Origin of the sequence: Tautonia sociabilis (genome assembly GCF_003977685.1) — a bacterium.
Classification (GTDB): domain Bacteria; phylum Planctomycetota; class Planctomycetia; order Isosphaerales; family Isosphaeraceae; genus Tautonia; species Tautonia sociabilis.
In genome coordinates, this window is record NZ_RYZH01000031.1 from 1 (window position 1) to 57,671 (window position 57,671).

The 57,671-nt window shown below is 70.8% G+C and carries 38 protein-coding genes and 1 pseudogene; 13 read left to right on the forward strand and 26 right to left on the reverse strand.

Going from position 1 to position 57,671, the window contains the following annotated elements:
- Positions 1-225: 225 nt before the first annotated feature.
- Positions 226-1,353 carry a Gfo/Idh/MocA family protein gene (locus TsocGM_RS15810; protein ID WP_126726436.1) on the reverse strand — a complete coding sequence of 376 codons (1,128 nt, stop codon included), beginning with the start codon at positions 1,351-1,353 and terminating at the stop codon, positions 226-228.
- Between the two features lie 239 nt (positions 1,354-1,592).
- Here TsocGM_RS15810 and TsocGM_RS15815 point away from each other — a divergent pair, with 239 nt between their 5' ends.
- From TsocGM_RS15815 to TsocGM_RS15825, 3 genes are all read left to right on the forward strand, one after another.
- Positions 1,593-3,611 carry a carbon starvation CstA family protein gene (locus TsocGM_RS15815; RefSeq protein WP_126726437.1) on the forward strand — a complete coding sequence of 673 codons (2,019 nt, stop codon included), beginning with the start codon at positions 1,593-1,595 and terminating at the stop codon, positions 3,609-3,611.
- 118 nt (positions 3,612-3,729) lie between these two features.
- Entirely contained in the window at positions 3,730-5,430 is a 1,701-nt protein-coding gene (locus TsocGM_RS15820) for a sodium-dependent transporter (RefSeq protein WP_126726438.1), read from the forward strand.
- On the forward strand, positions 5,427-5,606 hold the full coding sequence (locus TsocGM_RS15825) for a hypothetical protein (protein WP_126726439.1): 180 nt from the start codon (positions 5,427-5,429) through the stop codon (positions 5,604-5,606). Before TsocGM_RS15820 ends, TsocGM_RS15825 begins: the two co-directional genes overlap by 4 nt.
- Positions 5,607-5,824: 218 nt before the next feature.
- Here TsocGM_RS15825 and TsocGM_RS15830 read toward each other — a convergent pair whose 3' ends face one another.
- Both TsocGM_RS15830 and TsocGM_RS15835 read right to left on the reverse strand, forming a co-directional pair.
- Positions 5,825-7,579 (reverse strand): alanine/glycine:cation symporter family protein, encoded by a 1,755-nt coding sequence (locus TsocGM_RS15830; protein WP_126726440.1) that lies wholly within the window; start codon positions 7,577-7,579, stop codon positions 5,825-5,827.
- A gap of 209 nt (positions 7,580-7,788) precedes the next feature.
- Positions 7,789-8,433 carry a 3-keto-disaccharide hydrolase gene (locus TsocGM_RS15835; protein ID WP_126726441.1) on the reverse strand — a complete coding sequence of 215 codons (645 nt, stop codon included), beginning with the start codon at positions 8,431-8,433 and terminating at the stop codon, positions 7,789-7,791.
- Between the two features lie 141 nt (positions 8,434-8,574).
- On the opposite strand from TsocGM_RS15835, the gene TsocGM_RS15840 reads away from it, so the two are divergent.
- Both TsocGM_RS15840 and TsocGM_RS27150 read left to right on the forward strand, forming a co-directional pair.
- Complete coding sequence (locus TsocGM_RS15840; protein ID WP_126726442.1) at positions 8,575-9,252, forward strand: nitroreductase family protein; 678 nt, start codon at positions 8,575-8,577, stop codon at positions 9,250-9,252.
- A gap of 359 nt (positions 9,253-9,611) precedes the next feature.
- Positions 9,612-10,193: pseudogene (locus TsocGM_RS27150) on the forward strand (GDSL-type esterase/lipase family protein); the annotation flags it as partial.
- Positions 10,194-10,478: 285 nt separating this feature from the next.
- On the opposite strand, the gene ispD reads toward TsocGM_RS27150, so the two are convergent.
- On the reverse strand, positions 10,479-11,243 hold the full coding sequence (ispD, locus tag TsocGM_RS15850) for a 2-C-methyl-D-erythritol 4-phosphate cytidylyltransferase (protein WP_126726444.1): 765 nt from the start codon (positions 11,241-11,243) through the stop codon (positions 10,479-10,481).
- A gap of 271 nt (positions 11,244-11,514) precedes the next feature.
- Between ispD and TsocGM_RS15855 the strand changes: the two genes are divergently transcribed.
- From TsocGM_RS15855 to TsocGM_RS15865, 3 genes are all read left to right on the forward strand, one after another.
- Positions 11,515-14,034, forward strand: coding sequence for a LemA family protein (locus TsocGM_RS15855; RefSeq protein ID WP_126726445.1), 2,520 nt, complete (start codon positions 11,515-11,517; stop codon positions 14,032-14,034).
- A gap of 312 nt (positions 14,035-14,346) precedes the next feature.
- Positions 14,347-15,333 (forward strand): signal peptide peptidase SppA, encoded by a 987-nt coding sequence (gene sppA / locus TsocGM_RS15860; RefSeq protein WP_158633583.1) that lies wholly within the window; start codon positions 14,347-14,349, stop codon positions 15,331-15,333.
- A gap of 56 nt (positions 15,334-15,389) precedes the next feature.
- Positions 15,390-16,688: a hypothetical protein gene (locus tag TsocGM_RS15865; RefSeq protein WP_126726447.1), complete on the forward strand. Its 1,299-nt coding sequence runs from the start codon at positions 15,390-15,392 to the stop codon at positions 16,686-16,688.
- On the opposite strand, the gene TsocGM_RS15870 is transcribed toward TsocGM_RS15865, so the two are convergent.
- The 14 genes from TsocGM_RS15870 to TsocGM_RS15935 form a co-directional block, all read right to left on the reverse strand.
- On the reverse strand, positions 16,683-17,783 hold the full coding sequence (locus TsocGM_RS15870; RefSeq protein WP_199756805.1) for an aromatic ring-hydroxylating oxygenase subunit alpha: 1,101 nt from the start codon (positions 17,781-17,783) through the stop codon (positions 16,683-16,685). The two genes, TsocGM_RS15865 and TsocGM_RS15870, sit on opposite strands and share 6 nt — an antisense overlap.
- 6 nt (positions 17,784-17,789) lie before the next feature.
- Entirely contained in the window at positions 17,790-20,297 is a 2,508-nt protein-coding gene (locus tag TsocGM_RS15875) for a zinc-dependent metalloprotease (protein ID WP_199756806.1), read from the reverse strand.
- Between the two features lie 37 nt (positions 20,298-20,334).
- Complete coding sequence (locus TsocGM_RS15880) at positions 20,335-22,167, reverse strand: exo-alpha-sialidase (protein WP_126726448.1); 1,833 nt, start codon at positions 22,165-22,167, stop codon at positions 20,335-20,337.
- Positions 22,168-22,319: 152 nt separating this feature from the next.
- Positions 22,320-23,999: an amidohydrolase family protein gene (locus TsocGM_RS15885; RefSeq protein ID WP_126726449.1), complete on the reverse strand. Its 1,680-nt coding sequence runs from the start codon at positions 23,997-23,999 to the stop codon at positions 22,320-22,322.
- Positions 23,986-25,269, reverse strand: coding sequence for an amidohydrolase family protein (locus TsocGM_RS15890; protein WP_126726450.1), 1,284 nt, complete (start codon positions 25,267-25,269; stop codon positions 23,986-23,988). Before TsocGM_RS15890 ends, TsocGM_RS15885 begins: the two co-directional genes overlap by 14 nt.
- Positions 25,270-25,326: 57 nt before the next feature.
- Positions 25,327-26,592 carry an amidohydrolase family protein gene (locus TsocGM_RS15895; protein WP_126726451.1) on the reverse strand — a complete coding sequence of 422 codons (1,266 nt, stop codon included), beginning with the start codon at positions 26,590-26,592 and terminating at the stop codon, positions 25,327-25,329.
- Positions 26,592-29,387, reverse strand: a complete 2,796-nt coding sequence (locus TsocGM_RS15900; RefSeq protein WP_126726452.1) for an amidohydrolase family protein — start codon at positions 29,385-29,387, stop codon at positions 26,592-26,594. The genes TsocGM_RS15895 and TsocGM_RS15900 overlap by 1 nt, the downstream gene beginning before the upstream one ends.
- A 505-nt stretch (positions 29,388-29,892) precedes the next feature.
- Positions 29,893-31,272, reverse strand: a complete 1,380-nt coding sequence (locus tag TsocGM_RS15905; RefSeq protein WP_126726453.1) for an amidohydrolase family protein — start codon at positions 31,270-31,272, stop codon at positions 29,893-29,895.
- Between the two features lie 7 nt (positions 31,273-31,279).
- A complete protein-coding gene (locus TsocGM_RS15910; protein ID WP_126726454.1) occupies positions 31,280-32,515 on the reverse strand; it encodes an amidohydrolase family protein in 1,236 nt (411 codons plus the stop codon).
- 80 nt (positions 32,516-32,595) lie between these two features.
- Entirely contained in the window at positions 32,596-35,313 is a 2,718-nt protein-coding gene (locus TsocGM_RS15915; protein WP_126726455.1) for an amidohydrolase family protein, read from the reverse strand.
- Between the two features lie 183 nt (positions 35,314-35,496).
- Entirely contained in the window at positions 35,497-40,533 is a 5,037-nt protein-coding gene (locus TsocGM_RS15920) for a DUF3320 domain-containing protein (protein WP_126726456.1), read from the reverse strand.
- Between the two features lie 60 nt (positions 40,534-40,593).
- On the reverse strand, positions 40,594-41,007 hold the full coding sequence (locus TsocGM_RS15925) for a hypothetical protein (protein WP_126726457.1): 414 nt from the start codon (positions 41,005-41,007) through the stop codon (positions 40,594-40,596).
- Positions 41,008-41,025: 18 nt separating this feature from the next.
- Positions 41,026-41,442 (reverse strand): cytidine deaminase, encoded by a 417-nt coding sequence (locus TsocGM_RS15930; protein WP_126726458.1) that lies wholly within the window; start codon positions 41,440-41,442, stop codon positions 41,026-41,028.
- A 199-nt stretch (positions 41,443-41,641) separates the two neighbouring features.
- Positions 41,642-43,456, reverse strand: coding sequence for an NADPH-dependent assimilatory sulfite reductase hemoprotein subunit (locus tag TsocGM_RS15935; RefSeq protein ID WP_126726459.1), 1,815 nt, complete (start codon positions 43,454-43,456; stop codon positions 41,642-41,644).
- A 597-nt stretch (positions 43,457-44,053) separates the two neighbouring features.
- Between TsocGM_RS15935 and TsocGM_RS15940 the strand changes: the two genes are divergently transcribed.
- The 4 genes from TsocGM_RS15940 to TsocGM_RS15955 all read left to right on the forward strand — a co-directional run bounded on the left by TsocGM_RS15940 (position 44,054) and on the right by TsocGM_RS15955 (position 45,895).
- Positions 44,054-44,584 carry a hypothetical protein gene (locus TsocGM_RS15940; RefSeq protein ID WP_126726460.1) on the forward strand — a complete coding sequence of 177 codons (531 nt, stop codon included), beginning with the start codon at positions 44,054-44,056 and terminating at the stop codon, positions 44,582-44,584.
- Positions 44,581-45,081: a DinB family protein gene (locus TsocGM_RS15945; RefSeq protein ID WP_126726461.1), complete on the forward strand. Its 501-nt coding sequence runs from the start codon at positions 44,581-44,583 to the stop codon at positions 45,079-45,081. Before TsocGM_RS15940 ends, TsocGM_RS15945 begins: the two co-directional genes overlap by 4 nt.
- Positions 45,082-45,152: 71 nt before the next feature.
- Entirely contained in the window at positions 45,153-45,512 is a 360-nt protein-coding gene (locus TsocGM_RS15950) for a translation initiation factor (protein ID WP_126726462.1), read from the forward strand.
- Between the two features lie 41 nt (positions 45,513-45,553).
- A complete protein-coding gene (locus TsocGM_RS15955; protein WP_126726463.1) occupies positions 45,554-45,895 on the forward strand; it encodes a hypothetical protein in 342 nt (113 codons plus the stop codon).
- Between the two features lie 271 nt (positions 45,896-46,166).
- On the opposite strand, the gene TsocGM_RS15960 is transcribed toward TsocGM_RS15955, so the two are convergent.
- From TsocGM_RS15960 to TsocGM_RS15995, 8 genes are all read right to left on the reverse strand, one after another.
- Complete coding sequence (locus TsocGM_RS15960) at positions 46,167-47,252, reverse strand: alpha/beta hydrolase (RefSeq protein WP_126726464.1); 1,086 nt, start codon at positions 47,250-47,252, stop codon at positions 46,167-46,169.
- 112 nt (positions 47,253-47,364) lie between these two features.
- The gene (locus TsocGM_RS15965) at positions 47,365-48,033 is read right to left on the reverse strand and encodes a flavoprotein (RefSeq protein ID WP_126726465.1); all 669 of its coding nucleotides are present in this window, start codon (positions 48,031-48,033) and stop codon (positions 47,365-47,367) included.
- Positions 48,034-48,163: 130 nt separating this feature from the next.
- Complete coding sequence (locus tag TsocGM_RS15970; RefSeq protein ID WP_126726466.1) at positions 48,164-48,409, reverse strand: hypothetical protein; 246 nt, start codon at positions 48,407-48,409, stop codon at positions 48,164-48,166.
- Positions 48,410-48,783: 374 nt separating this feature from the next.
- Entirely contained in the window at positions 48,784-49,623 is an 840-nt protein-coding gene (locus tag TsocGM_RS15975) for a restriction endonuclease (RefSeq protein WP_126726467.1), read from the reverse strand.
- A gap of 195 nt (positions 49,624-49,818) precedes the next feature.
- Positions 49,819-52,170 carry a DUF4340 domain-containing protein gene (locus TsocGM_RS15980; protein ID WP_126726468.1) on the reverse strand — a complete coding sequence of 784 codons (2,352 nt, stop codon included), beginning with the start codon at positions 52,168-52,170 and terminating at the stop codon, positions 49,819-49,821.
- Between the two features lie 67 nt (positions 52,171-52,237).
- The gene (locus tag TsocGM_RS15985; RefSeq protein WP_126726469.1) at positions 52,238-54,049 is read right to left on the reverse strand and encodes a GldG family protein; all 1,812 of its coding nucleotides are present in this window, start codon (positions 54,047-54,049) and stop codon (positions 52,238-52,240) included.
- A 4-nt stretch (positions 54,050-54,053) separates the two neighbouring features.
- Positions 54,054-54,818 carry an ABC transporter permease gene (locus tag TsocGM_RS15990; protein ID WP_126726470.1) on the reverse strand — a complete coding sequence of 255 codons (765 nt, stop codon included), beginning with the start codon at positions 54,816-54,818 and terminating at the stop codon, positions 54,054-54,056.
- Between the two features lie 180 nt (positions 54,819-54,998).
- The gene (locus TsocGM_RS15995) at positions 54,999-55,976 is read right to left on the reverse strand and encodes an ABC transporter ATP-binding protein (RefSeq protein WP_126726471.1); all 978 of its coding nucleotides are present in this window, start codon (positions 55,974-55,976) and stop codon (positions 54,999-55,001) included.
- Between the two features lie 943 nt (positions 55,977-56,919).
- Between TsocGM_RS15995 and def the strand changes: the two genes are divergently transcribed.
- The gene (gene def, locus TsocGM_RS16000) at positions 56,920-57,603 is read left to right on the forward strand and encodes a peptide deformylase (RefSeq protein ID WP_126726498.1); all 684 of its coding nucleotides are present in this window, start codon (positions 56,920-56,922) and stop codon (positions 57,601-57,603) included.
- The last annotated feature ends 68 nt before the right edge of the window (positions 57,604-57,671 follow it).

Genomic DNA, 57,671 nt, shown 5'->3' on the forward strand with positions numbered 1-57,671 from the left:
AGGAGAGCAGGAGAGCAGGAGAGCAGGAGAGCAGGAGAGCAGGAGAGCAGGAGAGCAGGAGAGCAGGAGAGCAGGAGAGCAGGAGAGCAGGAGAGCAGGAGAGCAGGAGAGCAGGAGAGGAGAAGAGCAGGAGAGGAGGAGAGGAGAAGACCCGCCGGGAAGCGATCGGCGATGCCCACGAGGTTCTGCTCCGAGGCCTCGAGCCCCCGACAGGCCCCGGTCCCCTCATCCCCGGCTCGCCCCCTTGAGCCGCTCCAGCGGGTGCGATCGGTCGGCCAGTGGCAGGGCGACCGGGCCCCCGGCGACCTGGGAGGCGTAGGTGGCCAGGATCATCTCGATCGAGGCCCGGCCGTCGGCGCCGGAGACGACCGGCGGGCGGTCCTCCTCGACGGCGGCGATCAGGTCGGCCACGATCCGGCGGTTGCCGTCGAGCAGGCCACCCGACGGCAAGGGCTCGGCCAGGCCGACGCCGGCGCTGGTGATCGGCTCCCAGCCGGCTCCGCCGGGGGAGTCGAACCATCGGGGGTCCCGGAGCAGGTACGCCTCGGGCAGCCAGCCGGTCCCCGTGAGGATGACGCCCCGCTCGCCGAAGATGCGGAGGCCGAACCGGCTCCCCGGCTCGGTGGGGCGGGCGGTGGCGAAGTGGGCGACCGCGGGGGAGTCGGCGAAGCCGTACATCGCGTCGACCCGGTCGCCGGCCAGGGGGCCGATCCCCTCGGCGCCGTCCCGGACGTGCTCGGAGGTGATCGGGACGCCGCCGTCGGTGACTCGGGCGAAGCACCACGACGGGTCGCCGAGCACGGCCCGGAACAGGTCCATGATGTGAGTGCCGAGCACCATCAGGTCCTCGCCTCCCCCTCGGCGGTCCTCCTTGCCTCGGCCCCGGAGCTCGAGGACGGGGCCGATCACGCCGTCGGCGACCAGCGTCTTGACCTGCTCGAAAATCGGGCTGACCCGGGTCTGGAAGGCGATGGCGAGCTTGACGTGGCTGGCGTCGCAGGCCGAGAGCATGGCGTCGCAATCGGCGGGGGAGGGGGCCATCGGCTTCTCCAGCAAGATCCCCCGGACGCCGAACTCGGCGCAGGAGACGACCATCTCCCGGTGGCAATCCAGCCAGCGGGGGCCGACGGCGACAAACTCGGGGCGCTCGCGTTCGAGCATCTCGCGGTAGTCGGCATAGGAGCGGTCGACGCCGAGCCGGGAGGAGGCGGCGGCTCGGCCGGCCTCGTCCTCGTCGGCCACGGCGACCAGAGTGAACTTCGGCTCCTCGGCGAAGGCGCGGTCGAGGTCGTGGCCGTAGTTTCCCCGGCCGGTGCGGCCGATGACGGCAGCGCGGTAGGGCGGCTGGAACATGGCGAGCACTCCCGGATGGTTGCGGCGGCCCGGCGACGGCGACGGCGACGGCGACGGCGACGGCGACGGCGACGCCCAGCATGCCTGGCCGGACGATCCGACGCAAGCCGCTCTCGCCCCGTCGCTTCGGTCGAGGCGTCCCGCTTGAAGGGCGGCGCCCGGAGCCTTAGACTGGGGCGATCGCCGATCGATCTGCCTGCCGGCGAGGGTCGACCGTCCTCCGAGTTCGGGGCCGTTCCATGCAGACGTTGCTGATCGCGCTGGGCGCGGGTGTGGCGTTCCTCGTCGCCTATCACACCTACGGCCGTTGGCTGGGCCGGACGATCTTCCGGTTGTCGGCGGATTACGTCTGCCCCTCGCACCGCCTGCGGGACGACGCCGACTACGTGCCGACCGCTCGAGCGGTCGTCTTCGGCCACCACTTCACCTCGATCGCCGGCACCGGGCCGATCGTCGGCCCGGCCATTGCCGTGATGTGGGGCTGGGTGCCGGCCCTGCTCTGGGTGGTCTTCGGCTCGATCTTCATCGGCGCCGTGCACGACTTTGGCGCCCTGGTCGTCTCGATCCGCAACAACGGCCAGACGGTGGGGGACATCGCCGGCCGGCTGATCAACCGCCGGGCGCGGATCCTGTTCCTGCTGATCCTGTTCCTGGCCCTGACGATCGTGCTGGCGATCTTCGGCCTGGTGATCGCCGCCGTCTTCCGTCAGTACCCGGCGTCGATCTTCCCGTGCCTGGTGCAGATCCCGATCGCCGTGGCCATCGGGATCTGGCTGCACCGCAAGGGGGCGGCCCTGGCGGTGCCGTCCGTGATCGCGCTGGCCCTGATGTACCTGACGGTCATCTTCGGCGATGAGAACACGCCGGTCGCCTCGCTGTCGTTCCTGCCGGGGTGGCTCGCCTCGGGGATCGAGGCGGTCGAGGCGACCTTGCACGGCTGGAACGCGACGATGGCCGGGTGGAGCACGATCACCTGGGTGGGACTTCTGCTGATCTACTCGTATATCGCCTCGGTGATCCCGGTCTGGATCCTGTTGCAGCCGAGGGACTACATCAACTCGCTCCAGCTCATCAGCGCGCTGGGCCTGATCGTCGTCGGCCTGGCCGTCGCCGCCTTCGCCGGGGGCGCCCCGGTCGGGGAGGAGGGGGCGAGGCCTCCCCTGGCGATCGCCGCGCCGGCCGTGGACTTCAGCCCGACCGACGCGCCGCTGATCTTCCCGTTCCTGTTCGTGACGATCGCCTGCGGGGCCATCAGCGGCTTCCACTGCCTGGTCAGCAGCGGCACCTCGAGCAAGCAGATCGACCGCGAGCCCGACGCCCGGTTCGTCGGCTACGGCGGGATGCTCACCGAAGGGTTCCTGGCGACGCTGGTGATCCTGGCCTGCGTGGCGGGGCTGGGGCTGGGGATCCCGGGAGAAAACGGGGCGCCGCTGCTCGGCGGCGCGGCGTTCGCCGAGCGGTACGGATCGTGGAACACCTCGGGAGGACTGGCGGCGACGGTGGGCGCCTTCGTCGACGGCTCGGCGAACTTCCTGAAGGCGATGGGGCTTCCGGAGGGGGTGTCGGTCGCCTTGATGGGCGTGCTGGTGGCCTCGTTCGCGGGGACGACGCTGGACACGGCGTGCCGGCTCCAGCGGTACGTGGTGCAGGAGCTGGCGAGGGCGCTGATCGGCGGCGGTCGCGCCGAGGCCGAATCGCCCGACGCCCCGCTGTTCCGGCGCGAGCCGGTGCCGTTGTCGGCCCACCCGCTCTCGTGGCTGGCGAACAAGCACGGGGCGACGATCTTCGCCGTGGTGCTCGCCGGCGCCCTGGCCGCCTTCCCGAAGGCCGGGCAGCAGTGGTCCTGGGCCAACGCGGGGCAGGGGGGGCTGATCCTCTGGCCACTCTTCGGCGCGACGAACCAGCTGCTCGGCGGGCTCTCCTTCCTGGTGATCGCCTTCTACCTCCGCCGCCGGGGCCTGCCGAACTGGTTCCTGATCGCCCCGCTGATCTTCATGCTGCTCTTGCCCGCCTGGGCGATGCTCTGGCAGATCTTCATCGACGCCCCCGGCCCTGGCGGCTCCTGGCTGGCCGACCGGCAGTGGGTCCTGCTCGGGATCGGCTTGGCGACGACGGTGCTGGAGGCGTGGCTGGTGGTCGAGGCGCTGCTGCTCTGGCCCCGGATCGCAGGGGTACTGGAACCGTTGGTCGCTCCGGAGCCGGTGACCTTCGCCCCGCAGGGGGCGGCCTCGGCGGTCGGCAGCGGGGCGGGGGCCTGATCGCCCTCCCGGGAGGCTTCCTCCCCCCTGGCAAGGCCGGGCCGGATCTGCTACAGGGGCTGAGCTGGCCAGGGATTCCATCCGATGAGTCGAGGGACCGGACCCGACGGGGGGTTGAATGGCGAAGAACGAGCGGTGGGCCTCGCGCGTCGGGCTGGTGCTGGCGATGGCCGGCAACGCGGTGGGGCTGGGGAATTTCCTGAGGTTCCCAGCCCAGGCGGCACAGAACGGCGGCGGGGCGTTCATGATCCCGTACCTCGTCTCGCTCGTCGTGATGGGGATCCCGTTGATGTGGATCGAGTGGACCATGGGTCGCTTTGGCGGCGGCCAGGGGCACCACTCGACGCCGGGCATCTTTCAGTCGATGGGCAAGAGCCGGCTCTGGAAGTACGCCGGCGTGCTCGGGCTGCTGACGTGCCTGGGGATCGCGTCGTACTACCTGTACATCGAGTCGTGGTGCCTGTCGTATTCCATCTACTCGCTGCTCGGCGGGTTCCAGCCGCCGGAGGGCGTCTCGCCTGAGGATGCCGCCGCCTTCGCCAGCGGGGCGCCGTCGGCCTTCTTCAACCGGATCACGGGACAGCAGGAAAATCAGATCTTCGCCATCAGCATGCCAGGGCTGGTGATGTTCGCCATCTGCATTGGCATCAACATCTTCATTCTCTCCCGGGGAGTGGCCGGGGGGATCGAGGTGGTGGCCAAGGTGGCCATGCCGCTGCTGCTGCTCTTCGGCGTGGTGCTGGCGGTCAAGGGGCTGATGAACGACCCAGTGGCTGAGGAGGCGGTGAAGTACAGCCCGTGGATCGGGCTGAACTATGTCTGGGAGCCAGACCTCACTCAACTGGGTAATCCAGCGGTCTGGCTGGCGGCGGCCGGGCAGATCTTCTTCACGCTGTCGATCGGCATGGGGTCGATCCACTGCTATGCGTCGTACCTCCGCAGGAAGGACGACGTGGCCCTGACCGGCGCCACCACGGCCTGGACCAACGAGCTGTGCGAGGTGGTGCTCGGCAGCGCCCTGCTGCTGCCGATCGCCGTCAGCTACCTGGGGCTGGAGGCGGTCCAGGAGCAGTCGGGCTTCGGCCTGGCGTTCATGACCCTGCCAACGCTGTTCAACAACTGGGGACAATTCGCCCCGCTGGCCGGCTTCCTCTGGTTCGGCCTGCTGTTCCTGGCGGCGATCACCAGCTCGCTGGCGATGGGGCAGCCGGTGATGGCGTTCCTGGAGGACGAGTTCAAGCTCAGCCGCGTCAAGGCGTCGTGGGCCCTGATGGGGATGATCTTGCTGCTGGCCGTGCCGGTGGCAACGATCACACAGGCTGGCGTCTTCGACGACTTCGACTTCTGGGTCGGCACCTTCGCCCTGGTCGTCTTCGCGCTGCTGGAGGTGATCCTCTTCGCCTGGGTCTTCGGCATGGACCGGGGCTGGGAGGAGCTGATGCGAGGGGCCGAATTGAAGGTGCCCCGGGCGTTCTACTACATCACGAAGTACGTCACCCCGGTCTTCATCATCGTGATCCTGCTGGCGGCGGTCTTCAAGCCAAGCGTCGGCTGGGACGGCTTCTTCAGGTCGATCGGCGCGGGGGAGGGCATCCCCTCCTGGGAATGGGCCGGCGACAGCGTGATCGGCAAGCTCCTGCACAAGGACCTGCAGGCCCCCCACGGAGCCTCTCCCGAGGTCGCCACCTACTACCAATGGCTCCGGATGATCCGCACGTTCGACCGGCTGGCGCTGGCCGGGCTCTTCCTGTTCTTCTCGGTGCTGGTGGCCATCGCCTGGTCGCGCAAGAACACCCAACCGAAGGGGACCGGCGCATGAACACCGACGGCATGACCACCTCGGCCTGGCTCTTCATGGGGATCGTCTGGTCGGTCGTCCTGCTGATGACCGCCTACTGCTTCGCCAAGCTGCTGACCTCGAAGCAATTCACCGAGCCCGACACCGACCAGGACCACACCCCGCCGTTCAAGGTCGAGGAGGACGACCTGGGCTGAGCGGGCTCCTCGGGCCACCTGGGGAGAGCGGGGCCCGGCCCGAAGGGACAAGACCCGCCGGCCCCTGATCGCTCCCGATTGCTTCCCCGGCCCCGCTCCCCGCCTGCGGGGAGCGGCCGGGAAGCCGGGGCCGTGTCGACCCCGGACCGTCCACGGTGGGGTCGCCACGACCCCACCTCCCCTCGATGCGAGTGCTCCGCGATTCGAGAACTCCGGGATCACTCGACGTCTCGGCCCTCGACGACGTCGATAATCGGAGGAGCCTCATGGGGGCCTTCCATCTCGCCGAGCCGCATGCGGCGGAAGTAGTCGTTGAAGGCGTTCATCGCCTGGTAGCTCATCGCGAGGATGATCGGCACGTTGGCCACGAGCATCACGCCGGTGCCCAGGTCGGCGAGGTTGCCAAGCTGAGTGTCGGTGCGGATGAAGTTGGGCAGCGTGACGACGACCGTGGCCAGGCAGAAGACAACCTTGTAGGCCGGAACGGCCTTCTCGCTGAACAGATAGACGATCCCCTGCTCGCCGTAGTAGGCCCAGGAGATCAGGGTCGAGATGGCGAACAGCCAGCAGGCGGCCGTCACCAGCCACTTGCCCAGGCCGGGGACGGCCCGGTCGAAGGCCAGGCCGGTCAGGGCGGCCCCCACAAGGTCGCGGTAGACGCCAGTGTCGACGAGGGTGGCGCCGTCGCTCGCCTCGGCGGGCAAGTCGCCCCAGGAAATCCGGAGGCCTCCGTTCCCATCGGAAACCACGGTGCCGGGGACCCGGACAAGATTGCTGCCGGTGTCTCCCGAGGTCTCGGCGACCTCGGCGACGAGGAAGAAGCTGTTCCCTTCGGTCCAGCGGTCGGGAGCGGGCAAGTCGGGAAGGCTCTCGATGGAGGTGTCGGCGAGGACCTCGAGCGAGCCATCGGCGCCTTCAACCAGGGCGATCTGCCCCTCGAACGGACCGGCGGCCTCGCGGTTCCAGGTGCCGGTGACGAGGATGACCAGGGCGGTCAGTGTGCAGACGAGGCAGGTGTCGATGAACGGCTCGAGCCCGGCGACCACACCCTCTCGAACCGGCTCGTTGGTCTTGGCGGCGGAGTGGGCGATGGGGGAGGTGCCCTGGCCGGCCTCGTTGGAGAACAGAGCGCGGCGGAGGCCGGTGGTCAGACCGAACCAGGCGGTGGCGCCGAGAAAGGCGCCGCCGGCCTCGGTGGGGTTGAAGGCCTCTCGGACGACCATCGCCAGCAGGGCGGGCACGTCGGCCGCCTTGAGGATCAGCACCGCCACGCCCGCCAGCAGGTACAGCCCGCACATGAACGGCACGAGCCGGCCGGCCACGTCGCCGATCCGCTTGATGCCGCCGATGATCACCGTGCCGGTGATCATCGCCAGCACGATGCCGGTGACAATCGTCGGCACGCCGAAGTAGGTGTTGGTGATCGAGGCGACGTTCCAGGCCTGGAACATGTTGCCGCCGGTCATGGTCGAGATCAGCAGCGTGACGCAGAAGATGGCGCCGATGGCCCAGGCGACCGGCCTGGCCCAGCCGCCGACGCGGTCGCCGAAGCCGCGCTTGATCACGTACATGGCGCCGCCGTGGGGGTTCTCCGGGTCGCTGGTGTCGCGATAGATCATCGCCAGCGTGACCTCGACGGCCTTGATCGCCATGCCGAGGAAGCCCGTCACCCACATCCAGAACAGTGCCCCCGGCCCTCCGATGCCGATGGCCAGCGCCACGCCGCCGATGTTCCCCAGGCCGACCGTGCCCGACAGCGCCGCCGAGAGCGCCTGGAAGTGGTTGATGGCCCCGGGATCGCTCTTGTCGTCGTAGGTGCCGCGAAGCACCTTCACGCCGTGGGTCAGGGCGCGAAACTGGATGAACTTGCTCCAGATCGTGAACAGGATGCCCGTGCCCAGCAGCGCGAAGAAAGTGGGCGTGCTCCAGAGGGCCCCGATCACGTCGTTCATGACCTGATTATACGTATCCATCGATGGCTCCGGGCCAGAGGACGGGACGCGGGCGCGAGGAGAAGAGAGGAGAGGAGAGGGGAGGTGAGGGCGAGGCGGGGGTCGGCGTCGGCCTCGGCGGCTCCGGCCGGCTCGATCGCTGGGAGAGGAGGGGGGCCGGCCGGCTCCCAGGAGGGGGACGCCGGCCGGGGGATCGATCGGGGAGGCCCGCCGATCGGCGGGGGCCGGGGTCAGTTGGAGGGCAGCTCCATCACCTCGACCTTCCGGATCTTCACCGTACTGCCCGGGTCGTGGCCCTGGAAGGCGAAGTGCCCGCTCTCGTACTGGCGGTCGTAGTCGAGCAGCTCATAGAGGACCTTGCCGTTGACCTTCACGATGATCGACGTGACGGGAGAGCCGCGATACACCACGTCCTTGACCTCGACCTCCTGGGTGAACCAGGTGTCGGGCGGAACGAGCTGCTCGTAGACGTGCACCCGGGTGTAGATGGAGCCGGTCTTGATCGGGTCGCGGTGGGTGCTGTTGATCTGGCACTCGTAGCCGCCGGTGAAGGTGGGGCCCTTCTCGGAGCGAAAGTACATGCCGGAGTTGCCGCCGTCGTTGATGCTGATCTCGGCCCGGAAGCGGAAGTTCTTGTAATCTCCCTTCGGGCTGAAGAGCATCGACGCTTCGCCAGTGCCGACGAGCATGCCATCCTCGACGGTCCACTTGCAGTTCGAACCCTCGCGCAGGGGAATCATCTCCCAGCCGCTGAGGGTTTCGCCGTCGAACAGGGAGACCCACTCCTCGGCCGTCGGCTCGGCCGCGGGGGCCGCCTGTGGGACGAACAGCGCCAGTAGGGCCGGCGCCCAAATGTTCCGGAGCATGGTGTTCATACCTCGCGATTCGGCGACAACGATCCTCGGGCCGCCCGGCCAACCCGGGCCAAACGGCCGAGATGCCGCATCTTACGACAGCCCGCTCCCCGACGCCAGCACCCGCCTCGCCCGCCCTTGCCCCTGGAGGAACCCCCGATCATGACCGCCGCCGAGGCCATCCTCCGACGCCGATCCTCCCCCCGATTCGACCCCGATCTCCCCGTCACCGGCGAGGAACTCGTCCGCCTGCTGGGCCTCGCCCGCCACTCGCCGTCGCAACACAACTTGCAGCCCTGGCGCTTCCTCGTCGTGCGAGACCGGGCCAACCGCGACCGACTCCGCCGCTGGGCCTTCGGCCACCCCGCGCTCGCCGACGCCCCCGTCGCCCTGCTGCTGCTCGGCTACCTTTATCCGCACCGAAGCCACTGGGACGCGATCCTCAAACAGATGAGAATGCAAGCTTACATTGACTCAGAGGCCGTCTTTCGCCGGGACGCCGAGGTCCGTCGCGACCTGGCCGCCGAGCCGGATCTCGGCTGCTGGGCCTGCAAGAACGCCATGCTCGCCGCCGCCACCCTGATGATCGCCGCCGAGGGGCTCGGCCTGGCCTCCTGCCCGATCGACCGCTTCGACCCCGGCCCCATCCGGGACGACTTCGGCATCCCCGCCGACCACGCCCTCTGCGCCCTCATCGCCCTCGGCCATCCCGCGCTCCCCGACGAGGTCCCCTCCCTCGGCCGCCTCCCCCTGGCCGAACTTTGCTTCGAGGAGCACTTCGGCCGCCCCTGGACGCTCGGAGAACCCGACCTGGCCGAGGACCAACGGCCGGAGGACTGACGCCTCCTCCCCCAGACGATCGCTCATGCCGGAGTTCTTCGATGTTCGATGATTGACCGTTGCACGGGGGAGCGGTTCGGGACGATCATCCGCCGCTCCCGGCCTCCGCCCCCAGCCTTCCCGAAGCGCCGACCGCCATCGACCGACGCGATTCCGCCCCTCGGATCCTCATGAGCCGACGTCTCCCCTCCCGCCGATCGCTCCGGGTCCTCTCGGCAGCCGCCCTGCTCGCCGCGCCGCTGGCGGCGATGGCGGCGGCCTATGTCGCCGTGCTGGCCTCCTCGAGGCCGGAGCAACGATCACCGACGAGGGCGATCCCCAGGCCGGACCTGCCCGGCTGGCTGCGAGAGCACACCGCGATGGTCGCCTCGGCGTCGTCCGGCTCTCGGATCGACCTGCTGTTCCTCGGCGACTCGATCACCCGGGGCTGGCTCGGCGCCGGCCGGGCTCCGTTCGACGGCGAGGGGAGGGAACTGTGGCGGACTCGGCTCGAACCCCGAGGCGCGGCGAACTTCGGCATCGGCAGCGACCGGATCGAGCACCTGCTCTGGCGGATCCGGCACGGAGAACTGGCCGGGATCGAGCCGGCGGTGGTGGTGATTCTGATCGGCTCGAACAACATCGGCCTCGATCCGCCGGAGGAGATCGCCGCGGGGATCGCCGCCGTCGTCGCCGAGGTCCGGCGCCGGCTCCCCCGGTCGGTCCTCCTGCTGATGGCCCTGCCTCCCCGAGGGATCTCGCCGCAGCATGCCCCGCCGCCGGACCGGGACCGCCCGCATCCCGACGTCGCCGAGGTCAACCGCCTCATCGCTCCCCTCGGCCGGCTCCCCCGGGTGCTCGTCGTCGACTTCGGCTCCCTCCTGCTCGACGCCGACGGCCTCCTGCCCCGCTCCACCTTCCCCGACTATCTCCACCTCTCCCGCCCCGGCTACCGCCGCTGGGCCGAGGCGATCGAGCCTCACCTGAGGATCTTCCTCGGGGCGCCGCCGACTCCGGCCGGAGCCCCGGATCCATCGGCCGACGACGGAGGAGCAACACGAGACGGCGAGGGGCCGGAGGACGGCCGGCAGAGCAGGCCATCGGCCTCGGAGGAGGGAGCACGAGAAGAGACCGGAGGGACGAGGAGAAACCGAGGGCCTCGGCGGGGGACGATCGCCGCCGATTCCCGCTCCGATCCGGCCGATCGCCCCGGGAGCCCCCCGCCGTCTCGCCTCGGCGACCCGTCCTCAGCCCGGCCCTTCTCCCCACATCGCTCGCTCGTCCGCGAAGGGGTGGGCCGGCCCTCCCCGGGGGCGGGATCGGGAGAGGACGCGGGCAATCGCCTCGGCCATCCGGAGATCGTCTCGGGTGGTGATCTTCAGGTTGAACGGCGAGCCGGCGACGATCCGGCAAGGGTGGCCGATCGCCTCGACGAGCTGGGAGTCGTCGGTCACCGGGACCGCGAGGTTGGGGCGGTTGGCGTGAGCCCGGCGTAGGAGGTCGATCGCGAACGCCTGAGGGGTCTGGACGCCGTACAGCCCCTCCCGGGAGACGGTCTCGACGACCAGCCCGTCGGGGCCGACTCGCTTCAGCGTGTCGGCCACCGGCACGCCGGGCAGGGCGGCGCCGTGCGACCGGGCGGCGTCGAAGACGGCGTCGATCAGCTCGGTCGAAGGGAACGGCCGGGCGGCGTCGTGCACGGCGACGAACGCGCAAGACGGGTCGACCCGGTCCAGGCAGGACGCCACGGTGTCGAACCGCTCGGCCCCGCCCTCGACGACCGTCAGCCCCAGGAACGCGGCGTTGGCGCGGTAGCGGCGGTCGAACAGCTCGCGGTCCTCGGGGGCGATGGCCAGGATGAGCTGAGCCACGTCCTCCCGGTTGACGAACGGCTCGACGGCCCGCAGCCAGACGGCCCGGCCGTCGATCTCGTGGTAGATTTTTTTCTGCTTCGCGTCGCCGAACCGCCGCGATCGGCCGGCGGCCGGGAAGATGACGGCGAACGGCCCCATGTCCGGACCTCCTTCGGATCGGGGGATCGGATCGCCCGCGTCGACTCGCCCCGTATGGTATTGTCGGGGGGCCGCCCCGGGGCGTCAACGACGGGAGAGCGGGCGGATCGACCCATCGATCGGAGCCGATTGATCGCTCGGCCTCCCCGCCGGCTCGCCACAATGAACCGCCCCGGGGGCCGAATGCATCGGGAGGGCGATCGGCGCCGGGGCCGATCGCCCCAGCGCCGCGGTGATGAGTCGCGACCGGCGATCGGGGTGGGAGCGTGTCATGCTCAGGATGTCCCAGGCCATCTTGCTGATCGGGTTGATCGGGGTCGTGCTCGCCGGCCTGCTGCGCCGGAGTCGGGGATGGCACCCGGCCGAAGGCCCGGACGGCAGCGGTCGGCTCGGCCTCCTTCCGACCCTGGTGCTGGGGGCCGCCACAATCGGCGCCCTGGTGGGCTCGGCGGCGCTCGGCGACGCCGGCTTCGATCGCCTGAGACGCCAGCGAGACCTGGAGCGCGTCCCCCGCACCGAGGTGGCCGCCGCCATGACCGGAGAGATCAACCTCTCCGGCGTCGCCCAGCCCGACGACGGCTCCCCGCTCGTCGCCGCCCCCCGATCGGGCGTGCCCTGCCTGTACTTCTCCTACACCGAGGAGCGCAAGACCACCGACTCCGACGGCGACACCCGATGGGAGACGGTCGAGAGCCGAGAGGACTGGGCCCGCTCCTTCCAGCTCCTCGACGACTCCGGGGCGATCCGGGTCCTCCCCTCCAACGGCGGCATCTTCCGCACCGAGGGCTCGGACCTGTCCGAAACCGTCGGCGACCGCCGCTACACCGAGCATCGCATCGAGCCCGGCCAATCCGTCTTCGTCTTCGGCTTCGCCCAGGTGGACGCCGAGGGGAGGGGCGCCGTCGAGTTTGAATCCCCCGGGCACTACTCGCCGATTGTCGCCGAGGGGGACGAGCTGGGGCAGCGCCGGGGGATGGCGACCGTCGCGATCGTGCTCATCTGGGCGGGGCTCGCGAGCCTCTCGTTCGCCGTCTACTTCGGCTGCTGGCTCTCCCGGATCCACCAGTCGCCGGCCTACCTGGCCACGCTGGCGCTGGTGATGGTCGTCGGCCTGTCCTTTTGCGGCCTTCGGATGATGCACGCCGACCTGCTCGGGTCGCGAGACCGGCTGGAGCGTGCCCGGGCCTCGGCCCGGGAGGCCGTGGCCGAGCTGCTCCGCCGCAAGGGGATCTCCTGGAACGGCGACTGGGCCGCCCTCGGGCGCTTCGACGACCGGGCCGCCTTCGCCCCGCTCGACGACCGAGAGCGCCGCCGCCTGACCCGGCTCCGGATCGACCTGGCGCGTGCCGTCCTCCGGGCCAACGCCATCCGGGATCGCTTCCCCGAGCGCCTGCTCGCCCCCCTCTGGGGAGTCTCTGCCTTCGAGCCGATCCCACTGCCCGAGGCCGACACCGAGGCCCTCGCCCGGCTCGACGGCGAGTTCCGCGTCGCCCGGCTCGGCGGTGGGCTGGCCGCCTCGATGGGAGGAGGAGCCGTCATCGTGACGCTCCTCGGCTCGTGGTTCGGCCTGAGGCGCGTGAAGGAGAAACGCTACATCGAGAACGTGCCCACCAGCCCCACGACCGGCGTGGCCGTCGGCTTCGCCGAGGTCATCGGCACCATCGAGCCCGCCGACGGTGAGCGGTCGCTCTCCGGGCCGCTCTCCGACCGCCCCTGCGCCCACTTCCATTACACCGTGCAGGAGCGCCGGGGCTCGGGAAAGAACGCCAAGTGGGTGACGATCGAGGACCGCACCGAGCACGTCCCCTTTTATTGCCGAGACGACGAGGGCCGCCTGCTGGTGCTTCCCGAGGGGGCCGAGATCCTCACCCGCCACCGCTCCAGCCGCCGCGAGGGGAGCCTCCGCTACAGCGAAACCCGCCTGGAGCTGGGCGACCCGCTTTACGCCCTGGGCAGCGTGACGATCGAGCCGGAGGAGATGACCTCGCTTCGCCTGGAACGCGGGAATGAGCGATCGCTTCCCTATATCCTCAGCAATTACTCCGAGTCGGCGTTGATGCACCGCAAGGCACGAGTCGGCCAGTTCTGGGTGACGCTGGCGATCGACGCGCTGATTCTCCCCGCCCTGCTCGCCTTCGGCGTCGCCGGCTCGTTCCAGCCAACCGACTTCCTCGCCGCCACCAGCGTGGCGGTCGGCTATTTCGCCCTCGCCGTGGCGATCCTCCTGTTCAACGACCTGGTCTTCCTCCGCAACCGAGTCCGGCGAGCCTGGCACAACATCGACGTTTCCCTGAAGAAGCGCGCCGACCTGCTACCCAACCTCCAGCGCGTCGTCCAGTCGTACCTCTCCCACGAGCGCGGAGTGCGGGAGGACCTCGCCCTGCTGCGCCGATCCTACGGCGGCGGCGCCGTCTTGGATCCGACCCATGCCGCCGAGGCGCTCACCGCCGAGCGATCGCTGCTTGATCACATCATCGGCCTCCGCGAGGCCCTCCCCGAGCTCAAGGGGGACTGCCTGACCGCCGACCTCATGCGCCGGCTCACCCTGCTGGAGAACGAGGTGGCCCTGATGCGCCAGGGCTACAACGACGCCGTCGAACGCTACAACACCCGGATCGCCCACATCCCCGAGGTGCTGCTCGCCGTGCCGTTCGGCTTCACCGAGGCCTCGTTCTTCCGGGCCCCGGTCGAGGTCCACGAGGCCCCCCGGGTCGAGTTCTCGACGAGCGGGGCGGAACCGAGGACCGGCGGAAGCGAGGAGGATGCCGGACCGCCCATGCCGGACGCTTGAGACGGATACCGGAGGCAGAGCCGCCGGTCTCGAGCGAAGGAGCGGGCGCGCTCGCAGGAGGCTCTCGGCCAATTCCCCCTGGTTCCTCTCGGTTCTCCTCGAGGTCGGGCCCCCATCCTCGCGATTCCGAGGGCCGGGGGCCGCTGGCGGGCTCGACTCCGGTAAGCTCCGACGCCAGCAACCGATCGTCCCGGACGGCCTCGGCCCCCTCGGGCCACTTCCGGCCCAGGGTCCAGCCGCAGTAAGATGAGGACGGACCTGATCGGTTCGAGCCGCCCGACGACCTCCCCGCCCTCGCCAACCCGAGCGCCGATGAGCACGCATCCCTCGCCTCCCCCCGGCCAGACGATCTTCGTGGAGCGCAACGCGAAGCCAGGCTGCCTCCGCCGGCTGCTCTGGCCGGTGCTCCTGGTTTCCCTGCTGCTGAACGCCAGCTACCTGTCGAGGGAAACCTCGGGCCTGACGCCCGATCGCCTGGAGGAGCAGTACGTCCTCGGCTCCATCAACCCGGCGGCCGACAAGGTGGCGGTCGTCCGGATCGAGGGCCTGATCGCGCTGGACACGGTCGACCACGCGGTGAGCCAGATCCGCCAGGCCCGCACCGACGAGAAGGTCAAGGCCGTTGTTCTCCGAGTTGACTCCCCCGGCGGGACCGTGACCGGCTCCGACCAGATCTGGCGAGAGGTCGAGCTGCTCAAGCGAGCCGGCAAGCCCGTGGTCGTCTCCATGGGCGGCCTGGCCGCCTCGGGAGGCTACTACGTCTCGGCCCCGGCGGATCTGATCATCGCCGAACCGACCACGACCACGGGCTCCATTGGTGTCATCATCGAGCTGCCCAACGCCTCCGACCTGCTCGACAAGGTTGGCGTCGACTTCCGCGCCGTCACCGCCGGCGAGTGGAAGAACATGGGCTCCCCCTTCGAGCCCTTCACCGATCGCGAGCTGGCCCGCTTCCAGGAGATGGTCGACGACACCTACGACCGCTTCCTCCGCGTCGTCGCCCAGGGGAGAAAGCTGACGATGGCCCGAGCCCGGGAGGTTGCCGACGGCAAAATCTACACCGCGGCCGAGGCTCTCTCCGTCGGCCTGGTCGATCGCCTCGGCTACCAGGAGGACGCGATCGCCGAGGCCATCCGCCTGGCCGACCTGGAATCCCCCCGCGTCGTCCGCTACAACCGCCCGTTCAGCCTCGGCTCCCTGTTCAGCTTCTCCGCCGCCTCCGCCAGCCGCCCCGCATTGATCGACGAAAAGACAATCATGGAATTGCGCACTCCTCGAATGCTGATGATCCTGCGCTAATCGGCCCGTCCTCCGACCTCCCTCATCTTCACCCACCATCGGCCCTGGATCCCGCCATGCAGCCCGACCTCCGCCTCGGCACCTTCGACGTCGACGCCTCCCCCCCCATGGGGCACCCCCTCTGTGGGGGCTGGATCAAGCCGGTCGTCGGCCAGGACGACCCGCAACGGTTCCGGGGCGTCGTGCTGCTGGGATCCGACGCGCCGATCGTCCTCGCCTCGCTGGACTGGACCGGCGTGCTCAACGAGTCGCACCGCATCTGGACCGAGCGGCTCGCCGAGGCCGCCGGCACCTCTCCCGACCGAGTGGCGCTGCACTGCGTCCACCAGCACAACGCCCCGTTCATCGATCTCGTCGGCAACCGCCTCCTCCGGGACGCCGGCGCCGACCCGCTGCTGTTCGACGAGCGCTTCGTCGACGACCTGATGGTCCGCTCCGCCGCCGCCGTGGCCGAGGCGGTCCGCTCCGCCTCCCCGGTCGACCTGCTCGGCATCGGCTCGGCCGACGTGGAACAGGTCGCCTGCAACCGCCGCGTCATAGGGCCCGACGGCCGCATCAAGTACACCCGCACCAGCGCCACCCGCGACCCCGCCGCCCGCGCCGAGCCCGACGGGACGATCGACCCGACCCTCCAGTCGATCTCCTTCTTCCGCAACGGCGCTCCCGTCGCCCGCCTGTACTACTACACGACCCACCCGATGAGCTACTACGGCGACGGCCGCGTCTCGGCCGACTTCGTCGGCCTCGCCCGCTCCCGGCGAGACGCCGACGAGGCCGGCACCCTGCACGTCTACTTCACCGGCGCCGCCGGCAACGTGACCGCCGGCAAGTACAACGACGGCTCTCCCGAAAATCGCCCCGTGCTCGCCGACCGCGTCTACCGCGCCATGACCGCCGCCGACGCCTCGGCCGAGGACCACCCCTTCGACCACCTCTCCTGGGCCACCCTTCCCATCCACTTCGACGCCCGGGAAGACCTCGACCTCGACCGCCTCCGCGCCATCGTGGCCGACCCGGACGCCTCGGTCGTCGACCGCAACCGCAACGCCATGACCTGTTCCTGGCTGATGCGGCTGGAATCGAAGCGCCCCATCCTCCTCGGGCGGCTCGACACCAACGCCGGCAGCATCCTCCACCTGCCGGCCGAGACGTTCGTCGAGTACCAGCTTTACGCCCGCTCCCTGGCCGGCAACGTCCCCCTCGCCGTGGCCGCCTACGGCGACGGCGGCCCCTGGTACATCCCCCTGGAACGCTCCTACCGCGAGGGGGGCTATGAGCCCTCCGTCTCCTGGGTGAGCACGATGTCGGAGCCAATGTACAAGTCGAAGATCGAGGAATTGCTCCGCCGCTCATGACTGCGGCGGCAGGTCGCCCAGTTCCCTCAGGATCAGCGCGTCGAACGCTCGCAGCAGGTCTTCCCTCCCGGAGTAGGGCCCCGGCCGGTACGCCCGGGAGGCGATCCCCTGCTGCGAAAGCTCGCAGACGCGCCAGTCCTGCCGGTTCGTCTCGTCCCAGAAGGCGACCGCGTCGGACGGGTCGAAGTCGGCCCGAGCCATCGCCCCGGGGTGGAAGTGCCAGGAGCAGACGACCTCCGTCCGGTCCTCGGCCCGGGGCCAGAGCAGGTGCGTCATCATGAAATCGGGGTGCAGGCTCAGGAGCAGGTTCGGCAGGATCGCGTAATACTGCACCGAGCGGCACTCGGCCGGGCCAAGCCCCGGGAGCGTCGGCCGCCGAGTCGTCCCCTCGGGAGTCATCGAGGCCACGCCCTCGCGCAAGGTCATCGCCCCGCCGAGGTACCCCGGCGCCGCCGGCTCATTCTCGCCGCTGAGGTAGTGCGACAGCCGGGTCAACGCCGGGTGGATCACCGGACAGTGCAGGCATTCGGAATAGTTCTGGATGATCAATTTCCAGTTCGCCGCCACGTCGTAACTGATTCGTCTCGCCTCCACCAGCTCGGCCATCCCCCACGGCCGGAACCGATCGGGGAGCGCGCCGAGCTGGTCGGCGATCGGCTTCGGATCGTCACCAAGATTGATGAAGACATGTCCATCCCACTCCGCCGTCGAGACTCCGGCCAGCGGCCAGTCCTCGGGCCGGAACCCGGGGGCCTCATCCATGTGCGGGGCCCCGATCAGCCTTCCGGCCAGGTCGTACGTCCAGGCATGATACGGGCACCGGATCGTGCCGCCGGTCTTCCCGACCGGTTCGGCACAGAGCCGAGTCCCCCGGTGCCGGCAGACGTTGAAGAACGCCCGGATCGCCCCGGCGTCGTCACGCACCAGGATGATCGACTCCTCGCCAACCTCTCGGACGACGAAGTCCCCCCGGCCGGGCAGCTCTCCGGACCGGCCGGCGCAGACCCAATTCCGCATGAAGAAGTGTTCGATCTCCCGGCGGAACTGATCCGGGTCGGTGTAGTAGTGCGCCGGCAGGGTGAGGGCGAGGGGCATGGCCGATCATCCCCGGCCGCTGCCGATGGGGTCGCCGGGAGGAGCCGGCGGCGGCTCGGCCCGGGACCGGACGGGCGCCGGCCGCTCCAGGAACCGGGTGATGTCGTCCCGGATCGCCCGGCGGGGGGCCGGGTCCGGGCCATCGTCGGGATCGACACGATCGAGGATGCCGCGGAGGGCCTCGGTCGCGGTCGCCCGCACCTCGGGGGCGGCCTCGTCGTCGTCGGCCAGCTCCATCAGCCGGGTCACGACCAGAGATTGCACGGCCCTTCGGATCGCCCCGACGCTTCCGGAGGCGGGCGCTCCGTCTCGCCACGCCCGGTCGACCAGCGCGCCGACCACCTCGTTGAAGTCGGGATACGACTCGTCGCGGGAGTGGTAGTCGATGAGCCGGGCCGCCCGCTCGCGCCGCAGCAGGCCCGACACCGCCAGGTCGGCGGCGATCGAGGCCGCGGCGACCGGGTCGAAGGTTGGTCCCGTGTGGCCGGAGAACGACTCGGCCGTGCCGCCCTGGTAGCCGAACGGCCGGGGAGGGATCAGGGCGAGGAGGCGATCCGGCAGGACGAGCGTTTCCGGGTCGATCGTCGCGAGCACCGCGTCGAGCGCCTCGCGCTGTCTCCTCGCGGGGACGATCGCGACGACCGGCTCCGGGACGGTCCCGTCCCCGTCCTTGACGGCATAGGTGTAGGACGCGCCGCCGACACTCTTGACGGCCGCCTGGAGCTGAAAGCGGTGGTGCAGATACAGCGGCAGGAGCTTCGCCTCCAGCATGGCCATCGGCGAGCCGTTGTCGATGTTGGCCGGGCCGAACCGCTCCAGCCCGATCCGACGGACTTCCAGCTCGTGGCGGAGCATGGCGACCGGATCGTCGCCGTTGTCCCAGAGGTTCGCCAGCGGGTGCGCCGCCCCGGCGGGGCGGGCGTCGGCGTCGGAGAGGAAGAGCATGCCGGCGGCGACCCCCTCGCGGATGATCCGATCCAGCTCCTCCTCCTCGTCGGCTTCGGGAGGGAACGGGGTGTAGGCGTATCGGATCGCGAACGTGTCGTAGGCGCCGATGCCTTCGGCGTAGGCGTCGGACAGGTCGATCCCGCCCGATTGGGTCAGCCTCACCAGAGGGGCCGGGTAGTCCATCACCGACTCCCGGCCGTAGGTGCTGGCCGCGAAGTTGTGCGCCAGTCCGATCGTGTGTCCGACCTCGTGTGCCGAGAGCTGCCGGAGTCTCGCCAGCGCCATCGCCTCCGCGTCGACGGCCGGGTCCAGGTCGTCCAGGTACTCGGTCGACGGCATCAGGGCGCACTCGCATCCCATCGCGGAGGCGTCTGCTCCCAAGACCGGCACCAATCCCGTCCCGATCAGGTAGTCCTGCCGTACCCGGAGCGAGCCGAGCGTCACGTGTCCCTTGAGGATCTCCCCGGTTCTCGGGTCGATCACGCTCGACCCGTAGGACCACCCTCGCGTTGATCGGTGGACCCAGTTGATGACGTTGTAGCGGACGTCCATCGGGTCGGCGTCTTCGGGCAGGACCTCGACGCGGAACGCATTGATGAACCCGGCCGCCTCGAACGCCTCGTTCCACCAGGAGGCCCCCTCGACCAGCGCCGACCGGATCGGCTCTGGGGCTCCGGGGTCGACGTAGTAGACGATCGGCTCGACCGGCTCCGAGCGATCAGCCGCCGGATCCGCCTTCTCCAGCCGGTGGCGAGCGATCCATCGTGTCTCGATCGGCTCGTCGATCGGCTTCGCATAATCATAGAATTCGATGCCGAAAACGCCGACGCGAGGATCGAGCCGCCTCGGGGAGTAGGAGCCCTCGCCGTCGATCGGCGGCAGCTCGATGAACGACAGCCGCTGGCGGAGGCTGACCGCCTCGGGGCTCGGCGTCGTCTCCCGGAGGAGCCGGCCGGGGTCGCCCTCGGTGGCGAAGGTGAGCAGGGCCTCGATCTCGGTGTTCTTCGGGAATCCCCGGGTGCGGGGCAGGTCAATCGCGCTGCGGGCGACGTCCAGCCAGTAGCTCCCCTGATCCGACCTCCTCAGGGTGGCGGCGATCCCGTGCGCGTCTCTCAGAGCGAACGGCGAGAACTCCACCAGCACGCGATCCCCCTCGGCCGCCTCCACCTCGAAGCCGGCGAGCACGGAGGAGGCGAACGAGTCCTCCACCGCCCTCCGCTCCGCCTCCCGGCCGGTGAGGGCCCGGAACCTTGTGTTCCGCTCGATCATCAGCACCTTCGGCCCAATCCGGCGGAAGACGACCACCCGAGACTCGCCCAGTTGCCCGCGGTCCAGGCCGATCGGGTTCGAGCCCACGCCGGAGGAGAGGGACACCTGGTACAGGATCTCCTCGTCGAACCGAGCGAGTTCGGCCAGCAGCCTCCCGCCGACCTCGTCCCAGTAGAGGGGGATGAAGCCGTCGATCCTCGCCAGCCCCTCGGTCGCCTCGGCGATCGTCGGCGGGCCGGCGATCGTCTCGTCGGCGGCGGCCGGAAGGGCGATCATCGCGAGCAGAAGGCAACACATCGGCATCATCCCAGAGGTGAAGGTCGGGGCGGCAGCCTCAGCGGGGCTTCCGGCCGGCTCGGTGGTTGCCGACCGCCTCGGAGGTCCGCAGCGGCCGGCCGTACACGCGAACCGTTCCAAGCTGTCCGAACACGTTGGGCGCCAGGGTGGCCTGTCCCCGGCCGTTCACGTCTCCCAGCCCGGCGGGGAACCGGCCCCAGCCGAACTGGCGGAGGGCACCGCCGTCGTTGAAGACGCCATCGACGACGACGCTGATGATCCTCGGCCCGGCGTCGATGATGATCGTCACGTGCTGCCAGTCGCCGACCCGCAGCGTGCCGGGTCCGGTGCCGGGGTCGCTGTCCCAGAAGGCTTCGGTGGCGCCGTCGTTCAGCGAGAGGCCCAGGGTCGACCGACCGGTGGTGGCGACGAGCAGGCCTCGGCCCGTCTCGTCCCTCGTATCGAGCAACGTCTGGCCACCGGTCAGTTCCCGGAATCGGACCCGGAAGTCGAGGGTGAAGCCGCCGCGATCGGCCAGGTCGGGCAGGGGGGGCATGGCGACCTCGGCGCCCGGCTCAATCGGGTCGCCGGTCACCTCCAGAAGCAGCCCGTCGCGTTCGACCTCCCGGCGGTCGAACTGCCCCTTGAGGTCGGCGAGCAGGTCCGGGTCGACCTCGTGGACGCGGGCGATCTCCTTCTGCGTCTCGGTGACGTAGAGGAGGCCGCCGTCCTCGATGAAGTCGGGGTAGCTGATGCGGACGCTCGGGTTCTCGTCGTAGAGCAGGATCTCCGGCTCGGACCAGAGGATCTGCCCGTCGCGCTCGACCCCCGCCAGGATCCAGGCGGGGTTGCGGTCGTTGTAAGGCCCCCAGCCCTCGCGATGGACGGGCTCGCCGCCGTGGTTGTGGAACCAGTAGAGGAACGTGCCGTCGCCGAGCTTCTTCACGAAGTTGGCCGCTCTCGGGTGCTTCACCCGGCGGCGGCCAGGTCCGTAGGTCATGTAGGCAGGGGGCGTCCAGGTCCGGCCGCCATCCCGGCTGTAGGCGTGGCAGGGGTAGCCGTCGATGGTGCGGTAGGTGGCGAAGAGCGAGCCGTCGGACAGCTCGACCAGGTTCGCCTCGTCCGAGACCGGCCCCTTGGGGGCCCGGAGGCCGTCGTCCCCCTCGGGGAGCAGCTCCCAGCGGATCTTCGACGGATCCCGCTCGGTCAGGATGGTGTCGCTGCGCAGGAAGACGCCCTGCGATTCGACCATCGTGCCCGGCGTCCCCCACTTGCCGACCTTGGCGAAGCCGAAGATCGCCGCGTCGCGAGCAAGGATCGGCTTACCCACTCCCCAGAAGAACAGCGTTTTGCCGCCGGTGTTGTTCCCAAGGTCGATGTTCATGCGGCGCATCGGGATCTCGAACCGCTCGGCCGACCACGACCGGCCGCCGTCGTCGGAATAGCGGAAGGCATACTCGCCGAGCGTGTCCACCCGCTTGCCCGCTCCGGGCGGTACCGCCGGGAACTCCCGAATGTTCTCGGCGTTGTAAGTGTAAAATGCGTAGATGCGACCGCCCGGCACCTTCAGCGGCATCACCCAGGAGGCCTCCGGACCGCCGGCCGGCTCGATGGGGATGTGCTCCGACCAGGTCCGGCCGTGGTCGGTGCTGATCGTCGCCACGATGTGCTGGCCCGGCTGGCCCTCGACCCCCGCTCCGGTGGTCATCGTGCAGAGCCAGTGCCCCTGGTCGGTGACGACGACATACGGCTGGTCGCAGTAGCCCTCGTCGGGGATCACCCAGCCGTTCCGGATGTCCCTCGGATCCTGGGCCGTCGCGATCGCCGGGAGGAGCAGCAGGGCCAGCGAAGCCAGGAAGATCCGTCGGAGGGGGAGGGCTCGGGTCGGCATGGCTCGGCCTCGGGCGATCGGCGGGGACCGGGATCGATCGCCCCGAGGTTAGCCTTGCGTCGCCCCCGCCGCAAGGACACCGGCCGCCGAGCCCTTCCCCTCGGCGGCATGACGTCCGGCGCCCCCCGAGAGAGGGGCGCGGCCGGGCCGGGTCAGCGGGCGTCGCGGTCGAAGACCGGGTAGACGCGGTCCTCGGCCCGTCGGTAGCGGACCTTGCCGTTCACGATGGCCGTCTCGACGTACGTGCGGTAGTCGAGCGGAGGGCCGTCGAGGATGAGCAGGTCGGCATCCTTACCCTTTTCGATGCTGCCGATCCGGTCCTCCAGGCCGAGGATCCGGGCCGGGACGATGGTCAGCGCGGCCAGCGCGGTTGCCTCGTCGGCGCCTCCCCGGACGGCGAAGGCGGCCTCCAGCGGCAGGCTCGTCAGGTCGCGACCGGCCAGGCCGACGAGGCTGACGGAGCTGCCCAGCGGCGCGATGGCGAAGGGCACGGCCGCCTGCTGGAGGATGCCCGGCGTCTCGATCGACGACCCGGTCGAGTCCTCCCGGCCCGGGTCCGACCGGCGGCGGTCCCGAGGGGTGATGACCACCGGCACACCGGCCTTGCCCAGCTCCTCAGCGACGACCCAGGCCTCGATGGCGCCATCGAGCACGAGCCGGTAGTCCAGCTCCCGGGCCAGGGCGATCATGCTCCGGATCTGCTCGGCCGAGGAGGCCTGCGTCCGCAATGGGATCTCCTTCTTCACCAGCTTGATCAGCCCGTCGTCGACAGGCTTGCGGGGCTCCTTGATGTCCTTCTTGCCGGCCTCCTTGTCGGCCTCGTACTGTTCCAGCTCCTCGAGGTAGTCCCTCGCCTTCTTGAGATTCTCCCGCCAGCTAAAGACGTTGAACGGGCCGGTGAGTGAGGAGGAGGAGAGGCTGTAGAAGGGCTGCTCGGCGGCGAGCATGCCGTCGAGATCGCCCCAGGTCAGCTTGATGACGCAATAATCGTCCGGCCTCGGCCGAGTGGGGGAGGGGGGGGCGAGCGGCTCGGGCAGGATCTCCATGACGGTAGCGGCGCAGTGGGCGCAGGTCCCCTGGCGGTCCTGTTCCCCGAAGAACCGGGAGTCGAAAGGGGAGACCAGGCCGGAGCCGTCGCCGGCGAAGAGGCCGAGGGGGCCGTGGCCGTCGTCCTCCCGGCCCTCGGCGTGAGCGAGCAGGTGGTCGAACGTCTCGTCGTCGAGCTGGCCGTCGGCGAGCAGGCCGATCAGGTCGTCGACGGTCAGGGAGACCGGGCCCTCGTCCTCCGACCCCGGCCCGGGCTGGAAGAGGAAGCGAGCGCCCGAGGCGCCGCCGATCCGCACCGCTCCGGACGTGATGCCGACGCCAAGGCAAAGCTTCATATTCCGATCGAACGGATCAAGGGCGTCGGCCACCGAGTTCGACGAGCCTCCCCCTCCCCGGGACCTGGCCGCCGCGCCCACCCCCACGCCGTTCATGTCCACGGCCACGAACCCGGGGGTGACGACCTTGCCGGAGGCGTCGATCACCTCGGCTCCCTCGGGCACCTCGATCGACTGGCCGACCTCGAGGATCGTGCCGTCCCGGACGAGGATCGTCCCCCGTCGGATCGTCCCCTGGGTGACCGTCTCGATGTCGGCCCCGACGATCGCCAGGATCGGCCCGGGGGTCTTCTCATCCGACTCCTCGCCATCGGGCCTGGCCTCGTCGGGCTTCGGCTCCGAGGAGGCCTCTCCCCCCGAATCCTCCTGGGCCGGGGCCGGGGAGGGGAACATGGCGGCGGCCAGGGCCGCCAGCAGGGCCAGCAGCCGGAGCAAGTCATTCGGTTTCATAGACGGTCCTCCCTGCGATGATAACGGTGCGGAGGCGGCTGTACGGGTCGAGCGGGTCGCCGTCGAAGACGAGCAGCGACGCGGACTTGCCCTCCTCCAGCGAGCCGAGGGCGTCTCCCTGGCCGATCAGCTCCGCCGGACGGGCGGTGAGGGCGGCCAGGGCCTTCTCGCGGGGCAGGCCGGTGGCGACGAGGTAGGCGACGTGGAACAGCGGGGAGTCCTGCGTCGAGAGCAGGCCGAACCGGTCGCTCCCCTGGACGAACGCGAACTCGATGCCCTCCTCGTGGACCAGGCGCGGCACGTTGACAAGATTGCGGTTATCGGGCTCGGTGTCGATGGCCGGCCGCAGCAGCAGGGTCAGCTTCGGCCGATCGGCCAGGCGGTCGAGCGTGCGGCACACGTCCGGCCCCGAGGCGATCAGGGCAAGCCGAACGTCCTTCGCCTCCTCCAGCGCCTCCAGCAGGTAGAGGATTGCCGCCGCGTTGGCGGCGTCGGCGATCAGCGGCACCTTCCCCTCCGCCACGGCCTTCCAGAGTTCGCGAGCGGAGCCGGACGCGCCCGAGTTCGAGGAGGACGACGACGGGCCTCGCCCCGACCGGCCCGATCCGGATCCGGATCCGGCACCGGATCGGTTCCCCCCTCCGGGGCGATTCGCGGCCTCCAGGCCCTTGCGGACGACGTCGAGGCTGGCGGTGCTGTTGGAGACGGCGACATAGAGGCGGCCGTCCTCCTCCACCACCATCGCCTCGGGGTCCTCGGGCGTAATCCGCACGACGGCCGCCTGGCCGTAGTCGGCGGGGATGAGGTTGAGGAGGGTCAGGCCGGAGCGGAGCAGGGGGGCGAAGTCGGTTCGGAAGGGGTCGAGGCCGTCGGCCACCCGGGTGAAGCTCGGCGACCGGGTGGGGCTCGACCCTCCCAGGACGATCACCCGGCCGTTGATAACGACCGTCCTCCTCCCGGAGGACGACGACCCGACGTCCCCTCCATACGGATAGGCCGGCTCCACGATGCCGGGCATGATCGTCCGCCCGCTGGCGTCCACCACTCGGGCGTCCTCGGGGATCTCGACCTGGTCGACCGGGCCGACCGCCTCGATCGTTCCGTCCCGCAGGACGATGACGCCGGTTTCGATCCGGCCGGCCGGGCCGACCGTCTCGATCGTCGCCCCCTTCAGCGCGAGCGGCCGGTCCTGGCCCCAGGAGGCCGGCGGGGCGGCGGCGATCGCGAGCGTCGCGAGCAGCGGCAGCGGGGCGATTCGGGGTTGGGTCACGGCTCGGGGCTCCGGGCGGCGAGGGAGGGGCGATCGGCGGCGAGGGCTGAACTGAACTCAGAAGCGGCGGCGGTCCTTGGCGATGTCGTAGACGACCTTCCCGTCGATGATCACCTGGGTGACGTAATTGCGCGGGTCGATAATCGATCCAGTGCAGATGACAAGATCCGCGTCCTTGCCCACCTCGATGGAGCCGACCCGGTCCTCGATCATCAGGGCCCTGGCCGGCTCGATCGTGATGCCCCGGATCGCCTCCTCCTCGTTCCAGCCGTAGCGGACGGCCATCGTCGCCTGGAACGAGAGTTCCTCCTGAGGGATGACGGGGGAGTCGGTGTTCACGCCGAGCCACTCGACGCCCCGCCGGTCATACTCGGCGACGATGCCGTGGATCTGCCCGTCGTCCGGGTCGAAGCGGAACCCGCGCGGCCCGGCGATCACCGGAACGTTGCGCCGGATCACCTCGTCGGAGATCAGATACCCCTCGAACGTGCCGTGACCGATGACGATTCGCAGGTCCATCGCGTCGTGGAGCATCTCCAGCGTCGCCTGGATGCCCTGGTATCCCTGCGTGTGCACGAGCACCGGGATCTCTCGGCGGAAGAGGGGCTTGAACATCTCCAGGCGCAGGTCGATCTCGGGCCGCTCGCTCGACTTGCCCGACTCGTAGTCGTCCCATGCCCGGACGTAGGCGCGTCCCTCTTCGAGCTGGTCTCGGATGATCCAGTTCATCCCCATCCGGCCGGAGCCGAGGGTGCCGTCCCGGCGCTCGGGGTTGCCCCACTGGGCGATCTTCAGGACGCCGGGGAAGCGGACGAGCACGTCCTCCAGCTCGCCGGGGCCGGTCTTCAGGATCGCGCCGAAGCCCCCCATGTTCGTGCCGCTGCCGGGGATGTAGCAGACGGTGGTCACGCCGCCGGCCACGGCCACCTGAAGCGCGTCGTTGTGCGGGATCACCTGGTCGAGCACCCGGAGATCCGGGTTGGTCTGGTAGACCATCTCGTTCAGGTCGCCCGAGCCGCCGACGTGGCAATGCACCTCGACCAGCCCCGGCATCAGGAACTTGTCGCCGCAGTCGATGACCTCGTACCCCTCGGGGATCTCCACCTCCGTCTGGGGGCCGACCGCCTCGATCTTCCCCCCGCGGACCAGGACCACGCCGTCGACGATCGGCTCGCCGGCGCAGGTGATCACCTTACCGGCGAGCACGGCGAGGGGACGATTCTCCTGCCCTTCGGCGGAGGAGGCCTCCTGCGCCGCCGCCATCGGGGAGAGCAGGCCGAGCAGCAGGACGAGGGCGGTCGGGGAGATCCGGTTTGGTGTCATCAAGGTTCGTCCTCCTGATCGAGAAAGGCCCAGGTCCCGTCGATCATCACCGCGAGCACCCGGCTGGACGGCTCGAAGGGAGGGCCGCTCCAGACGACCAGGTCCGCGTCCTTGCCCGGGGAGATCGTGCCCACGCGGTCGCCCAGCCCGAGGAACCCGGCCGGCACCGAAGACAGCCCGGCCAGCGCGTCCCCCGCTCCCAGCCCCAGCCGCACCGCGTACCGGATCGCCCGGGGAAGGGTGGCCGACCCGGTGCCGGCCCGGGACTGGAACCCGAAGAGCACCCCTCGGGTCGCCAGCACCTGGGGGAGGTTGACCGTCTCCCGGTCGACCTCCCGGACCAGGATCGGGCCGACGACCACGGCCACCTCCGCTTCCGCCAGCAGGTCGAGATCCCGGAAGGCGTCCCCGGCGCCGACCAAGACCGTGTCCAGCTCGTAATCGTCCCGGAACAGCGAGAGGGCCGCCCGGATCTCGTCCAGGCGGTCGACCTCGACCAGCGCCGGGATCTTCGACGAGAACAGGTCGCGGTATGGTTCCAGCGCGTCGGACTTGTTCGGCTCCTTCGGAGGCTTCGGCTCCTCGGGGAGCGGATCCTCGCCCGACTTGCCCTCGCCGCCCTGATCGCCGCCGTCCCCGGCATCGCCCCGCTCCTCCGGATCCTCCCCGTCGTCCTCGTCGTCTTTGTCTTCGTCGTCTTCGCTGCCGGGCTTCGGCTGGTCGCCCGAGGGCTCGTCCTCTGGCTCGTCGGACTCGCCCTCCTTCTTGTTCTCGGCGTCGGACTTCGCCTCCTCGTCCGACTTCTTCGCGTCCTCGGCCTTCTTCCTGGCCTCCTCCTCGGCCTTCTTCTTGGCTTCGAGGCGGGCCTTGGCCTCCTCATATTCTTTCTTCTTCCGCTCGTATTCGGCAAGGTCCTTCGCGTAGTTCTCCCAGGAGTCGTGATAGGCCTTGGCGCGCCGAAGGGTCGCTTCCAGGCCGGGGACGGCGGTGGTGAGGTTGCCGCTCAGCTCGAAGCGGATGGCGGCCGGGTCGCGGAGGACGGTGGGCTCGTCGCCGAGCTTGAAGGCGACGACCGGGGCCGGCAAGTTCTCCCGGGGGCCGGCCAGGACCGTGGTGATCCCTCCTCGCCGGGCGACGGCCGAGGCCGGATCCCACGCCACGAGCCGATCGCCGAGCTTCGTTTCCAGCGAAACCCGGGTGCGCGTCGGGCCGCTCGGCTCGTCCTCCTCCTCGTCGTCGTCCTGGAGGATGACGGGGAAGTCGCTCGCCGAGAAGGATCCGCTCGGACTCGGCTGGGCCGAGAGCGGACCGCCGAGGCCGAGGTCCGTCGCCAGGTCGAGCAGGCCGGGGGTGACGACCGCCCCCTCGAAGGCGAAGACCTCCGCGTCGACCGGCGCCGAGGCGTCCGCGCCAACCCCTCGGATCTTGCCCCCCTGGACGACGATCGTCGCCCCGGGGATCGTCGTCCCGTCCCCGGTCTGGACGGCGCTGGCCCGGATGACCACCGCCCCCGACTCGTCCTCGGCCGACCAGGCCTTCGAGCCGGAGACGTACACCTCGCGGACCCGGGAATGCAGGTCGAACGGGTCGCCGGAGAGGACGACGAAATCCGCGTCCTTGCCCGGGGCGATCGCGCCCACGCGGTCCCCCACGCCGAGCAGCTCGGCCGGGGCGGAGGTGATCATGCGGAGCACCTGCTCCTCGTCCAGGCCGCCGGCGGTGAACGCTCCGGCGAGGAAGAGGAGCTCGTTGAGGTCCTCATCCACGCTCGGGACGATCGCCACGGGGATGCCCGCCTCCAGCAGCTCGGCGGCGTCCTCCCAGGGCTCCCGGGGCTCGGGATCGTCCGGGTCGGGCACGGGGAGGTCGACGATCTGGCCAGGCCGGGAGCGGGAGCCGAGCACCACGCCGTCGACCACGCCCTTCCAGGTGTCGAGCCTCCCGAGGAACGGCCGCAGCTCGACCGGATCGACGAGCACGAGCCTCAGGTTGAACTCCTGGGCGATCGCCAGCGCCGCCCGGATCTCGGCCGCTCCTCGGGCGGTGACGCGCAACCGGCCCGAGTCGTCGAGCGCCTCGGCCAGCGGGTCGAGCAGGGGATCGGTCCCCTCGGCCGCGGCCTCGGGCCCGAGGGCGAGGGCGGCCCCGATCAGCGTCCGAAGCCCCGCCACGGCGCCGGCGAGGCTGGAGGCTAGCTGCGGCTGCGTCGGGTCGACCGGCCGATCCCGAGAGGCGAGCCGGGGGGGAGGCTCGTAGATCCGGGGAGGGTTCAGCGCCTCGGCCGAGAGGAGCACGCGGAGGTCCCCCTCCGGGTCGAGCGTCCGGGAGGCCGGGTCCGGCCCGCCGAGCTTGACGACGGCCCCCCGACCCGGCATCAGCCGGGACCTCCCCGGGCTGAGCTGCGCCGAGGTCACACCTCCGGAGAGCGGCCCGTCGAACTCCTCGAACGGGTCGAACCCGTCGATCGCCCGCACTGCGGGCGTCAGCGCCCGCTCGTCGTCCTGGGAGACCGCCCCCAGGCCGGTTTCCGCCGCCACCAACCCTGGAATGACCACCGCCGACGGCCCCAGGTCGACGACCTTGGCCGTCTCCGGGATCTCGAACGCGCCCCGGGCCCCGGAGGCGACGATTCGGCCGTCTTCGACCAGAATCACCGCGTCCTCGATCGGCCCCCCGTCCCCGGGCCAGAGCCGGGACGCCACATAGGCGACCTCCTCCGCCGGCGGGCCGGCCGACGCCGGAGCGACAGCGAACAGGAGTGCCAGGAGGGCCGTCGGGATCGGGAAGCGTCTCATGGTGCGGTGGCCCGGGGGAGGCAATGACGGATGCGAGAGAGCAGAGGGCGGTTGCGAGAAAGCAGAGGGCCGTTGCAAGAAAGCAGAGGGCGGTTGCGAGCGAGCAGAGGGCCGTTGCAAGAAAGCAGAGGACGGATGCGAGAGAGCAGAGGGCAGTTGCAAGAAAGCAGAGGGCAGTTGCGAGCGAGCAGTGGGCGGTTGCAAGAAAGCAGAGGGCGGTTGCGAGCGAGCAGGGGGCCGTTGCGAGCGGGCAGAGAGCGGATGCGAATGGACGGATGGCAGCGTTCGGACGGATTCGGGGTGGCGGCTGGGAAGGCTGGGGGCGGGTCGACCCCCGTCCCGGCAGGCTGCCGACGCGGGGGACGACCCGATCCCAGCCGCTCCATCCCCACCTGAAGCCCCCATCAGCGGAACTCCGATCGGAATCCTGGAGGTGCGATGGCGGCCGATCCGATGGCCGAGCGCCGGTCGATCCGAGCCTCGCGGCCGCCAGCAGCCCTCGCCCTCACGGTTCCCCTCGCTCGCTGATCGACGGGCGGAGCAGCTCCTTGAGCCGGGAATCCTCGTCGCGGCGGTAGACCACCCGGCCGTCGATGATCGTCGTGTCGACCCAAGTGCCGAGCCGGAGCGGATCGCCGGTGAGGATGATCAGGTCGGCATCCTTCCCCTCCTCGATCGAGCCGACGAACTCGTCGATCTTGAGCAATCGGGCGGGGCGGAGGGTCAGGGCCTCGATCGCCTCCTCGATCGGCATGCCGTACTTCACGGCGGTGGCGGCCTGGAACCAGAGGTAGTTCGGGCCGATCGTGGCGGCCGAGACGGAGGAGCCGCCGGCGGTCTGGAAGGTGATCGGCACACCGGCCTCGCGGTAAATGCGGGGCAAGACGACCAGCTCGTCCTTGTCGGTCCTCGGATCGGTTTCCCAGAAGACGAGGGAGGGGTCGAGGATCACCGGGATCTCGCGGCCGGCCAGCAGGCCGACGGCCTTGTGGCAGTCCCGGCCGAGAATCAGCACGGCGTCGAGCCCGTAGTCGTCGATGAGCCTCAGCGCCTGGGGGACGTCCATCGCCAGCTCGCAGTAGATGAAGGCGGTCAGCTCCCCTTTCAGCAGGCGGACCATCGCCTCCCGCTGGGGGTCGGGCTCGGCGGGGTCGGGCGTTGAGGAGTCCGAGTCTCGGTCGGGCTCCTCGTCCTCGTCCTCCTCCTGGCGGGGGGCCGACTCGTCGTCGGGCTCCTCGCGGTCGTCGTCGGCCTGGGCCTGGGCGTCCTGGTCCTCCTTCCGCTTCTCCTCGAGCGTCTTCATGTACCGCTTCGTCTCGTCCAGCTCGCGGCGGAGCCGGGAGAGGTGGCTCATCCGGCTGGAGGAGCCCGAGGGGCGCAGCGAGAGCTTCAGGGCGGCGTCCCGCTTGAGGATCATGTCCTCGGCGAAGGTGCCGGAGGTCTTCACCACGGCCGACTTGCCGCCGAACATGGTGTTGTTGCCGGGGATGGCGTGCACGGTGGTCACGCCGTTGCGGCGGGCGTCCTCGAAGTAGGTGGCGTTCGGGTCGATCGCGTCGACCACGGTCACGAACGGCACGTTCGGGTTCACCTCGTTCGGCTGCACCAGCGGCTCGGGGCTGTGTGGCTCGACGAACCCGGGCAGCACGACCTTGCCGCTGGCGTCGATCACCTTCGCCTCGATCGGGATCTCCAGGTCCGTGCCCACGGCCTGGATCGTGCCTCCCCGGATCAGGACGATGCCGTTCTCGATCGGATCGCCGACGACCGGCACCACCCGGCCCCCCGTGATCGCCAACTGGTCCTGTCCCGTCGCCGCCACGGCGGGCAGCAGCGCGAGGGCGGCCACGCTCGCCAGCCTCATGATCGGATGATTCGTCGCCATGTCGGGTTCAGTCCTCCTGCTGCGACGGGTCGGGCTTCGGGAACCGGATGGCGCCGTCGACCATCGTCCAGCGCACGGCGGTCGTGAATTCCAGCGGGTCGCCGTCCAGGGCGACGAGGTCCGCGTCCTTGCCCGGGGAGATCGAACCGACCCGGCCATCGACGCCCAGCACCCGAGCCGGCTCGATCGTGATCGCCCGCAGCGCGGCCTCCCTCGGCAGGCCGAACCTCGAGGCGAACCGGGCCTGGTCCAGCAGGTCGCCTCCTGAGAGCGACACCGAGACGCCGGCCTCGTGCAGGATCCCGGCCACGTTCCAGATCAGCTCCGTCCCTTCCGGCCCGAACGGCCGGTCGACCCGCAAGGCCCCCAGCACCACCGGCACCCGGCTCGAGGCCAGGGGCTCGGCCACCTTGTACGCCTCGTGCCCGCCATACACCACCGGCGCGTAGCCGAACTCGCCGGCCAGGCGGAGCACCGTGAGCATATCGAAATCCGTCCGGCTGATCGCCAGCACCGAACGACGCCCAGCCATCGCCTCTCGGAGCGGCTCGTACGGGTCTCCCGCCGCCGGAGAGGTCGTGTCCGGGTCCGGGTCGGCGCCTCGGGCGGCCCTGGCGAACGACTCGCGGAGCAGGCCGACGACTCCCATGCGGTTGGTCGGCTGTCGGACGTAGATCGAGTCCGGCCGCGTCCGAGACCGGTTCCGGGAGGCCGGGTCCGACGCCACGGTGATCACCAGGCCGGCGTCCCGGGAGACGACCCGATCCGACTGCTCCTCCCCGGCCGTCTTCACCACCACGGCCAGTCCGGGAATGACATTCTCGCTCGAGGGCACGATCGCCCCGGTCGTCGTCCCGCCGGCCAGCGCCTCGAGAAATGCCCGGCTCGACCAGTCGACCGCCGGCAGCGGGGAAAAGGTCGGGGTGATCTCCCTCGTCTCCTCCACCGCCGGGCCCGTCACGCCCCCGGGCAAGTCGGCGTCGACGAGGCCGGGCATGAGCGTCGCGTCCTCTCCCAGGTCGATCACCTCGGCCCCTTCGGGAGGCTCGATCTCGGCCGAAACCTGGGCGATCGTCCCTCCCGAGATCAGCACGGCCCCCGGCCGGAGCGGGCCGCTCTCGACCGTCTCCACCGTCCCGGCCCGGACGAGGACGTCCCCCTCGGCGGCCCTCGCCGTCGGAGAGATCGCGATCAGGGCGAGCGTCGCGAGGAGGCATCGGCGATCGGGTCGGCGTCGGCTCATGGTGCGGCACTCGAAGGCGATTGAGGAATCCTCTCGATGGCGATGGGCCCCGGCCCTCCCCGAGACCCCCGGGCTCCCGGTCACGGGGCCAGCCGGCCGTCGACCACGACCGCCAGCGGCCGGCTGGCCAGGTCGAGCGGAGAGCCGTCCCAGACCGTGAAATCGGCCGGCGCCCCGGGCTCCCAGGGGCTCGCCGGGCTCCCCTCGACCGGCAACCCGATCGCGGCGAACCCGCCCGCCAGCCCGCGCAGAGCCGACGACGCCGGCAGCCCGACCGCCACGCTCGACGCCGCCAGCAGCCGCAATTCTTCCGGGTCCTCCGCGGCGAAGAGGACCCTCGCGCCGGCCTCGGCCGCGGCGGCCACGGCCTCCAGCCTCCGCCACGCCACCGGCCCCGGCGGGATGGGCCGCAGCACCAGCGTCAGCGCGCCCGCTCCCGCCAGCCGGGAGACTCGAGCCGGATGCTCCTCGATCGCCCCCGGCCCGACGAGCACGGCCCGCACGCCGAGCGTCTCGGCCAGGTCGAGCGCGGCCTCCACCTCCGCGGGCGACTCGGCCTCGAACAGCGCCGCCGCCGACCCCGACCGGATCTCCTCCGCCCGATCGCGCCGGATCGCGTCGAGCCGGTCGATCACCGGGCTGGACAGGTAATAATCGAGCCTCCTCCGGGCGCTGGGGTCCTCGCCCCCCTCCAGGCCGAGGAACGCTCGGACCAGCGCCACCTGGCCCGGCAGGCTCGCCGGATACCGCTCGATGTTCCGGGACGACTCCGACAGCACCAGGCCCACCCCGATCACCGGGTCGACCACCGGCTCGATCGCCCCCAGCCGCACCGCCCCCGCCGCTCCGGCCACCACGTTCACCGAGCCGGGCGAGAAGCCCGCCTTCAGCACCCCGCCTCGGACGAGCCGCCGGACGGTCTTCCCGGTCGGGTCGAACGCGTCGACCGCCCGAAGAAAGCCCGCGTCCGCCCCGGCCGACTCGGCCGCCGCTCGAGACTGCCCCAGCGTGCTGACCGCCGTCAGCAGGCCGGGAGCGATGACCGCATCCCCCACGTCATAGGTCGGCAGGTCGTCGGCCCCGGCGATCTCCTCGCCACTGGCGACGATCGTCCCCTCCGCCACCGACAGCGCTCCCGGCCCGATCGAGCCGTCGGGCCGGAGCAGGCGCCTCGACTGGATGACGAAGCGGCTCGGCAGCCGGTCGGGCAGATCCGCGTCCACGACGGCCACCGGCTCGACCTCTTCGGGGGCCTGGACGTCCGGATCCCGATAGACGACCTCCCCGCCCGAGACGACCAGCGCCACCGGCGCCGACGGGTCGAGCGGATCCCCGGCGAAGGCGACCAGGTCGGCCCTCCTCCCCGGGGCGACCGCCCCCAGCTCGTCCCCCAGCCCCAGCACCTCCGCCGCCCCGGCGGTCAGCGCCCGGAGGACGCGATCGGCCGGCACCCCTCGGGAGACGGCCGCCGCCGCGTGCGCCCGGAGCAGGGCCGAGTCGGCCGGACGGTCGCCGTAAGTGCCGATCGCCCAGCGGCTGTCCTCGGCCAGCAGCCCGCTCGGCCACGAGTCGGCTCGGCTCCGGCGATAGGGCGGGCGGCTCCCCAGCTCCAGGATCGGCCCGAGCACCATCGGCGTCCGCCGCCGGACCAGCTCCTCCCGGGCCGACTTCGGGTCGCTCAGCCCCTCGACGATCAGCCTCAGGTCGAATTCCTCGGCCAGCGCCAGCGCGTTGCGGAGGTCGTCCTCCCGGTGCACCTCGATCCGGAGCGGCACCTCCCCCCCGAGCAGCTTGACCAGGAACTCCTTCGCCTCGTCCCGATCCGGCTCCTTGGGGGGCTCCGCCGGTTTCTTCGATCCCCCGTCCGTGTCGTCCTCGCCGTCCTTCTGGTCCTCGTCGTCGTCCCCCTCCTCGGGCTCGTCGCCGTCGTCCTCCTCATCTTGGGGGAGGGAGATCGAGCCGGCCTCGTCCCCGGCCGGTTCGTCCTCGGAGCCCTCGTCGTCCTTCGAGCCGTCCGAGTCCTCCTTCTCGTCGTCCTCCTGGCCCTGCTCCTCGACGTCTTCCTTCTCCTTGCCCTGCTCCTTCTCTTCTGTCTTGTCGGCCTCCTCCTTGTCGGGCCTGGCCTGCTCCTCGTCGTATTTCTTCTTGGCCTCGGCGTACTTCTCCCACTCTTCCTTGTATTTTTTCAGGCCTTCAATCGATCGCTTGAGCTGCTCGTATTGCTGGTAGCGGAGGATGGAGTTCGTCGAGGAGTCGTTCACCCCGAGCGCGGCCTGCACGAAGGCGTCCGGCCTGATCGTCAGCCTCGCCACCGCTCCCCCCGGGCCGACGCGGAGGACCGCCCCCCGACCTCCGAAGAGGCCGGTGTTGCCCGGCTGCACGGCCACGGCGGTCACTCCCGACCGGGCCACGTCCCGCCAGTCCTCGGCAAACGGGTCGACGCCGTCCAGGATGTTCAGCCCCCCGTCGTTCCCGCTGTCTCGGCGAGACTCGGGGGGGAGCCAGAGCACGCTCCTGGCGTCGATCAGCCCCGGCGTCAGCGTCAGGCCCGAGACGTCGATCCGATCGGCCTCCTCGGGGACCTCGACCTCCAGGCCCACCGCCTCGATCCGATCCCCTCGGATCAACACCGTCCCCCCATCGATCGTCCCCGAGTCGGACTGCGACAGGATCCGGGCGCCCACCAGCGCCCTGACCCCGGCGTCCTCGGGCCCGTCTCCGGCCGCCCCCGGCGGCTCGGCAACGAGCAACGACAGAACAATCAGCCCGATCGAGCGGCGCAACGTCAGCATCGGCATCGTCTTTCAGTCGGCGCAACGATGTCGTCTCGCGGCCGGACGTCGCGGAGAGAGGAGCGGACGACGCCGGCCGTGTCTCTGCTCTTCCCATCATAGCCAGCAAGACAGGCAGGATGGGAAGCTTTTCCCGAAACGTTTCATCGTCGCGGTCGCGCCCTTCGGAAGGCCTCGCTCGACCTCCGGTCAGTCCCGGGCCGAGGGCGCCGGCCCTCCCTCCGGTGACGGCGCCCGGACCCGATTCGGCCCCGACCCGCCGTCCTCGGGAGAGTCCGCCGGCGTCGCGATCGCCAGCCGATGCCCCTGCCGCTCGAGCCTGCCGGAGGAGAGCAGGCCGTCGACGACCGAGGCCACCCGAGCCCGCATCTCGTCCGTCGTTCTGGGGAAGCCGAGCAGCCGGCAGACCGCCGCCGGCAGGTCGTCCGGGTCGACGCGGAAGGCGTCGGCGACCACCCGCTCGACCGCCGAGGCCAGCTCCTCGGGGCAGACGTACTCCAGCCGTCGAGACGAGGCCGGCAGGGCCGATCGGTCCCTCGGTCGGGGCCGTTCCAGGTCGCTCGGCCAGAGGAAGGCCCCTCGGCGTCGCACCGGGCCGCCGTCCCGGAAGGGGGCCGTCGCGGCCCGCTCGATCGCCTCCTTCGGCCGGCCGGCCAGCCGCTTCAGGCCCACCGCCTCGGCGATCCGACGCACCACCTCCGTCTCGTGCACCGGGCCTTCCACCCGGACGACCTCGGCGACCCAGGCCGCCAGCGTCTCGGCCGGCAGCGCGGCCGGGTCCGACTCGTCGGGGCCGACCTCCAGCCGAGCCGCCTCGTAGGGCGGCAGCGCCGGCAGCTCGGGCCCTCCCGCCGAGGGCCGGGCGTCCCGAGCGATCCCCCCCGCCTTCGGGGTGATCGGCTCGGCTCCCGGCGGGTCGTCCTCCCGCTCGATCTCCGCCACCAGCGCCCGCAGACGCCCCTCCGGGTCGTGCCACCAGTCCGGCGACCACGCCCGGGCCAACCGCCAGCCCAGGCCGCGCAACACCGCCGGCCGGATGCGCTCGCGGTCCCTCGCCGACCTCGGCGCCGAATACGACGGGCCGTCGCAGAGCACCCCCAGGCGATATCGCCCTGGATGCTCCGGGTCGACCACCGCCAGGTCCACCCGAGATTCCGACGACCCCAATCCCCGCACCACCTCGTACCCCTCCGCCCGCATCGCCTCGGCCACCTGCTCCTCGAACGGCGACCCTTCCCCGGCAGGAGCCCCGGAACGCTCTCCCTCGTCCTCCAGCGTCCCCAGTTCGGCGAACCGCAGGAAGGTCTTCAGCGCCCGAACGCCCCGGGCCGTCGCCCTGCTGGAATCGAGATCCGAGCTTCTTAGATTCGTGAACACCTCGCAGCGCAGCCGAGCCCGAGTGATCAGCACGTTGAGCCGGCGCTCTCCCCCCTCGCCGTTGAGCGGCCCGAAGTTCATCGACACCCGCCCCCCGGCGTCCCGGCCGTAGCCGACGCTGATGAACATGGCGTCGCGCTCGTCCCCCTGCACGCTCTCCAGGTTCTTGACGAAGAACGGCTCCGGCCCGTCGTCGGCGAAGAACGGCTCGCACGAGGGGTCGTCCCGCCGCAGCCGCTCCAGGACTCGGCTGATCGCCTCCGCCTGCGCCGCGCTGAAGGCGGCCACGCCGAGGGTCAAGCGGCTCCCTTCCGGCCTCGAGAGCTGCGCTCGGGCGAAGGCCATCGCCGCCTCGGCCACCGCTCGGGCCTCCTCGGGGTTCGTCCGAGAGCGGCCCCGGTCGTAGACCGTCTCCGGCAGGAGGCGCAGCACCAGGCCCCGCTCCGAGCGGTCCCGCTCGGGCCCCGGGAAGACGATCAGGCGGCCGTCGTAGAACGCTCGGTTCGACACGGCGATCAGCGACTCGTGCCGGCTCCGGTAGTGCCAGCGCAGCATCCGCCTCGGCGCCCCCTGGGCCAGGAACAGGCCGAGGATGCTCTCCAGCGCATCAGAGGCGATCCCCGCCGCCTCGTCGTCGTCCTCGACCGTCTCATCGCCGGCGGTCAGGCGGTCGAAGAAGGTGGTGGGGGGCAACTGGCGATCATCTCCCACCACCACCGCCTGCCTTCCTCGCAGCAGGGCCCCGAGCGCGTCGACCGGCCGCACCTGGCTGGCCTCGTCGAAGACGACCAGGTCGAACGCCAGTTGCCCCGGCTCCAGGTACGCCGCCACCGACAGCGGGCTCATCAGAAAGACCGGCTTCACCGCCTGCACCGCCCGTCCCGCCTGGGAGAAGAGCACGCGGAGGGGCAGGTGCCGGGTCTTCTTCTCCAGCTCTCGGCGGAGCACCGCCAGGTCCCCCGCCATCGCCTGGTGTCTCGGCAATCGCGACCAGTGCTCCCGGGCCGCCCACGCCCGGTTGTGCCCGAGCACCGCCACATCCAGCCGAGCGAACCTCCCCGCCATCGCCTCGTGGTCCCCCCCCGAGAAGCCCCCCAGCGCCGGCCGCTCCCGGGCCGCTCGGTCGAGCAGCGCCTCGGCCCACCGAGCCCGGAAGGCGGTCGCCAGCAGCCTCGCCGCCTCCGGCCACGACCGGCTTGCCTCCACCACCGCCCCGAGGCCGGCCTCCCGACAACTCGCCGCCCGCTGGTTCACCAGCGCGACCGCGTGCAGGTGTTCCGAATGCTCCGCCACCGCCTCGATCCGCTCCAGCAGCTCCTCGAACGGCAGCGCGAACCAGTCCGGCACCACCGCCGGATCGATCCTCATTCCCATCCCTGATCGAACGCGATCCCTTCCGTCCCATGGCGACGGATCACGGGCGGGCGAGCCGCCCGTGGCCCCCCGAATGTCCACGTCGTCCCGGACCGCTTCGGATCGGCCATCGTGCGCGACTGGCCCGCCGGCGCTCCGGTCGACCGGATCTCCCCGGTCGGCGCTCCCCCCGACATGGGCTCCCACCAGGCCCCCCGGCCCCCCAATCCCGGCGAACGCGGCCAGCTCCTCGATCGCCTCCCGCTGCCGGGCCAGCGCCCCGAGCAGCCGGTCGGCCAGCGGCAGGGCCCGACGGATCGCGTCGTCATCGCCGAGCGCCTCGATCACCCCGGCCGGCAGCCGGCCGGTCCTCGCCTCCTCCCGCACCCGCCGGGCGAACCGGGCCACCTCGGCCAGCTCGGCGAAGTCGGAGCGATCGCCCCGCCATCGGCTCCCGAAGAGGAGGGCGGCCGAGCACGAGAACCGGCCGATCGCCTCCCTCCTCCGCTGCGCCTCCAGCACCGAGTCGACCAGCGCCAGCCGCCCGGCGTTCGTCCTCGGCGGCTCCCCCCGGCAGAGCGTCGCCAGCCGGAAGGCCGCCCGCCGGTATCGGCCCGAGGTCCATCGCCACCAGCGCCGGCCCACCGTGTTGAACGCCTCCCGAGTCTCGACCAGGTCCCGATCCCACGCCTCGGGCAGCAGGACGGCGTCAAGCTCCCGGTGCAATCGAGCGAGCGTCGCTCCCGAGTCCAGCAGCTCGTCCAGGTCCCTCCCCCGCTCCTCCCACGAGTCGTCGGCCAGGGTCAGCCCCACCGGCAATCCGCCCTTCGGCAGCGGGCGGACGGCCTCGGCCATCGCCTCCGAGCCGGGAAGGTCGGCGGGGCAGGGGATCCCGAGCGCCTCGGCCAGCTCCTCGGCCGCCGAGCGCACCGCCTCGGTCGCGGCCCGAGCCTCGTTGGCGCGGCGGAACAGTTCGGAGCGATCCGACGGCGTCCAGAGCGACCGGCCCGACCGCCGCATTGGGTGATCGGCCGGCAGGGTCAGATCCGCCATCCTCGCCTGGAGCTGCTCGACCATCAGCTCCCGCTCTCGGAACTCCGGCGCCGACCACTCGGCCAGGCCCGGCACATCCATCGGCGGCGGCACCGCTCCTCCCAGCGCGGCCCGCTCGCGCAGCAGGATGCCCGCCGCCTCGTGCGGGGTGACGCCGCTGGAGCCGATGGGGGTTGTCACCGCCTCGGCGAAGGCGTTGAGCCGGCCGCGCAGGTCGCCCAGCACCTTCGCGTCGTCCTCGGCCGCCCCCACGCGAGGCCGGCCGAGCTGGAGCGTCCGGCGCAGCTCGTCCAGCACGTCTCGCTTCCGCGTCCGGTTGCTGTGCAATTCCAGGCACGCCGCCCCCAGGCCGACGGCGTCCAGGCGGCGGTGCACCACCTCCAGCGCCGCCGCCTTCTCGGCCACGAACAGGACCGACTTCCCCCGGCCGACCGCCTCGGCGATCAGGTTGGCGATCGTCTGGCTCTTGCCCGTCCCCGGAGGCCCCTGGATGACCAGCGTCCTCCCCCGCATCGCGTCGACCAGCGCGAGCGTCTGCGAGGCGTCCGCGTCGAGCACCGGCCTCACGTCGATCGGCCCGAGGCGGTCGTCCAGGTGCTCCTCCTCGCCGATCGCCGGCTCCCCCTCGTCCAGCCCCTCCCCCAGCAGCCCCGACAGCACCGGGTGCGCCGACGGCCGCGCACCCTCCGGCCACCGCGACGGGTCCAGGTCACGGTACATGAGCAATCGGCTGAACGAGAAGAACCCCAGCGCCGCCGCCTCGCGGTCGACCTCCCAACCCTCCTCGCCCGAGACGGCCGCGCCCACCGCGTCGAAGTACGCCGACGGATCCAGATCGTCCGCCCCCGGGATCTCCGGCAGCTCGATCCCGAACCCCGCCCGCAGCCGCTCCGAGAGCGACAGGTTCGTCTCCAGGTCCTCCCCCGAGTACCGCACTCGGAAGCGGTCCCTCGCGCCCGATCGGCCCAGCGCCACCGGCACCAGGATCAGCGGCGCCCGCACCCTCCGGCCGTTCCGCTCCTCCGACCACGAGAGCATCCCCAGGGCCAGGAACAGCGTGTTGACCCCCAGTTCCTCCACCGATCCCCGGGCCGCCGCGTCGATCGCCAGCAGCCGCTCCTGCAACGGCTCGGCCGGCAGGTCGGTCTGGAGGATCAGATCGGTCGGGTCCGCCGGCGGCAGCTCGAGGCCGACGCCCGGAGCCTCCCCCTCCGCCCGATCGCCCGACGCCCCCTCCTCCGGCCGGTCGGGGGCCGGGGCGAAAGCCATGCGGCGCCCTTCTCGGACGAGCAGCCGGACCACTTCGACCGGCGACTCGCCGACAATCGTCAGGCCTCTCCTCCTCGGGCGATAGTTCAACAGCGGGTTGCGCAAGCTCAGGTCGAGCAGTGCGCGGCGGTCGGCGTCGAGCCGCTCGGCGATCACGGCGGAGGGGACAGACATCGTTCGGTCGCCCTCGGGCGGCAGGGGATGGGGAGGCAATACCGGGTCGGGACCGCGTCGTCAATTCGGCCCAAAGGTCGGTTCGAGGTACGCGATGACGCATCCGAAGGTCAGGAGCATCGACGCGAGCGTGCCCACCGCCATCAGCACCAGGCCGACCGCCCGGCCCCGGATGCCGATCCAGTAGAGGTACGCCTCCGCGATCGGCCCCGCGGTGAAACAGACATTCGCCAGGACCGCTCCCACGATCGCGAACCCATAGAACTCCGGGTCGCCCAGCGTGCGTCCAAGGTCCAGGAGCGCGGTCAGCACCGTCACGCCGAGCAGGATGGCGTTGTCGAGCACCCACCATCGCTCCCAGCGCCTCAGCACCGGCCCGGGAGCGAGGTCCGAGTCGACAACGGGCGTCGCGGCTCCCGTCTCGGCCGGCTCACCGGGCGCCGTGTCGAATTCCGAGGGGTCGAAGTCATCCATCCGCGCCCGCCCCGTCGCTCACTCCGCCAGGTCGTGCGGCCCGAACGCCCCGGGCAGCAGGTCGGCCAGGCGATGGCGGAGCACCTCCGGCCCCTCGCAGGCCGAGATGATCTCCGCCCCCGGGCCGAACTCGTGGATCACCTGCCGGCACGCCCCGCACGGGGGCGTCGGCCGGGGCGTCGGCGTGAAGACGACGACCGCTCGGATCGACCGCTCGCCCCGGGCCACGGCCGAGAAGATCGCATTCCGCTCGCCGCAGATCGTCAAGCCGTACGACGCGTTCTCCACGTTGCACCCGGCAACGATCTCCCCGCCCTCCCCCAGCACCGCCGCTCCCACCGGGAACCGGCTGTACGGGCAATAGGCCGACGCGCTCGCCCGGCGGGCGGCGTCGATCAGCCTGCCGATCATCTCGTCATCGACCGCGACCGCCATGCCGGAGCCCCTTCGCCGGCCGACCGGCCGGGACCCCGATCGTACCAGGTCGGGCCGCTCAAGGGAGAGACACAGGCCGGTACGGAGCCCAGGAGCCCAGGAGGAGCTTCGGCGAGGGGAGGGGAGAGCAGAGGAGGGAGGAGATCCTCCTCCCCTACTCGGCTTCTCGACTCGGCGAGGGCGGCCGTCCCCCTCCGGCTCACGCCTTCGCTGGCTCCGATGCCGACGACGACGCTGCCGCCTCCGCCGCCAGCGCCTCCACGCCGACCCGGTGGCAGAAGTCCCCGAACGACTCGCCCTCCTCCCGCTCCGCCTTGAACCTGGAGAAAACGGGGATCAGCTCGTCCACGATGCGGTCGATCGGCACGTAATCCTTGAACAGGACGTTCAACCGATCCCCCTGGATCCGGCCTCCCAGGAAGATCGTGTAGGTGCCCGGCCCTGGCGAGCCGTCCGGGTTCTTCGAGGCTCCCCGGCCCACCAGGCCGATGTCGCAGTTGTACGGCCGGGCGCAGCCGTTCGGGCAGCCGGTCATGTGCACGCTGTACCGCTCCCCCTCCAGGCCGAGCGCCGCCATCGCCTCCTCGAAGCGGTCCAACACCGAGGGCAGGACCCGCTCCGACTCCGTCACCGCCAGGCCGCACGTCGGCAAGGCCGGGCAGGCCATCGCCCACCGCCGGACGGTCGACGTCCGCTCCACCGACGCGATCCCGTACTCTTCCAGCCAGGCGTTCACCTCGTCCTTGCGATCGGCCGGGATGTCCGCCAGGAGGATCGACTGCAAGCACGTCAGTCGGGCCGGCGCGCCGTACCGCTCGAAGTACGCCCGGAGCCCGCTCGCTAGCCTCAGGCTCCCCTCGTCCTTGATCCTCCCGTTCTCGACCGGGATGCCAAGGAACCACGAGCCGTCCCCCTGCTCGTGCCAGCCGAGGTGGTCGTCCACCTCCGTCACGGGTAGGTCCTTCGGCGGCGTCAGCGGCCCGCCAAGGTACTCCTCGACCTTCGAGCGGAAGGCGTCGATCCCCCAGTCGAAGATCACGTACTTCAGGCGGGCTCGCTTGCGGTCTCCCCGGTCGCCGAAGTCGCGCTGGACCTTCACCACCGCCTCGGCGATCCGCAGCACCTCGGAGCGAGGCACGTAGCACAGCTCCACGGCCACCGCCGGGAAGGTCTTCCGGGCGCTGGGGGTCGTCCCCATGCCGCCGCCGACGACCACGTTGTAGCCGACCAGCTCCCCGCCCTCGACCACCGCGAGGAAGCCGAGGTCGTTGGCGTACGCATCCGTGCAATTATCGTCCGGCAGCGCGAAGGCTGTCTTGAACTTGCGCGGCATGTAGGTCTTGCCGTAGATCGGCTCGACCGCGTCGTCCCCCGGCGTGGGGACCAGGGCGGGGCCGGGCTTCGGGGCGTCGGGATTGTCGATTTTTTCGCCGTCGAGCCAGATGTCCCAGTAGCTCGACGCCCGGGGAGACAGGTGCGCCGCCAGGGCCGCGCAGTCCTCCTGCATCCGGGCCCGCACCCGGTCGTGAATCGGCGCCGGGCAGCAGAGGATGTTCCGCTCCACGTCGCCGCAGGCGGCCAGCGTGTCGAGCAGCGTCTCGTTGATCCTGCGAACGGTGGCCTTGAGGTCCTGCTTCAGCACCCCGTGCAGTTGGAACTCCTGCCGAGTGGTGATCCGCAGCGTCCCGTTGCCGACGGAGCGCGCCAGCTCGTCGCACGCCAGATACTGCCTCGCGTCGATCCTCCCGCCCGGAATCCGCACGCGGACCATGAACGAGTAGGCCGGCTCCTGCCCCTCCCGCCGCCGCTGCACCCGCACGTCCCGGTCGTCCTGCTGGTACGAGCCGTGGAACTTGAGGATCTGCATCGCGTCGTCGCTGATCGAGGCGCCCCCGGCGTTGAGCTCGTCCAGCAGCGGAAGCTTCAGGTACTGGCTCTCCCGCTTCAGCGCCTCGACCTTGCTCAGCTTGCCGTTGCCCTTGCCCTTCGTTTCGCCGTTGCCGCCGGTGCTCACGGGCCCCTCCGTCGCCTCGCGACGCCAATCATCAGTTCCATCACGAACTTCGTGAACTATGGCCCATTCTAGCCGCAACCCTCCCGGGGATCAATCGCGATCGGCACGGCACGGGGCACGGTGAGACGAAGCGATTGGATCTCTCAGGTGGAGAGGCGGAGACGCGGAGACGCAGAGACGCAGAGACGCGGAGACGCAGAGACACAGAGACACAGAGACGCAGAGACGCAGAGACGCAGAGACGCAGAGACGCAGAGACGCAGAGACGCAGAGACGCAGAGACGCAGAGACGCAGAGACGCAGAGACGCGGAGACGCAGAGACGCGGAGACGCAGAGACGCGGAGAAGAACACGGGGTGGGATCGAATTACCTCTTCGGCGTCTTTCCGGTTCTCTGCTTTCTTCCCTCTGCCCTCTTCCCTCTGCCCTCTTCCCTCTGCCCTCTGCCCTCTGCGCTTCCGCGTGAGTTCCCCTCCTCTGTGACGCACCGCCCCCTCCCGTTACACTCGAACCCCTGGAGGGCTTCCTCGCTCGATTCGGCAGGGCCGGACAGGACAGGACAGGGCAGGGCAGGGCAGGAGACAGAGGGTCGCCGTCATGGGCTCCTACCGGCTCGAAGGGCCCAAGCCGGCCCGGATGTACGAGGTGATTCTGCCGAAGAAGCTTGGCTACTTCGGGAAGATCGAGGAGGTGCTCGAAGACCTCTTCGACGAGGACGCCATCCGCTCCGTCCCCTACGTTCGCCAGGTGATCGCCGCGGCCCGCTCCCGAGATCCGAACTTCGACGAGCACGCCTGGGTCCGGACCTTGTGCGAGGCGTCTCGGGGGTATTCCATCTACGAGATGGACGGCCGCTACCTCTCGGCCGACGGGCCGATCGACGAGCGCGTGCTCGTCTTCCGCTTCATCTTCCACAACCCGACCGCCCCGCCCAACGCCGCCGTTCGCACCGACCTGCTCGCCGCCTCGCTGGAGATCGTCAACTTCCTCGTCGCCCACCGCTTCGCCGAGGAGCTGGGCGTCGAGGAGGAGATCTGGTTCCTCGAATACACCGAGCCCCGCCTGGCCATCTGGCGCAAGGTCGACGACCCCCTGCCCCTTGATCCCGCACCGGAGGCCGACCGTTGACCATCGACGTCCTGATCGACCGCTTCGAGAACGGCGGGCCGCTGCTGGCCTACTCCATCACCAACCTCTCCCGAGCGCACGAGGCCGCCCGCCCCGGCCCCGGCTCCTGGAGCATCGCCGAGCTGGTCGTCCACCTGCTCGACAGCGACCTCGTCGGCGGCGACCGCATCAAGCGCGTCATCGCCGAGGAGAACCCCACCCTGCTCGCCTACGATGAGAACGCCTGGCTCTCCCGGCTCGGCTACCAGGACCTGCCGATCGAGGAGGCCGTCTCCATGTTCGTCGCCAACCGCCGCTGGATCGCCCGGATCCTCCGCACCCTGCCCGAGTCCGACTTCGCCCGAGCCGGCAACCACACCGAGAAGGGCCGCCTCACCCTCGCCGAGCTGGTCCTCGGCTACGTCGGCCACCTCGACCACCACCTCACCTTCCTCTACGCCAAGCGAGGCAACCTCGGCATGGCCGTCTACCCCCGCTACAGCTACGCCCTGGAATGACGTCCGCTCCCCGCCGGCTCCGTCCTCCTGCTGCTCGCATCCATCATCCGCCATCCGTCTGGAGCCTGCTCATGGGCCGCCTCTTCGCCGGGACGCAATGGGACCGCCCCCCTCGCTGCGAGCGCTGCGGCCAGCTCGAAGCCGAATGCTCCTGCCCTCCCCCGGCCCCCGAGCCCCCCCGTCGACTCGACCCCGCCCGGCAAACCGCCCGCATCCGCGTCGAGAAGCGCCCGAAGGGGAAGCTCGTGACCGCCATCCGCGGCCTTCCCCCCGACGGCAACGACCTCCCCGCCCTGGCCGCTCAACTGAAGTCCACCATCGGAGGAGGAGGCACCGTCAAGGACGACGGCACGATCGAGCTCCAGGGCGACCACGCCGACCGCGTCTCCTCCCTGCTCGCCGAAATCGGCTACAACACCAAGCGAAGCTGACCCTCCGCTCCGAGGAGAATCGCCCGGAACGCCCCCCCGCCATGCCCCCGCCGCTCCTCCGTGCCCGGATCACCGCCGTCGCGCTGGCCGCCGTCGTGCTCTTCTGGCAGCTCGGCAACGCCGCCGCCGACCGGTTCGTCCACCCATTCCTCGCGGCCGACCTGATCGGCTCCTCCTGGCTGCTCCTGGCCGCCTCGTGGCCCGACCGAAGGACCGCCGCCGTCGCCCTGATTGCCGGCTTCGGCGTCCTGTTCGGCGTCTTCTCCTCCGCCGTCACCGGCCGGATGCTGGTCGGCCGCTTCGACCCCGGCACGGCCGCCGCGGCCCTCGGACTGGTGCCTTGCGTGTTCGGGATCGTCCAGGCGGGGAGCAGCTCCCCCTGATCGCATCGCAGCCGACGAGTCGCGCCGGGGTCGGTTTGCGCGGGCTCGCCCGAGCCGGTTCCGAACCCTCTGGAACCTCGTCCTGGGAACGAACAGGTCAGGCACCGCCCCCCTCCGATCCGACGCGACCAGCTCGTCTCCGACCCAATCGCAACGGCGAAACCTCATCGAAGCAGGCTGCCCCTGCTTCCCGTCCACCCGACCGCCATCAAGCCCGCCGGCCGTTCCATCGGCGGGCCGGCGCCGGCCGCCGGTTGGCCTTCGGCCCCAATCACGGCCTCAAGGCAAGCATCCAGGGGCCCGTCGGCGGCAGCAGGTGACGGCCGAGGAAGCGGTACGCCTCGGCCTGGTGGCGGTTGAAGTACGAGAGCGAGTGCGTCGCCAGCGGCGCCGTCGCCAGCTCCACGTGCACCCCCTTCGAGGCAGCCAGCCAGGCAAACGACATCGCCTGCGCGTCGAAGTTCCAGTTGTCCCGGCCGCCGAAGTGGCAGAAGAGGGCCATCTCACCGGGCTGGAGATCGGTGGTGAACAGCAGGTCGGCCGGGTTGAGGTACTGGAGGATGTCGGAGACCTCCGGCCCGCTGCCCAGGACCGGGTCGATGTACTTCCGGGCCCGGGTCTGCCGCAGGCCGAAGGAGAAGACGGCGTAGACCTCCTCGGGGTCGTAGGCCGCTTTCCAGCGGTAGGTCGACGGGTGGAAGTCCTCTCGGGGTCCTCCCGGTCGGATGTCGTCGTACCGCACGTTGACCGGAGAGGCCAGGGTCGCCACCGCCCCGAAGAGGTCCCGGCGCCGCAACGCGATGCTCATCCCCCCGAACCCGCCCCCGGAAAGGCCCAGCACGCCGTGAGCCTTCGCCTCGGGACGGATGGAATAATGCGACATCACGAACGGCATCACCTCCCCCACGAGGTGATCCTCGAACCGCCCTCCCTTCCCATTGATGAACAAGGAGTGGGTCGAGCGGATGTGATTCTCCCCCTCGTAGGTCCCGTCCGGGCAGGCCACGACCACCGGGGGGATCTCCCCCCGGAGGATCATGGCGTCGAGCTGTTGCAGCGGATGGCCTCCGATGAAGGCATGCTCATCCACATAAGCCATGTGGAGCCAGAGGATCAGCGGGTACTGCCGCCTCGGGTCATAGCCGGGGGGCGTGTAGACGTACAGGTCCCGCTTCCGGCCCAGCACCGGGGAGTCGAGCCGGCGGTCAGCCCCGTGGTTGTGCGAGTAGTCATCCACGTGGCCCGCCAGGCGGTGGTTCACCCAGTCGATATTGACGAGCGCTCGATATTGCGCACCCGCCGGAACGGCCCCGATCAGCAGGACCGCGGCCGCGATCGGGCCTCGCCATTCGCGCATGGTCGAACCTCGCCGATTCCGACCGACTCGAAATCCCCTCCCCCCACCCCGGTTCGGTCCGCCGGGGGGCCGTCCGGAGCCTTTGATCGACCGATCCCCCGGGCCGCTTGAGTTAACCGGGCCCGGCCCCGGCCCGCTCCAGGGCCGATTGAACCGCCTGGACGACCTCGGGGATCTCCGCCATGCCGCCGGTGCCCACATCCCCGCACGCCAGCCGCTTGGCGATCGGCGTCACCAGGGTCAGCCCCGGCGCATGACGCTCGAACACCCCGGCCGCCTCCTCGAGCGCCCAGGGTGCCGACGGCCCCCCGTCTCCCCGGTCTTCCAGCAAGAGCCGAAGGTGACGACGGGTGACGGGGCTGTCCCACATCAGGGTGTTCATCGCCGGCGCCAGCACCACCGGCCGGGAGAAATCCCAGCAGCGGAACAGGCAGGTCAGGCAGTTGTCGCTCAATCCCAGGGCGAACTTGCCCAGCGTGTTGGCATCCAGCGGAGCGACGACCAGCAACTCCGCCCAGCGGCGCAGCTCGATGTGCAGCACCGGGTCGTCCCGACGCCAGCGGTCGAACGCCCACTCGTCGGCGTCCCGGTACAGCGAGCCGCCCAGGCGGAGGGCGTCGTCGGGGTCGGGAGGGCCAAGCTCTCCCGGGTCGAAGAATTTCAGCGCTGGCTCGGTAACGACCACGCGCACGGCGTGGCCGCCGGCCCTCAGCGCCGCGCGCAGAGCAGGCGTCCGGATCGCGGCGACCGAACCGGTGACTCCCAGAAGGATCCGGGCCATGAGCGGGGGCCTCCCTTACCTGCCCGCGACCGGCCCGGAGTTGAGCCGAGGCGACGCGACGCGATGCGACGCGATGCGACACGGGGCCGGCCGCCGATCGATCCGATCGATCCGGCGCCGGCCGGTCCGCTCAGCGGCACTCGGCGGTCAGGGGGGCCATCGTCTCGTTGACGGCCTCGCTCAGGCGGCTCAGCAGGTCGCGGTGCAGCTGCCGATACTCGCGACGGGTCAGCAGCAAGCGTTCGTGGGCGCGGCGGGTGAGCAGGGCGGCCACGGCCTTCAGGTCGGCCTCGACCATCCCGGTCAGCTCCTCGAACTCGGGCGGGAGGTTCAACGCGGTCGCGGGGGCAGCGGACGTGTCGCTGGGGCAAGACATCTCGGACCCTCCTTGGCTGGGACCTCCGCGGTGGCACGGACTCCCCGTGCTCTTGGACACGATTAGCCGCGAGGCGGTCGCCAGTCAAGTCTCGAATGGCGCTTGGTTCCCGGTCGTGGTCACGGGGCCAAGCGTTGCAAGACATGTGCCGGGCGACGATCTGCCCGGCCTCAATCATCTACATGTGCATCTTCGGAGACGATCGCGACGGGCTTCGTCGCGGCGGCTCGGGTGTCGGGTCGGCCGGTCCCTGGGCGGGCGCCTCCGGGAGCTCGGCCGGGGTGGGAAGCCCCGGCACGACTCGTCGCGTCGTCCGGGTTGTTCAGGGCTCATTGTAGCAACGGGGTCAAGGGCAGATCGTGACGCCAGTGGCCTCAAAACCACGCGGGCTCCGGCTCCTTCGTCGCGCCAGGGCCCATCGCCTCGCGGACCAGCTCCACCAGCCTCGGCCCGTCCACCAGCTCGATCGGGTGGTCCGAGGCGAACCGCTCCGCCGCCAGCGAGAACGTCCTCGTCGTCACAAAGAACCCCTTATGGCACCCCGTGTGGTGGATCGTCCCCAGGAACTTCTGCAGTTCCGGAGAGCCCACCACCCCCTTCTTGTGGTACTTGCACTGGACGACGCCGCGAAGCCCGTTGCGGGTCACTCTCAGGTCCGCTCCCTCGTCCCCGGTGCCCCCCACGCGGTCGACCTCGTAGCCGATCGCCTCGAACAGCTCGGCCACGAACTCCTCGAACCCCTCCGGCGACAGGCTGTCCAGTTGCGCCAGCTTCAGGTCCGCCCTCCTGGCCTGCAGCCGAAGACGCTCGGCCTTCTCCCTCGCCTCGGCCACCGCCTCCTGGATCAGCCTCCGGCGCCGCTCCACCTCGGGGCCCTCCGGCCCCGGGAGCCGAGCCGCGTAGCGCTCGATCTTGTACAGCACGTTGCGGATCGTGTTGTCCAGCCTCGCCCGCTCCGCCCTCGTCAGCTGGTTCTCGAACCGCCGGAAGACGGCGTATTCCAGATGCTCGAACGCCCCCTCCAGCTCCGCCTCCGACCGGATCGCCGGCGCCTCGTCGTTGTACGGCACGCTCGACCAGAGCATCCCCTGCACGGTCCGGCCCCGATCCCGGTCCCCTTCCCCGCCGGGAGACGGCCCTCCCGATCCCTCGGCGGCCCGGTCCCGCAGCCATTGCAGCAGCAGCTCGGCGCACTTCGGTCCCAGGCACTCCATGATCGGGTGCGTCTCCTCCCTCTCGGCACAACGCAACGCAACGCGACTCGACGGGGCCGCGGGCCCATTGGTGCCGCACGACCCCACCCCCGGGGCGCTCCGTCCGCCCCGCGTCGCGACCCATCTTATCCGAACCGTGCGCCGGATCCACCTCGCGGGGGGATCGAGCTCGCGGAAGGCCGATTCGGGCCCTCCTCAACGCTGGAACGGATCCTCCGGCAGTTCCCCCGAGGCCGACGGCCGCTCCCCCGCTCCCCCTCCGATCGGAGGCAGCGGGACCGCATCCGCCTTGAGGAGGAACACCGCCCCGGGCCCCTCGGCTCCCATCGCGGCGTACCGCACGCCGTCGACGACCGCGCCCAGCCGCACCGTGGCCGACTGCTCCTCCTCCCCCTCCAGCCCCCGGATCCGCACCTCGACCGCCCGGATCGGAGGCTCCAGGCCCGAGCCCTCGGGCATCGGGCCGTCGTCCTGAGCGATCCGATCGGCCACCAGCGTCGACAGCGCCGTCACCATCGCCTCGACCCGATCCGCCCCGAAGCCCGGCGGCCACGAGGCGCCGTCCCCTTCCGGCTCCCATCCGCCCGAGTCTCCCCGGACGAACGCCACCTCCCCCTCCGGGCCCCGCACCGCCACGCGATCGGCCCGGTCGGCCGGGAACGCCAGCAGGCGACGCTCTCGGAACTCCGCCGCCATGATCGCCAGCAGCTTCGGCCCGATGGTGAACAGGCCCGGCTCCCCCTCCAGGGTCGCGTACCGCTCCCCGTCCCGGCCCGGTACCGGGTCGCCCACCAGCAGCGTCGTTCTCGATTCCCGCTCGCCCTGCCCCGAGAGCCACGACACGCGGACCGCCGGCCGATCCATGCCGAAGGCCGCACTAGCGTCCCCCTCGGCCTCGATCCTCCGCTCGGCCCGCAGCCGGGTCAGGGCGTCGACCAGCATCGTCACCGCCAGCCGATCGGCCGGCGCTCGTGTCGGCTCGACCACCCGCCATGCCGAGGACGACGCCGACGAGGGGAGCCCCGGCGCTGGCTCCATCCGCTCCAGCGCGATCGACCTCCCGATCCGGCTCAGCTCCACCCGGCGCACCGCCCTGGGATCCTGCCGGACCATCGTCCGGTCCCGGTAGGCCAGGGCCCCGTCGGGGACCACGTCGCGCACCGTCTCCGGCAAGGCGAGCACCGTCCCCTCGTCCCCTTCAAGCTGCCCGTACACCAGCTTCTTGCCCGCGTCGTACCGGCCGACCGCCAGGCGGACGTCGGCCGGGCGATCGAACACGCCGTCGGCCGATCCCGCGTCCTGCTCGCCGTCGTCCAGCCAGGCGGCGAAGGCCGCCCGCGGCGCGTCGATCTCGGCATCCTCGACCTCTTCGATCGGGAAGAAGGCGGCCGATTCGAGGCCGGTCAGCGTCTCCAGCAGGGTCGCCACGTCGATCGCGTCGGCCGGCCCCTCCTCCGGCGAGACGACCCGCCAGCCCTCGTCCCCCCGGAGCAGGCGGTAGGTTCGGCCGTCGGCCTCGATCTCCAGCGCCGCCACCTCCGCCGGGCGGAAGTCGACGACCTTGCGGCTCCGCATCGCCTGAGGGTCGAGCCCCACGTCGGCCACCCCCCGGGCTCGGACCAGCAGCACGTCGTCCTCCCCGTCTCGGCGGGCGTAGAGCAGATCCGCCTTGCCCTCGGGAGCGGCCCCCAGGTGGGCCACCTGCGGCGCGTCCGGCCCGGTCAGGCCGGCGGGCACCAGGGTGATGGTCGCCCTCGGCGGATCCAGCCCGAAGGGTGAGAGGTCCTCCACGTCCTCCGCCGCGAACCCCTCCGGCCCGGCCACCGCCTCCAGCTCCGCCAGGTCGGCCAGCAGGCCGTTGATCGCCTCCGCGTTCGCCGGCGCCCGGAAGGGCGCCACCACCCGCCATCGCCCGCGATCCAGCTCCACCGCCAGGCGTCGTCCGGGCCCCGCGACATCCAGTGACTTCACGTCATACGAATAGATGTTGAACAGTGCGCGGTCCCGCCACGCTCCCGGGTCCACGTCGTCCGGCTCCAGCCGGAGCGCGTCGGCCAGCGTCACCGAGCCGCCTTCGGGCCGGACGTATCGCAGGCGCTCCAGCTCGTCCCCCAGCTCCAGCGCCGCGACCGGCTCCGACTCCCCCTCGCGGTACAGCCGCACCACCCGGGCCGGGGGATCGAGCCCGAAGCGATCCGGGTCGCCGGCCACGTCGCCGGCCTCGGGGGCCCGCCGCAGCGCCTTCAGGTTGTTCAGCAGGGTTTCGATCCTCCTGGCGTCGGCCCTCGCCTCGATCGGCTCCGCCACCTGCCACCGATCCGGCCCGGTCCGCTCCAGGACGACCCGGCCGCCGTGCTCGCCCGGCTGCTCGACCTCGACGCGGGCGATCTCGCTGGTCTCGACCGCCATCAGCGCTGGCAGCACCCGGACGGCCATCTCGGCGCGCTCGGCCGCCGTGGGCACGTTCGCCCATCGGGCCCACCACAGTGCGCCCAGGCCGCCGAAGAACAAGACCAGTAAGAAGAGGGTGCTCCGCTTCCCCATCATCGCCGTGCCCCGGCCGGTGAAGTCTCCTCGTCGCTCGGGTCCTCCCGAACGACCCGAGTCCGCTGGTTCACTCTCTCCGAGCCAAGTACGTCGCGAGGCCTAGCCCCACCAGGATCGACACCGCCATCATCGTCGGCAGCAGCACCAGCTTCGCCCTCAGGTTCGGCCCGGCCTTGAGCATCCGAGCGGTGTAGGTCCTCGGGGCGATGCCGACCAGATCCGGCCGATCCTGGAGCCAGCCGACGGCGTTGACCAGCAGGTCCAGGTTCGCGAAGCCCACCTGGGCCACCGTCTGGTTGTCGGCCGCGTCCGGGCTGGCGATCAAGACGAGCCGGGGGGTGGGCTCGGCGTCCTGGTCGCCGGGGTCGGGGCGGTCGGCCACCGCGGCGGCGACGACGATCGGCCCCGGCCGGTCCGCCTCGCTGTCCCGCTGCGGAGGGCCGGCCTCGGGGGTCGACTCGACGAACGACGATCGGCTGGTCCGCAGCAGCGGCATCACCAGGAACGCCCCGGACGAAACCGCCCCGAGCTTCGCGTCGATCGGCGCCGGGAAGGGCATCAGCACCTGCCTCCGCTCCAGCGGAGCGACGATCGGGGGGTTGTTCCCCCCCGGGGGGATCTCCACCATCGGCAGGTCGGGCCGCCCCCCCAGCGCGAGCGTCGGATCCACCACCCGGCCGGCCCCGATTCCCACGCCCAGCCCGGCAAGCCACTCCTCCAGCCCGCTCGGCGACCGGTTCCCCTGGATCACCAGCAGCCGGCCTCCCGTGTCGGAGAACCCCTGGAGCCGGGCGGCCGCCTCCGGGCCGATCGTCTCCTCCGGCGCCGCCACGATCACCACCGACGCCCCCTCCGGCACCTGCCCGGCCGGGTTGAAGGCGACCACCTTCATCCCCATCGACTCCAGCCGGGCCCGCAGTTGCCCCAGCCCCGGCCGCCTCGGGTCCATCGCGTCGATCGACGGCTCGCCGTGCCCGGTCGTCACGGCCACGATCGGCTGCTCCCCCTGTTTCAGGCGGATCAGGGCGGTCGTCAGCGCGGCCTCTCCCAGGAACGAGGTTTCCGCCACCACGCTCGAGGCCGGATCGTCCCCCATCTCGGCCGCGAACATGTCCGCGTTGCGGACGATGATCCGGCTGACGTTGTCCCCCTCGCCGTAGGAGACGATCACGCCGCCCCCCTCGGTCAGCGCCAGCCCCGGCACCTGCTCGGCCAGCTCCCGGGCGCGGTCGGGGTCGTCATACGGGTTGAGGTAGTCGATCGAGATCCGATCCGGCGCCTCGGCCTGGTACAGCCGCAACAGTTGCCGGACCCGGTCCACCTGGCCCAGCTCCCGCTCTCCGCTGCCGAAGAAGACGGTGAACGCCACCGGCTCCTCCAGCGTCTGGAGCTGCTGGATGGTCGTCCGCTCCAGGCTGTACGAGCGATCGAGCGACAGGTCGATCGGCCTCGCCCCGTAGGAGAAGGCCAGCACGTTCCCCACGATCAGGATCCCCGCCAACAGGGCCCCGGTCATCGAGGCGTCGGCGAACCGGGCCATCCGCCTCAGGCTCGGGCTGGCGTGCCGGTAGCGCCGGTTCGACCGGATCGTCAGGATCAGGACCGCGAAGGCGGCCGCGAACACGGCGATCGAATGCGGCACCCCGAACCGCAACGCCACGTATGCCCCCAGTCCGATCCCGAGCATCCCGGCCGTCGTGGCGATCGCCATGCGGTCGCGGTATCCCGGCGGCGGCGCCTCGGACCCCGGCTCCGACTCGGCCGCCCGGCCCGCCGGCGCGCCCCGGAGGAACCAGTACAGCGCCAGCGCCCCGGCGATCAGCAGCCCGACGACGGCCGCCGCCTCGCCGCTCAGCAGTTCGAGCACCCGGCCCCCCATCGCGTCAGCTCTCCCTGCGCCCTTCGAGCACCTTGACCGCCAGGAACAGCGCGAACACCGTCACCGACAGGTGCAGCGCCACCACGCGCAGGTCCAGCCGCCCCGAGGCGAACTCCGAGAGCTGCACGTACACCGACAGGAACGACACCGCCTCGGCCCATCCCGCCCTCGGCCCGACCACCTGGTTGACCACCGTGATCAGCAGCAGGGACAGCAACGTCACGAACGTCCCCACCGCCGCTTCGACCTGGTTCCTCGTCGCGGCGCTGAAGGCCACCCCGATGGCGACGAACATCATCCCCATCGTCGTCAGGCCGATCCCCAGCGAGATCAACGGCTCCGGCTCCAGCCGGTATCCCCCGAACTGCCGCAGGAACGGCAGGTAGATCGCGAACGGGAGCAACAGCGCCAGGTACATGACCACGCCGCCGATCCACTTCCCCAGCACCACCTCCGTCTCCGACACCGGGACGGTCATCAGCCCCTCGATCGTCCCCGTTCTCCGCTCCTCGGCGATCAGCCGCATCGTCAGGGCCGGCACCGCGATCAAGAGCGCCACCCAGAACATCCAGCTCCCGGCCACGTAGTAGTTCATCGGGTTCATCGCCCCCGAGAACGACAGCACCGCACGCGGGTCGCTCAGCAGCTCCACCAGCTGGAAGAAGTCCAGCATCGCGATCACCTGGAAGCCCAGCAGCACGAAGTACGCCATCGGCCTCAGGAAGTACGCCGAAACCTCACGCTGCACCAGGGCGGGAACGTGTCTCATCGGGTCGCCTGTCCGTTCGCCTTCGGTTCTGTCCTGACGCTCATCCCGCCCGCTCCCGCTCCCGCTTCCGCTTCCGCTTCCGCTTCTGCTTCCGCTTCTGCTTCTGCTTCCGCACCGCCCCTGGCCGAGCCCCCGCCCCCACTCATCTCGCCTGAGGCGTCTGGCTGATCGGCTCCCGCCCTACGCCGCTTCCCCCTCGTGATCGACCACCACCGCGTCGCGCACCGCCCTGACGAAGCGCTCCTCCAGACTCGACCGAGACAGGTCCAGCCGCCGCAGCGCCCAACCGTTTTGGACGACCCGACGGGCGATCAGTTCCCGAAGCTCCTCGACCGCCTGCTCATCCCTCGCCCGCACCTCGAAGGCGCACACCCCCGGATCTCCCGCGGCGGCCCCCTCCACGGCGAGCTTCCGGATGCCCCCCGCCCCCGGGCTCGTCTCCAGCACTCCTCGAACCGCATCCGATGGGCCCCGGACCTCCACCTCGACCGCCTGCCCCGCCTTCAGCTTCTCCAGCGACTCATCCAGCGCGATCCTCCCCCGGGCAATGATCACCACCCGGCCGCAGACTATCTCCACCTCGGGCAGGATGTGCGTGCTCAGCAGGATCGTATGCCGCTTGCCCAGCTCCCGGATCAGCTCCCGGACCTCGCCAATCTGGATCGGGTCCAGCCCCGCCGTCGGCTCGTCCAGGATGAGGATGTCCGGGTCGCTCAGCAGCGCGTCGGCCAGCCCAACGCGCTGCTTGTACCCCTTCGACAGGTTCCCCACCACCCGGTGCGCCACGTCCTCCAGGCCGGTCATCTGGATCGCGTCGTCGATCGCCGCCCGCCTCCTCGATCCCGGCACGTCCTTCAGCCGAGATCGGAACCGGAGGAACTCCCGCACCCGCATCTCCGGGTACAGCGGCACGCTCTCCGGCAAGTAGCCGACCTTCCGGCGCACCGCCAGCGGCTCGTCCAGCACATCGTGCCCCGCCAGCCGAGCCCGGCCGCTGGTGGGCATCAGGTACGTCGTCAGGATCTTCATCGTCGTCGACTTCCCCGCGCCGTTCGGCCCGAGCAAGCCCACGATCTCCCCCCGGCCGACCGAGAAGCTCACCCCCTCGACCGCCCTCACCGCGCCGTAGCGCTTCGACAGGTGCTCGACTTCGATCATGCCTCGACCCGGGACCGAGTGGCGAGCATCCCCGACGCGATGCCCCGAGAAGTGTCTGCGGCCGATCGCCGCCGCCTTATTATTCCCCGCCCCCCCCGTCTCCTCAAGGTTGACACCCCGCCACCCCACCAACGTCCCCCACCCCTCCCTGACCAGCCCGGCTCCCTCTCCCGATCCTATAGGGAGGCAGAGCGTCCCCCGCGTTCCGGCCAACTCACACCCCGCCCGGACTCCACGAGCGGCGAGCGCCAGGCACAGAAACACAAAACAGAGGGCAGATAGCAGATGGCGGAGAGCAGATGGCGGATGGCGGATGGCGGATGGCGGATGGCGGATGGCGGATGGCGGATGGCGGATGGCGGATGGCGGAAAGAACGCATGGACCCAATCATGCACCACAGATCATCCCAGGCGGTTCCTCCCAGACGGTTCTCAACGCCCAACCCTCCAGCCGGTCCGTCGCGTGCCGACCGCGCGGAGCGAAGCCAATGGGCGGACGCAACTCCTTGTCCTCGAAGAGAAAACCCCGATCCGACCTCAGCGCACCGGCCCGAGTTCGGCGGCGAGCCGACGAGCGCCGGACGTGCGTTCGATCCGATGGCCAACTCCTCGGCGCACCGTGCGCGGAGCGAAGCCATTGGCGTTCCGCATCCCAAGGAGAAGAAGGAAGATCCGCGATCGTGCCCGAGCGTTCCGCCCGGCGTCCCTTCCGGATCGGGCGGGGGTGTCCGGCGGCGGTCCCGCTCCGCTCCTCGAGGCGGGAACCCATTTCTCCGGCGCAACGTGTTGCGGGATCGAGGAAATCGCCCAACGGCCCCCGGCGCACCGATCCGCGTCCCGGGTCGTACCGGCGTGGCATCCGGAGGCGGTGCGGGCCTATAATCGACCGATTCGACCCGGACGGGCCCGGACCGGGCCGTCCCCAGCCCCGGGAGCGTCTGTCGTGCTTCGGATCGTGACCTTCCCGCACCCCGCCCTCCGCTTCCAGAGCGTGCCGGTCCGCCGGATCGACGACGACCTCCGGACGGCCGTCCGCCAGATGTTCGCACTCATGTATGAAGCCAAGGGGATCGGCCTGGCGGCCAACCAGGTCGCCCTGCCGCTGCGCTTCTTCGTCCTGAACCTGACCGCCGACCCCGACCAGCCCGACCAGGAGCAGGTCTTCATCAATCCCGAGATCCTCAAGCGAGAGTCCGTCGTCGAGGAGGAGGAAGGCTGCCTCAGCCTGCCGGCGCTCTACGGCAAGGTCCGGCGCTCGAAGAAGATCCGGGTCCGAGCCTTCGACCTTCAGGGAAGGCAGGTCGAGCGGGACGTCGACGGCCTGCTCAGCCGGGCCATCCAGCACGAGTCCGACCACCTCGACGGCACCCTGATCACCGACCGCTTCGACCCTCCGGTCAAGGCCGCCACCGCCGGCAAGCTCCGGGAGATCGAGCAGGCCTTCCGCAAGGAGCAGTCCTCCGGGCTCTGGCCCGACGACGACGCCATCCAGCGGCGACTCTCCGAGATCGCCCAGCTTGGCGGCGTCCCTCGAGCGGAGCTCGAATCTCCCCCCGCCCCGGACGCCTCCCTCTGCCCCTCCCCGGGCTCCTCCCCCCCCGAGCCGGCCGACGTGCCCGAACGTTGATCGCCGACTCGTCCCCCTCGCCCCGGCCCCGGGACGATCGCTCCTGGCTCCTCGATCCTGGACCGCTC

What these genes read in the sequence shown, in the direction of transcription:
- TsocGM_RS15810 (WP_126726436.1), bottom strand. Translation starts at nt 1,353, where the DNA reads ATGTTCCAGCCGCCCTACCGCGCTGCCGTCATCGGCCGCACCGGCCGG.
- TsocGM_RS15815 (WP_126726437.1), top strand. Translation starts at nt 1,593, where the DNA reads ATGCAGACGTTGCTGATCGCGCTGGGCGCGGGTGTGGCGTTCCTCGTC.
- TsocGM_RS15820 (WP_126726438.1), top strand. Translation starts at nt 3,730, where the DNA reads ATGGCGAAGAACGAGCGGTGGGCCTCGCGCGTCGGGCTGGTGCTGGCG.
- TsocGM_RS15825 (WP_126726439.1), top strand. Translation starts at nt 5,427, where the DNA reads ATGAACACCGACGGCATGACCACCTCGGCCTGGCTCTTCATGGGGATC.
- TsocGM_RS15830 (WP_126726440.1), bottom strand. Translation starts at nt 7,579, where the DNA reads ATGGATACGTATAATCAGGTCATGAACGACGTGATCGGGGCCCTCTGG.
- TsocGM_RS15835 (WP_126726441.1), bottom strand. Translation starts at nt 8,433, where the DNA reads ATGAACACCATGCTCCGGAACATTTGGGCGCCGGCCCTACTGGCGCTG.
- TsocGM_RS15840 (WP_126726442.1), top strand. Translation starts at nt 8,575, where the DNA reads ATGACCGCCGCCGAGGCCATCCTCCGACGCCGATCCTCCCCCCGATTC.
- ispD (WP_126726444.1), bottom strand. Translation starts at nt 11,243, where the DNA reads ATGGGGCCGTTCGCCGTCATCTTCCCGGCCGCCGGCCGATCGCGGCGG.
- TsocGM_RS15855 (WP_126726445.1), top strand. Translation starts at nt 11,515, where the DNA reads ATGCTCAGGATGTCCCAGGCCATCTTGCTGATCGGGTTGATCGGGGTC.
- sppA (WP_158633583.1), top strand. Translation starts at nt 14,347, where the DNA reads ATGAGCACGCATCCCTCGCCTCCCCCCGGCCAGACGATCTTCGTGGAG.
- TsocGM_RS15865 (WP_126726447.1), top strand. Translation starts at nt 15,390, where the DNA reads ATGCAGCCCGACCTCCGCCTCGGCACCTTCGACGTCGACGCCTCCCCC.
- TsocGM_RS15870 (WP_199756805.1), bottom strand. Translation starts at nt 17,783, where the DNA reads ATGCCCCTCGCCCTCACCCTGCCGGCGCACTACTACACCGACCCGGAT.
- TsocGM_RS15875 (WP_199756806.1), bottom strand. Translation starts at nt 20,297, where the DNA reads ATGTGTTGCCTTCTGCTCGCGATGATCGCCCTTCCGGCCGCCGCCGAC.
- TsocGM_RS15880 (WP_126726448.1), bottom strand. Translation starts at nt 22,167, where the DNA reads ATGCCGACCCGAGCCCTCCCCCTCCGACGGATCTTCCTGGCTTCGCTG.
- TsocGM_RS15885 (WP_126726449.1), bottom strand. Translation starts at nt 23,999, where the DNA reads ATGAAACCGAATGACTTGCTCCGGCTGCTGGCCCTGCTGGCGGCCCTG.
- TsocGM_RS15895 (WP_126726451.1), bottom strand. Translation starts at nt 26,592, where the DNA reads ATGACACCAAACCGGATCTCCCCGACCGCCCTCGTCCTGCTGCTCGGC.
- TsocGM_RS15900 (WP_126726452.1), bottom strand. Translation starts at nt 29,387, where the DNA reads ATGAGACGCTTCCCGATCCCGACGGCCCTCCTGGCACTCCTGTTCGCT.
- TsocGM_RS15905 (WP_126726453.1), bottom strand. Translation starts at nt 31,272, where the DNA reads ATGGCGACGAATCATCCGATCATGAGGCTGGCGAGCGTGGCCGCCCTC.
- TsocGM_RS15910 (WP_126726454.1), bottom strand. Translation starts at nt 32,515, where the DNA reads ATGAGCCGACGCCGACCCGATCGCCGATGCCTCCTCGCGACGCTCGCC.
- TsocGM_RS15915 (WP_126726455.1), bottom strand. Translation starts at nt 35,313, where the DNA reads ATGCCGATGCTGACGTTGCGCCGCTCGATCGGGCTGATTGTTCTGTCG.
- TsocGM_RS15920 (WP_126726456.1), bottom strand. Translation starts at nt 40,533, where the DNA reads ATGTCTGTCCCCTCCGCCGTGATCGCCGAGCGGCTCGACGCCGACCGC.
- TsocGM_RS15925 (WP_126726457.1), bottom strand. Translation starts at nt 41,007, where the DNA reads ATGGATGACTTCGACCCCTCGGAATTCGACACGGCGCCCGGTGAGCCG.
- TsocGM_RS15930 (WP_126726458.1), bottom strand. Translation starts at nt 41,442, where the DNA reads ATGGCGGTCGCGGTCGATGACGAGATGATCGGCAGGCTGATCGACGCC.
- TsocGM_RS15940 (WP_126726460.1), top strand. Translation starts at nt 44,054, where the DNA reads ATGGGCTCCTACCGGCTCGAAGGGCCCAAGCCGGCCCGGATGTACGAG.
- TsocGM_RS15950 (WP_126726462.1), top strand. Translation starts at nt 45,153, where the DNA reads ATGGGCCGCCTCTTCGCCGGGACGCAATGGGACCGCCCCCCTCGCTGC.
- TsocGM_RS15955 (WP_126726463.1), top strand. Translation starts at nt 45,554, where the DNA reads ATGCCCCCGCCGCTCCTCCGTGCCCGGATCACCGCCGTCGCGCTGGCC.
- TsocGM_RS15960 (WP_126726464.1), bottom strand. Translation starts at nt 47,252, where the DNA reads ATGCGCGAATGGCGAGGCCCGATCGCGGCCGCGGTCCTGCTGATCGGG.
- TsocGM_RS15965 (WP_126726465.1), bottom strand. Translation starts at nt 48,033, where the DNA reads ATGGCCCGGATCCTTCTGGGAGTCACCGGTTCGGTCGCCGCGATCCGG.
- TsocGM_RS15970 (WP_126726466.1), bottom strand. Translation starts at nt 48,409, where the DNA reads ATGTCTTGCCCCAGCGACACGTCCGCTGCCCCCGCGACCGCGTTGAAC.
- TsocGM_RS15975 (WP_126726467.1), bottom strand. Translation starts at nt 49,623, where the DNA reads ATGGAGTGCCTGGGACCGAAGTGCGCCGAGCTGCTGCTGCAATGGCTG.
- TsocGM_RS15980 (WP_126726468.1), bottom strand. Translation starts at nt 52,170, where the DNA reads ATGATGGGGAAGCGGAGCACCCTCTTCTTACTGGTCTTGTTCTTCGGC.
- TsocGM_RS15985 (WP_126726469.1), bottom strand. Translation starts at nt 54,049, where the DNA reads ATGGGGGGCCGGGTGCTCGAACTGCTGAGCGGCGAGGCGGCGGCCGTC.
- TsocGM_RS15990 (WP_126726470.1), bottom strand. Translation starts at nt 54,818, where the DNA reads ATGAGACACGTTCCCGCCCTGGTGCAGCGTGAGGTTTCGGCGTACTTC.
- TsocGM_RS15995 (WP_126726471.1), bottom strand. Translation starts at nt 55,976, where the DNA reads ATGATCGAAGTCGAGCACCTGTCGAAGCGCTACGGCGCGGTGAGGGCG.